50 protein-coding genes (2 of these 50 only partly in view) are annotated in these 57,179 nt (G+C 64.4%); 19 read left to right on the forward strand and 31 right to left on the reverse strand.

Annotation, left to right across the window (positions count from 1 at the left end; all coding sequences use genetic code 11):
- The 13 genes from ABDB81_RS02400 to bcsB all read right to left on the reverse strand — a co-directional run.
- A protein-coding gene (locus ABDB81_RS02400) for a GGDEF domain-containing protein (RefSeq protein ID WP_137927875.1) crosses the window boundary here: on the reverse strand, positions 1-273 show its 5' portion. 441 nt of this gene lie to the left of the window's left edge; 273 of the gene's 714 nt are visible here — the first part of the coding sequence; the start codon lies at positions 271-273; its stop codon lies beyond the left edge, outside the window.
- Positions 274-310: 37 nt separating this feature from the next.
- Positions 311-700 (reverse strand): DUF1987 domain-containing protein, encoded by a 390-nt coding sequence (locus ABDB81_RS02405; protein WP_346809594.1) that lies wholly within the window; start codon positions 698-700, stop codon positions 311-313.
- Between the two features lie 24 nt (positions 701-724).
- The gene (locus ABDB81_RS02410; RefSeq protein ID WP_137927864.1) at positions 725-1,297 is read right to left on the reverse strand and encodes a SiaB family protein kinase; all 573 of its coding nucleotides are present in this window, start codon (positions 1,295-1,297) and stop codon (positions 725-727) included.
- A 31-nt stretch (positions 1,298-1,328) separates the two neighbouring features.
- Positions 1,329-2,552, reverse strand: coding sequence for a SpoIIE family protein phosphatase (locus tag ABDB81_RS02415; RefSeq protein ID WP_346809596.1), 1,224 nt, complete (start codon positions 2,550-2,552; stop codon positions 1,329-1,331).
- A gap of 140 nt (positions 2,553-2,692) precedes the next feature.
- Positions 2,693-2,923: a YhjR family protein gene (locus tag ABDB81_RS02420; protein ID WP_237380137.1), complete on the reverse strand. Its 231-nt coding sequence runs from the start codon at positions 2,921-2,923 to the stop codon at positions 2,693-2,695.
- Positions 2,920-4,497 (reverse strand): cellulose biosynthesis protein BcsG, encoded by a 1,578-nt coding sequence (bcsG, locus tag ABDB81_RS02425; protein WP_346809598.1) that lies wholly within the window; start codon positions 4,495-4,497, stop codon positions 2,920-2,922. Before bcsG ends, ABDB81_RS02420 begins: the two co-directional genes overlap by 4 nt.
- Positions 4,498-4,527: 30 nt before the next feature.
- Positions 4,528-7,131, reverse strand: a complete 2,604-nt coding sequence (gene bcsA / locus ABDB81_RS02430) for a UDP-forming cellulose synthase catalytic subunit (protein WP_346809600.1) — start codon at positions 7,129-7,131, stop codon at positions 4,528-4,530.
- Positions 7,128-7,907, reverse strand: coding sequence for a cellulose biosynthesis protein BcsQ (gene bcsQ, locus ABDB81_RS02435; RefSeq protein WP_237380135.1), 780 nt, complete (start codon positions 7,905-7,907; stop codon positions 7,128-7,130). Before bcsQ ends, bcsA begins: the two co-directional genes overlap by 4 nt.
- Positions 7,904-8,104, reverse strand: coding sequence for a hypothetical protein (locus ABDB81_RS02440; RefSeq protein WP_137927860.1), 201 nt, complete (start codon positions 8,102-8,104; stop codon positions 7,904-7,906). The genes bcsQ and ABDB81_RS02440 overlap by 4 nt, the downstream gene beginning before the upstream one ends.
- Positions 8,105-8,107: 3 nt before the next feature.
- Positions 8,108-9,865, reverse strand: a complete 1,758-nt coding sequence (bcsE, locus tag ABDB81_RS02445; protein ID WP_346809602.1) for a cellulose biosynthesis protein BcsE — start codon at positions 9,863-9,865, stop codon at positions 8,108-8,110.
- Between the two features lie 15 nt (positions 9,866-9,880).
- The gene (locus tag ABDB81_RS02450; RefSeq protein WP_346809604.1) at positions 9,881-13,675 is read right to left on the reverse strand and encodes a cellulose synthase subunit BcsC-related outer membrane protein; all 3,795 of its coding nucleotides are present in this window, start codon (positions 13,673-13,675) and stop codon (positions 9,881-9,883) included.
- Positions 13,657-14,799, reverse strand: coding sequence for a cellulose synthase complex periplasmic endoglucanase BcsZ (bcsZ, locus tag ABDB81_RS02455; RefSeq protein ID WP_346809606.1), 1,143 nt, complete (start codon positions 14,797-14,799; stop codon positions 13,657-13,659). The genes ABDB81_RS02450 and bcsZ overlap by 19 nt, the downstream gene beginning before the upstream one ends.
- Before the next feature lie 31 nt (positions 14,800-14,830).
- On the reverse strand, positions 14,831-17,125 hold the full coding sequence (gene bcsB, locus ABDB81_RS02460) for a cellulose biosynthesis cyclic di-GMP-binding regulatory protein BcsB (protein ID WP_346809608.1): 2,295 nt from the start codon (positions 17,123-17,125) through the stop codon (positions 14,831-14,833).
- 349 nt (positions 17,126-17,474) lie between these two features.
- On the opposite strand from bcsB, the gene ABDB81_RS02465 reads away from it, so the two are divergent.
- Together ABDB81_RS02465 and ABDB81_RS02470 are read left to right on the forward strand one after the other, a co-directional pair.
- The gene (locus tag ABDB81_RS02465; protein ID WP_346809610.1) at positions 17,475-18,335 is read left to right on the forward strand and encodes a D-amino acid aminotransferase; all 861 of its coding nucleotides are present in this window, start codon (positions 17,475-17,477) and stop codon (positions 18,333-18,335) included.
- A gap of 70 nt (positions 18,336-18,405) precedes the next feature.
- Positions 18,406-18,681 (forward strand): hypothetical protein, encoded by a 276-nt coding sequence (locus ABDB81_RS02470; protein ID WP_137928587.1) that lies wholly within the window; start codon positions 18,406-18,408, stop codon positions 18,679-18,681.
- A 6-nt stretch (positions 18,682-18,687) separates the two neighbouring features.
- Here the strand turns inward: ABDB81_RS02470 and ABDB81_RS02475 are convergent, their stop codons facing one another.
- The 4 genes from ABDB81_RS02475 to ABDB81_RS02490 all read right to left on the reverse strand — a co-directional run bounded on the left by ABDB81_RS02475 (position 18,688) and on the right by ABDB81_RS02490 (position 23,250).
- Positions 18,688-20,607 (reverse strand): EAL domain-containing protein, encoded by a 1,920-nt coding sequence (locus tag ABDB81_RS02475; RefSeq protein WP_346809612.1) that lies wholly within the window; start codon positions 20,605-20,607, stop codon positions 18,688-18,690.
- A 278-nt stretch (positions 20,608-20,885) separates the two neighbouring features.
- Positions 20,886-21,395, reverse strand: a complete 510-nt coding sequence (locus tag ABDB81_RS02480) for an OmpA family protein (RefSeq protein WP_137928589.1) — start codon at positions 21,393-21,395, stop codon at positions 20,886-20,888.
- Between the two features lie 5 nt (positions 21,396-21,400).
- Positions 21,401-22,678: a diguanylate cyclase gene (locus tag ABDB81_RS02485; protein WP_346809614.1), complete on the reverse strand. Its 1,278-nt coding sequence runs from the start codon at positions 22,676-22,678 to the stop codon at positions 21,401-21,403.
- On the reverse strand, positions 22,675-23,250 hold the full coding sequence (locus ABDB81_RS02490; protein ID WP_346809688.1) for a YfiR family protein: 576 nt from the start codon (positions 23,248-23,250) through the stop codon (positions 22,675-22,677). The genes ABDB81_RS02485 and ABDB81_RS02490 overlap by 4 nt, the downstream gene beginning before the upstream one ends.
- A 319-nt stretch (positions 23,251-23,569) precedes the next feature.
- Between ABDB81_RS02490 and ABDB81_RS02495 the strand changes: the two genes are divergently transcribed.
- On the forward strand, positions 23,570-23,773 hold the full coding sequence (locus tag ABDB81_RS02495) for a hypothetical protein (RefSeq protein ID WP_137928563.1): 204 nt from the start codon (positions 23,570-23,572) through the stop codon (positions 23,771-23,773).
- A 128-nt stretch (positions 23,774-23,901) separates the two neighbouring features.
- Positions 23,902-24,123 carry a hypothetical protein gene (locus ABDB81_RS02500; RefSeq protein ID WP_137928562.1) on the forward strand — a complete coding sequence of 74 codons (222 nt, stop codon included), beginning with the start codon at positions 23,902-23,904 and terminating at the stop codon, positions 24,121-24,123.
- Positions 24,124-24,226: 103 nt separating this feature from the next.
- Here ABDB81_RS02500 and ABDB81_RS02505 read toward each other — a convergent pair whose 3' ends face one another.
- The 3 genes from ABDB81_RS02505 to glpK all read right to left on the reverse strand — a co-directional run bounded on the left by ABDB81_RS02505 (position 24,227) and on the right by glpK (position 27,856).
- Positions 24,227-24,610, reverse strand: a complete 384-nt coding sequence (locus ABDB81_RS02505; RefSeq protein ID WP_137928561.1) for a hypothetical protein — start codon at positions 24,608-24,610, stop codon at positions 24,227-24,229.
- Between the two features lie 85 nt (positions 24,611-24,695).
- Positions 24,696-26,300, reverse strand: coding sequence for a glycerol-3-phosphate dehydrogenase/oxidase (locus ABDB81_RS02510; protein WP_137928560.1), 1,605 nt, complete (start codon positions 26,298-26,300; stop codon positions 24,696-24,698).
- Between the two features lie 14 nt (positions 26,301-26,314).
- The gene (glpK, locus tag ABDB81_RS02515) at positions 26,315-27,856 is read right to left on the reverse strand and encodes a glycerol kinase GlpK (RefSeq protein WP_346809617.1); all 1,542 of its coding nucleotides are present in this window, start codon (positions 27,854-27,856) and stop codon (positions 26,315-26,317) included.
- Between the two features lie 24 nt (positions 27,857-27,880).
- Here glpK and ABDB81_RS02520 point away from each other — a divergent pair, with 24 nt between their 5' ends.
- Complete coding sequence (locus tag ABDB81_RS02520; RefSeq protein WP_137928558.1) at positions 27,881-28,723, forward strand: NUDIX hydrolase family protein; 843 nt, start codon at positions 27,881-27,883, stop codon at positions 28,721-28,723.
- 62 nt (positions 28,724-28,785) lie between these two features.
- Positions 28,786-29,652 (forward strand): formyltetrahydrofolate deformylase, encoded by an 867-nt coding sequence (gene purU / locus ABDB81_RS02525; protein ID WP_346809619.1) that lies wholly within the window; start codon positions 28,786-28,788, stop codon positions 29,650-29,652.
- Positions 29,653-29,821: 169 nt separating this feature from the next.
- On the opposite strand, the gene ABDB81_RS02530 is transcribed toward purU, so the two are convergent.
- Positions 29,822-30,589, reverse strand: coding sequence for a DeoR/GlpR family DNA-binding transcription regulator (locus ABDB81_RS02530; RefSeq protein WP_171020341.1), 768 nt, complete (start codon positions 30,587-30,589; stop codon positions 29,822-29,824).
- Between the two features lie 157 nt (positions 30,590-30,746).
- Here ABDB81_RS02530 and ABDB81_RS02535 point away from each other — a divergent pair, with 157 nt between their 5' ends.
- The 7 genes from ABDB81_RS02535 to ABDB81_RS02565 all read left to right on the forward strand — a co-directional run bounded on the left by ABDB81_RS02535 (position 30,747) and on the right by ABDB81_RS02565 (position 39,348).
- The gene (locus tag ABDB81_RS02535) at positions 30,747-31,865 is read left to right on the forward strand and encodes an ABC transporter ATP-binding protein (protein ID WP_346809621.1); all 1,119 of its coding nucleotides are present in this window, start codon (positions 30,747-30,749) and stop codon (positions 31,863-31,865) included.
- Between the two features lies 1 nt (position 31,866).
- A complete protein-coding gene (locus ABDB81_RS02540) occupies positions 31,867-32,976 on the forward strand; it encodes an ABC transporter ATP-binding protein (RefSeq protein ID WP_346809623.1) in 1,110 nt (369 codons plus the stop codon).
- On the forward strand, positions 32,973-33,866 hold the full coding sequence (locus ABDB81_RS02545) for a sugar ABC transporter permease (RefSeq protein ID WP_137924246.1): 894 nt from the start codon (positions 32,973-32,975) through the stop codon (positions 33,864-33,866). The genes ABDB81_RS02540 and ABDB81_RS02545 overlap by 4 nt, the downstream gene beginning before the upstream one ends.
- The gene (locus ABDB81_RS02550) at positions 33,859-34,689 is read left to right on the forward strand and encodes a carbohydrate ABC transporter permease (protein WP_160472690.1); all 831 of its coding nucleotides are present in this window, start codon (positions 33,859-33,861) and stop codon (positions 34,687-34,689) included. The genes ABDB81_RS02545 and ABDB81_RS02550 overlap by 8 nt, the downstream gene beginning before the upstream one ends.
- Positions 34,690-34,698: 9 nt before the next feature.
- Complete coding sequence (locus tag ABDB81_RS02555; protein WP_137924244.1) at positions 34,699-35,007, forward strand: DUF2160 domain-containing protein; 309 nt, start codon at positions 34,699-34,701, stop codon at positions 35,005-35,007.
- A 127-nt stretch (positions 35,008-35,134) separates the two neighbouring features.
- On the forward strand, positions 35,135-36,865 hold the full coding sequence (locus ABDB81_RS02560; RefSeq protein WP_160473273.1) for an ABC transporter substrate-binding protein: 1,731 nt from the start codon (positions 35,135-35,137) through the stop codon (positions 36,863-36,865).
- A gap of 332 nt (positions 36,866-37,197) precedes the next feature.
- On the forward strand, positions 37,198-39,348 hold the full coding sequence (locus ABDB81_RS02565; protein ID WP_346809625.1) for a TonB-dependent siderophore receptor: 2,151 nt from the start codon (positions 37,198-37,200) through the stop codon (positions 39,346-39,348).
- Between the two features lie 18 nt (positions 39,349-39,366).
- Here ABDB81_RS02565 and ABDB81_RS02570 read toward each other — a convergent pair whose 3' ends face one another.
- Both ABDB81_RS02570 and ABDB81_RS02575 read right to left on the reverse strand, forming a co-directional pair.
- A complete protein-coding gene (locus tag ABDB81_RS02570; protein ID WP_137924242.1) occupies positions 39,367-41,352 on the reverse strand; it encodes a diguanylate cyclase in 1,986 nt (661 codons plus the stop codon).
- Positions 41,353-41,602: 250 nt separating this feature from the next.
- Positions 41,603-42,463, reverse strand: a complete 861-nt coding sequence (locus tag ABDB81_RS02575; RefSeq protein WP_137924241.1) for a LysR family transcriptional regulator — start codon at positions 42,461-42,463, stop codon at positions 41,603-41,605.
- 90 nt (positions 42,464-42,553) lie between these two features.
- On the opposite strand from ABDB81_RS02575, the gene ABDB81_RS02580 reads away from it, so the two are divergent.
- Both ABDB81_RS02580 and waaC read left to right on the forward strand, forming a co-directional pair.
- Positions 42,554-43,162 (forward strand): cysteine hydrolase family protein, encoded by a 609-nt coding sequence (locus tag ABDB81_RS02580; protein WP_160472688.1) that lies wholly within the window; start codon positions 42,554-42,556, stop codon positions 43,160-43,162.
- 132 nt (positions 43,163-43,294) lie between these two features.
- Positions 43,295-44,326 carry a lipopolysaccharide heptosyltransferase I gene (waaC, locus tag ABDB81_RS02585; RefSeq protein ID WP_346809627.1) on the forward strand — a complete coding sequence of 344 codons (1,032 nt, stop codon included), beginning with the start codon at positions 43,295-43,297 and terminating at the stop codon, positions 44,324-44,326.
- Here waaC and ABDB81_RS02590 read toward each other — a convergent pair.
- The 5 genes from ABDB81_RS02590 to ABDB81_RS02610 form a co-directional block, all read right to left on the reverse strand.
- A complete protein-coding gene (locus tag ABDB81_RS02590) occupies positions 44,258-45,460 on the reverse strand; it encodes a cytochrome c (RefSeq protein WP_346809629.1) in 1,203 nt (400 codons plus the stop codon). The genes waaC and ABDB81_RS02590 overlap by 69 nt on opposite strands.
- Positions 45,461-45,619: 159 nt before the next feature.
- Positions 45,620-46,408, reverse strand: a complete 789-nt coding sequence (locus tag ABDB81_RS02595) for an ABC transporter ATP-binding protein (protein WP_137924237.1) — start codon at positions 46,406-46,408, stop codon at positions 45,620-45,622.
- Positions 46,402-47,439 (reverse strand): ABC transporter permease subunit, encoded by a 1,038-nt coding sequence (locus tag ABDB81_RS02600; protein WP_346809631.1) that lies wholly within the window; start codon positions 47,437-47,439, stop codon positions 46,402-46,404. Before ABDB81_RS02600 ends, ABDB81_RS02595 begins: the two co-directional genes overlap by 7 nt.
- 13 nt (positions 47,440-47,452) lie before the next feature.
- Positions 47,453-48,463 carry an ABC transporter substrate-binding protein gene (locus ABDB81_RS02605; RefSeq protein ID WP_137924235.1) on the reverse strand — a complete coding sequence of 337 codons (1,011 nt, stop codon included), beginning with the start codon at positions 48,461-48,463 and terminating at the stop codon, positions 47,453-47,455.
- 43 nt (positions 48,464-48,506) lie between these two features.
- The gene (locus tag ABDB81_RS02610; protein WP_137924234.1) at positions 48,507-49,598 is read right to left on the reverse strand and encodes an LLM class flavin-dependent oxidoreductase; all 1,092 of its coding nucleotides are present in this window, start codon (positions 49,596-49,598) and stop codon (positions 48,507-48,509) included.
- Positions 49,599-49,780: 182 nt separating this feature from the next.
- Between ABDB81_RS02610 and ABDB81_RS02615 the strand changes: the two genes are divergently transcribed.
- The 4 genes from ABDB81_RS02615 (at position 49,781) to ABDB81_RS02630 (ending at position 54,096) form a co-directional block, all read left to right on the forward strand.
- Entirely contained in the window at positions 49,781-50,989 is a 1,209-nt protein-coding gene (locus ABDB81_RS02615; RefSeq protein ID WP_346809633.1) for an acyl-CoA dehydrogenase family protein, read from the forward strand.
- Between the two features lie 90 nt (positions 50,990-51,079).
- The gene (locus tag ABDB81_RS02620; RefSeq protein ID WP_137924232.1) at positions 51,080-51,706 is read left to right on the forward strand and encodes a cysteine dioxygenase; all 627 of its coding nucleotides are present in this window, start codon (positions 51,080-51,082) and stop codon (positions 51,704-51,706) included.
- Positions 51,703-53,304 (forward strand): rhodanese-related sulfurtransferase, encoded by a 1,602-nt coding sequence (locus ABDB81_RS02625; RefSeq protein WP_137924231.1) that lies wholly within the window; start codon positions 51,703-51,705, stop codon positions 53,302-53,304. Before ABDB81_RS02620 ends, ABDB81_RS02625 begins: the two co-directional genes overlap by 4 nt.
- A 198-nt stretch (positions 53,305-53,502) precedes the next feature.
- Positions 53,503-54,096 (forward strand): hypothetical protein, encoded by a 594-nt coding sequence (locus ABDB81_RS02630; RefSeq protein WP_171020340.1) that lies wholly within the window; start codon positions 53,503-53,505, stop codon positions 54,094-54,096.
- A gap of 165 nt (positions 54,097-54,261) precedes the next feature.
- Here ABDB81_RS02630 and ABDB81_RS02635 read toward each other — a convergent pair whose 3' ends face one another.
- From ABDB81_RS02635 to ABDB81_RS02645, 3 genes are all read right to left on the reverse strand, one after another.
- On the reverse strand, positions 54,262-54,720 hold the full coding sequence (locus ABDB81_RS02635; protein ID WP_137924230.1) for an MEKHLA domain-containing protein: 459 nt from the start codon (positions 54,718-54,720) through the stop codon (positions 54,262-54,264).
- A 345-nt stretch (positions 54,721-55,065) separates the two neighbouring features.
- Complete coding sequence (locus tag ABDB81_RS02640) at positions 55,066-55,764, reverse strand: hypothetical protein (RefSeq protein WP_346809636.1); 699 nt, start codon at positions 55,762-55,764, stop codon at positions 55,066-55,068.
- Between the two features lie 48 nt (positions 55,765-55,812).
- Positions 55,813-57,179, reverse strand: partial view of a hypothetical protein gene (locus ABDB81_RS02645; protein WP_346809638.1) — the end only. The gene runs 2,752 nt beyond the window's last position; only the last 1,367 of its 4,119 coding nucleotides appear in the window; its start codon lies off the right edge, out of view; its stop codon occupies positions 55,813-55,815.

Genomic DNA, 57,179 nt, shown 5'->3' on the forward strand with positions numbered 1-57,179 from the left:
ATTCAGTGCACCGGTCAGTGTGTCGTGCGTGGCCCGATACTCCAGCTCCTGCGCCAGTTCCTGGAGCCGGTGGTTCAGCCGGTTCATCTCCAGTTCCTCGCGGTCGCTGCGACGGATCAGGCGACGGGTCTCGCGCATCAGCCGCTCGTAGTAGCTGATCAACTGACCCAGCGTATGGCGATAGGCGTCCTCGCCGGCGTCCACGTCGCAGAACACGGCCTTCGCGTGGGCGAGCACGCTGTTCTCGGAGTCGAACAGGTCCGGCTCGGTCACGGCGGACGGAAGGATGTCGCGGGGGGCGTTCAACGGTTCAACTGTTGGCGGTCACTTCGTCGATGAAGTCGATGGCCGGGAAGTCGGCATGCAGTTCTTGGCCGAACTCCAGGATCGTGTCGTCGTCCTCGTCGTGGAACCAGTGCAGGCGCACATGGTTGCCACGTTCGGCGGCTTCGTTGAGCGCATCGAACATGCTGAACAGCATCTTGGTGCTGGAGCTGTTGAAGTACGTCAGCGCCACGTTGACCGTGACCGACGCGTCCTCGTAGTCGGCCAGATAGCGGCGCAGGCGGGCGATGGCTTCGCCGTAGAAGACGGCCGCGTTCTCCGGATAGGATTCGCCCTTGAGCGATAGCGTGTGGCGCGCAAAGTCGAAGCTCACTTCTGGCGAGCTTGGCGTGGCGGCGATGAACAGGTTTTCCATGGCTGGCTCTGTGCGATCGGCGGATCAGATGGTGGCGACGAGCTGGAACATCGTCGAGACCGGGTCCGTGTCGATCGGCTGAAAGTTGTATTCGAGGGGGGCGCTGGCATCGCGTGCCATCGTCAGGAGTCCGAGTCCTGCCCCCTTGCTGCCTTCCGGTGCTTCGGCGCGCAGCGTCTGCTTGTAGGCGACCTTGATCTCGTCCAGCGTCATCGTGCGCACCTTTTCCAGCGCGCCGCGCAGTTGCTCCACGCGCATCGACGATACCGGGTTGGAGCACATCAGCCGGTAGTGCTCGTCCACCATGCTGATGCAGACCGATCCGTGGCGCAGTTGCCCGTCAGAATGGGATTCTTCCGTCAGCGAGTCGGACGAATAGTGCACGATATTCTGCGCCATCTCCACGAACGAGGAGAACAGCTTGCGTCGCGTAGGACCATCCACGCCGCTGACCGTGAGCTGCAGGCGCACGGCATCGGACATGGCGGCGATGATGTTCTGCGAGAAATAGCCGACGTAGTAGAAGATCACGTTGCGTTCCCGAGCCATCTGGAAGAACGGCTCATATTCCTTGTCAATCGAATGTGCGGCAGTCATGTGCGGGGGATGTGGCGCGCGGCCGGAATGGTCATCGCGCGCGGAAACAGAAGAAGGTCAGGTCGTCGCGACGACGCTGCTCGCCCTGCCAGGCCCGGTGCGCGTCGAGCACGGTCTCGCTGACGCTTACGGCCGAGGCGTCGGGTTGCGCGCAGATCGCCTCGCGCATGCGCCGCTTGCCGAACGCGATTTCGCGAGGGCCGCCGATCTGGTCGACCAGTCCATCCGTGGTCACGAATACCAGCGTGCCCGCTTGCGTGGGGACGGTGACGTTCTGCCAGGCAAAATCCATGGCGGTGTCCACGTAGCCCACGCCCATGCGCGCGCCGTTGACCATCTCGCCATCGGCGTCGCCTGGCTGGCGGACGAACACAAACGACTTGGCCCCGGCGAATGTCAGTGCACGCGTGGCATTGTCGAACCAGAAGAACGCGGCATCCATGCCATCGTCCGACGCCGACGCGTCTGGCACCAGGCGCGGCTCGCGATCGTTCTGTCCGAGCATCTGCTTGATGCCGCGATTCACCGCGGCCAGCAGTGCGCCGGGATCGCGCGGTCCGAGTTGATCCAGCGCCTGGCCGAGCAGCGACGATGCGATCAGCGTCATGAATGCGCCCGGCACGCCGTGGCCGGTGCAATCGGCCAGCGCGGCGAACCAGCCATCTTCGAACGCGGCAAAGTGATAGAAATCCCCGCCTACCACGTCACGCGGTTCCCAGACCAGCGCGGCGTCGGGCAACGTGGCCGCCAGGGATTCGCGCGAGGTCCGCAGCATCGCCCGCTGGATCGTGCTGGCGTAGTCGATGCTGTGCATGATCTGGCGGTTGCGCTCGGCCTGCATGTCCGCCACTACGCGCATGAGTTGCAGACCTTGCCCCAACCCGATGTACTGGCCGTCGCGCGCGATGATGAATCCATCGGCCAGCGCTTTCTCGCCGTACTCCACGGTACGGAAGGTGAGGGCGTCGATACTCATGGCCGCGTCCACCACCAGCGGTTCCTTGTCCATGAACGCGATGCAGCTCTTGCGGTTGTAGAGTTCGCGGTGATACGGCTTGCTCATCTGGGACAGGAAGATCGACCGGTTGATCAGGCCGATGGGCTTGCCTTGCTCGGTGACGGGCAGGCAGGCGAGGTCGCGGTGCAGCCCGAAGACATCGAGCACATCCTGGTTCGTATGGTCGGTGGTGACGGATGGCGTCGGCGCGGCCAGATCCTCCGCGCAGGGCTGCCGGAAGCGCGGTCGGGCAGCCATAGGATCCACCAGAAAGCCGGACATGACGAAAGGACCAGGGAATTGGAAGGTCCAGAGTCTAGGCAGCGTTTATGACGAATCCGTGACGCGCAGTGTCATGCGGGTGTGATTCTCGGCCCCTCTCGCGAGGGGTGGCGGCATTAGGATTCCGGGGTGGTATCGGGAAGATCCGATGCAGGCGCGATGCCTAGCGCTCGCGCCAGCATCGGCCACCGCTGCATGGCTGCATGGGTCTCCACCTCGCCCTGCTGGTCGAAGTAGTGCTGCGCGTCGAAGCCCTCGACATGACGGGCCAGCGCGTCGATATCGTTGTAGGCGATGCCGGCCTTGCGCGACGTGATGGACCGGCTCAGGCCGGTGACCTTGCTCATTTCTGTTCCACCCATACGCCGTCCGGGGTATGGATCACGTAGCCTTCGGTGCGTTTCATCGTGATCGTGCCCTCGTTCTCGCCCACCATCGCTGTTTGTGGCAGGTCTTCGGCGTAGTGCGTCAGCGCGGGAGCGCCCGCACGGAACGGGCTGTCGGCCACGAGATTGAATACCAGTTGCGACAGACCGAGAAAACTCATCGGTGCGTCGATCGTCACAGGTGCAGCGGGTTGTCCTTGCGACTGTGCCTGCGGTGCGGGCAGCCCCACGAGCTTGACGCCAACGGGAACGTGGATGATGTGCGGCGTGGGAATTTCCCGCAGGCCCGAGATCTGGTTCTTGTCGCCGCGCAGCGCTGCGCCGTGCTCGGGCACGAAGACCACCACAGCGCGGCGGCCCGACTTCTCGATCGAGTCGATGATGCGGTCCACGTCGTCGAGCAGAGCCTTCAGGCGCAGCGGGTACGACTCCAGGCTGGTCAGCCGCTTGCCGGGCAGCCGATTGCCATCGTGCAGCGTCACCGTGTTGTAGTACAGCGCCACGGGTTTGCGCGTCTTCGGCAGCCGGCTGTACCAGTGGTCGAAGGTGGCGAAGTCACCGAGGATCGGGGAATTGTCGAACGAGCGCATGGCCTCCGGTACGCCTTCGGTGGCCTCGGCCTGGATGCCCGGCACGCCAATCTCCTTTTCCACGATGGCGCGGAAATTGTCGAAGCGGCCATCGTGGTTCATCAGGATGTGCGGCGCAAATCCAGCCTGCGCCAGATCGGCAAACAGATGGCATTGCTCGGGATCGGGATCGTACAGGTCCTTGTGCGCCTCTTGCCCGCACGAGGCGCGCATCACGCGGATGGCCGCCGGGCCACTGTAGCTGGCCGCCGAGCTGAAGTTCTTGAACAGGTAGTCGAAGCGCGAGAGCAGCGGATGGTTGGTGCTTTTGGCCGCGTCGAGATCGTCCCAGGACAGCGAGCAGATATGCAGCAGGATGACGTCGAACTGCGCATCGGGGCTCGCCGTCAGCGGCGTCATGGTGGCGCTGCGCTGTGCTTCCTTCTCGCGGAACGCGGCCAGGATGGCGTCGTAATTATTGGTGGCGTCGATGTTCGCACGCGGGCTGTCGGCCGTGCGCGCGGCGGCCTGTCGTGCGCCGGCACCCGGCAGGTTGACGCCGAGCCCATACCAGAACGGCATCGCGAACAGTGCGATCAGTACGAACGTGGTGGTGCGCACCCAGCGGTTGACCAGCAGGAACAGTGCAAGCACCAGCAGGGCGGCTACCACGAGCTGGATCGAAACGATCCGCTGCAGCAGTTCCAGCAGGTAGGCCGGTGTGAACTCGCTGATGTTGGTGAACTGCGAAATCACGCGCTCGAACGGCGGCAGTGTGGATTCGTGCCACGCCAGCGCGGCGCCGAAGCCGATGGCCAGAAGCTGGCGGATGATGCGCAGCGGGCGCGACTCCATCGGCGCCACCAGCAGCAGCGCGAACACGATGTTGACGAGCCATATCGGATGCATCTGCCCGGTATGGAACAGGTAGAGCTTGACGAGGAAGTAGAGGTTCCAGAGTCCCATGAGGTCTCGCTTGCGTTGCCGTGCGAACGGTCAGGGCTGGCGCGATCGTCGTCGCGCGACGATGACGTCCACCGCATCCATGAAGGCATCGTAGAGCCGCAGCAGGCCCTGATAGCCCATCTCGATCACTTCCTTGAGGCTGCGAAGTGGCGCGTCCACGCGCTCGTCATCGAGCCAGTCTATCCATGCGTCGGCGCGGCCGAACGTGCACTGGATCAGTTGTGTTTCGCGCTGTACCGTCAGGTCTTCCATCCGTACGCCGAGATGGCGATTCACGTTGCGCGTGACCACGGCGGGGAAGTGATAGGTGCGCGGTCCGCGCGACAGGCAGACGCCCAGGCGTGCGCCTTCCTGCAGCGGCACGTCGATCGGCAGCACCACGCCGAGACCACCCATCGAATAGTTCTCGGTCTTGCACGCCAGCGTGCGTCCATCGGGCAGCAGCAGCGTGGCCGGCACGCGCATGGGAATGCGGTGCGACACGCGCACCTGCCGCGCCTCGCGTGCCACGCCGATGGCCGCGCCCAGCATCATCAGGTTGAACAGTGCCCACGCCATGTTCATCAGCACCGTGGCGGGTTCCTCGGTGCCCTGGAACAGCAGCCGTCCGATGCCCGCACCCAGGCCGATGATGTTCAGGGCCAGCAGGAACAGGTACGGCTTGGAGATAGTCCAGTCGAGGTAGTCATCGGCAATCTGCCCGCCCTTGGCCGTGACGTTGAACTTGCCGGCGCGCGGGTTGATGAAGGCCACCGTGGTGGGCAGCACGATGTACCACGCCAGCACGGATTCATAGACCTCGGCCCAGAATGAATGCCGGAAGCGGCCTTGCAGCCGGGAGTTGGTGATGTTGGCGATCATCAGGTACGGCAGCACATAGGCCGTGATCATCAGTGCCGAGGTATTGATCACGTGCAGCCCGAAATACAGGTATGCAATCGGCATCGTCAGGAAGATCAGCCGGGGGATGCCGTAGAAGAAGTGCAGCATCGCGTTGCTGTAGCAGAGGCGCTGAAAGAACTTCAGTCCCTTGCCGAGCATTGGATTGTCGAGCCGGAAGATCTGCGCCATGCCGCGTGCCCAACGGATGCGCTGCCCGATATGGCCTGACAGACTTTCCGTTGCGAGCCCTGCGGCCTGCACCGTGCGCAGATACGCGCTGTTGTAGCCACGGCGGTGCAGCTTCAGCGCCGTGTGTGCATCCTCGGTCACGGTCTCGACAGCGATACCGCCCACTTCGAGCAGCGGCCCGCGCTTGATCACCGCGCACGATCCGCAGAAGAACGTGGCATTCCAGAAATCGTTGCCGTCCTGGATCAGTCCGTAGAACAGGCTGCCCTCGTTTGGCACGCGACGGAAGGTGTCGAAGTTGCGCTCGAACGGATCGGGCGAGAAGAAGTGGTGCGGCGTCTGCACCAGCGCGCATTTCGGATCGGCGAGAAACTCGCCCATCGTCATCTGCAGGAAGGAACGCGTCGGGATGTGGTCGCAGTCGAAGATCGCCACGTAATCGCCATGGGTCTTTGGCAGCGCCGCGTTGATGTTGCCCGCCTTGGCGTGACGGTTGTCCGTACGTGTCAGATAGCCGACGCCTGCCTCCCTGGCGAACGCCTCGATATGGGGCCTGCGGCCATCGTCGAGGATGAACACGCGCAACTTGTGCGCGGGCCAGTCCATGCTGCGCGCGGCGAAGACAGTTGGCTGGATGACGTTCAGCGATTCGTTGTACGTGGGGATGAAGACATCGACCGTCGGCCACTGCGTGGCATCCACCGGCAGCGGCTTGGGTTTGCGGTGCAGCGGCCAGGCGGTCTGCAGATAGCCGAGTGCCAGCACGATCCACGTATAGATTTCCGCCGCGAAAAGGATATAGCCTATGGCGGCTTCGGTGGGCGTGGCGAACTGCAGCGTCTGCGTGGAACGCCACCACATGTAGCGGCCCGCCATCAGCGTTGACAGCGCGATCATCGTGATCGTGGCCAGCCGGCCGGGTACGCGTCGCACGATCGACAAGCCGATCCAGATCACGGCGAACATCAGGATCTGATCCGCCAGCGGCAACGGCGTTGTGCTGACCGCGAGCACGGCGATAGCGGCGAGCACCAGCGAGACAGGCAGTACGAACGGAATGCGGCCGATGCGCGCCGACATCGTTTCAGTGACGTACGCCACGCGATTCCAGTCGGGCCGCGGCAACCGTTTCGATAGCTTGTACCGCAAACGGCTCATGCCGTGCCATACAGGTTCGACGATACGGTCGAGCGCGCGCCGCAGCCAGCCGGTGCGCTCGGGGTCGACCGTACCGCTGCGCTGTTTGCGCGGATCGGCTGCCAGTCGCACGCGGGGTTTCGGCGGACGCACGAACAGTCGCCAGATCCACGTGCCGGCGTGGATGTGATTGCGGTTGCGCCCATTGGCGACACCTAGCCGGGCGAGTGCGCGCCGATAGAGCAAGGTGGCCCACTCGGCGGGGATGTCGGGCTTGCCGGGGCGGGGCGGTTGGAAGAACAACCGCAGCAACCAGTCGCCGATATGCGGCTGGGCACTGGTGCTGGTGCCAACGCCGAGCTGGCGCGACAGCCAGTCGCGTACCGACGCGAACCGCATCCGCATACCCGGCGAGCGCGCATTCATGCCGCACTCCCCTCTGCGATGGCGGACTCGGGGGTGTCGATCCACGCGGCCAGCCACGATGCGAGGCCATTCAGATCGTGCGCGGCCTGCGAGTGCGGCGTGCTGCGACTAAAGCTCTCGCTGCGCGCCAACGCATCGGGCACGCTGCTGTCCTCGTGCACGTGATAAGGCAACATCGCGGCGCCCAGCATCGCCTGCAGCATGGCGATGATGTCGACATGAAGCTGACGGGCAGGATTCAGCCGCGTGGCGAGATACCGCGCGGTCTTGCCGCGTGCAGCGAGGCTGTCGGCCAGGCGGCGCACCGTCAGGCAGGTCTCGGGCTGTGTCGGGAGCAGCACCAGCACAAGGTCAGCCGCGTCGATCGCCTGGTCCGCATGGGCGGAGGGCCACGGCGTGGTGTCGATCAGGATCGCGCCACCGTTGGGCAGATCCACGGCTTCCACCTGACGGGCGAGCCAGTTCGCGGGCAGGCGCTCCATCGCACCGGCTTCGACGCTGTCGCCCCAGGGGACGAACAGCACGCCATCGTCGCTGCGCTGGCCCGCTGCCGCCCATGACGCGGGCGCGGTAGCGTGCAGGCAGGCACCGAGTCCGTCGATGGCCGCCTCACGCAGGCCGAAGTGAAATCCCAGCACATTGCGCGGATCGCACTCCATGGCGAGCACCGCATGGTTGCGCCACGCCAGCAGCGAGGCCAACTCCGCCGTGAGCGTGCTGCGTCCGGCGCCGCCCGTGGTGGACACGATTGCGATGGTCCGGCTCATGTCGCTCATCGGCCGTCTCCGCTGCGCACCTGCCGCTTGCCGCGTATCACCATGGCCTGCAACTGCGGCGGCAGGCGCACGGCGCGGCGTGGTCGGGGTGCTGTCCAGCGCGGCAGCCAGCGCAGCAGGTCGAGGCGCCACGTCAGCCACGCCAGTGGCGCCGCCAGGATCAGTCCCCAGATGAAGTAGCCGAGAAAGATGGGCATGGGTCAGTCCTGAGGTTTGAGTGGCACCGGATAGTGCTCGGGCAGCGCGCGTGCGGCACCCTGCGTGGTGCGCCGGGGTGTCACCAGCGGCAGCGTGGCCGGTGCGGGTGCATCGACGATGACGGTACCCCTGGAGGTTTCCGGCTGCGCGGGCGGATGGCTGTCCCGCTGCGCAGGCAGCCACGTGCTGTAGTCGGGCGGCGGATACTCGGCCACTTCGGCATCGAAACGGGTCAGCACTGCCGTGATGGATTCGGCATCGCCGCTGCGCAGGTCGCCCTGGAACAGATCGGCCATGGGTTTGCGGAACACGCGCTGGCAGACCGCATCCACATCGTCCATGCGGCAGGCGAAGAAGAAAGCGTAGAGACTGTCGGCGCCAGCCGTGCACAGATCGCCCGCGCGGCTCATCTGGCAGGCGCGCAGGGCGTCGATGTGCGCCACCTCCGGCAGCAGCGGCAGTTGCAGCAGCACATGCGGCAGCTTGACCATGCGGCTGCGGTCCACCGCATCGCGCACCAGTGCGATGAAGGTCGAGGCGGTGACGTAGCCGCTGGCCGTGGTGGTCAGCACGGCCGACAGCGCTTCGTGATAGTCGGCAAGGATGGGCCGTGAGAACACCTGTCCTTGCAGGCCATCGATCATGGATTGCATACGCGCGAAAGGCGTGCGTTGCGCAACCACGGCATTGGCGCCGAGGTTCAGCATGAGCAGTTCGTAGTGCTGGCGCATGGCTTCGCGGTCCTCGCGGATTACGATTTTCAAGGCGCGGCCCCCACTGCGCCGCAACCGGTGGACCTGCCCCGCCAGCATCTCCAGGTCACGACTGCCGGCGTAGTGCAGGATCACAGTGGCTGCCACCGATTTGCTCGCGGTTGCCACTGCGGCTTCATTGCTATCCACCACGCGCCAGGATTCGGGGATAAAGCGCTCGCGCAGCACGGCGTCGCGACTGGCAATCACGCGATCCTCGTCCGGCGCCAGCATGCCCGCATCTTCCACGGCGCCCTGGTAGGTATCGGCGGCCACCATCAGCCGCTGCTCGTGCGGTGCAAAGCGCAGACGGATCACTTCACCGGCCACCACGGCCTGATCGTCGCGCCAGAAGGCCACTTCCCAGGTGTATTGCCCCTGCTGCTGAGATAACTGCACCGCTCCGGCAAAGCGCCCATGAAACCCTTGCAGGTCAGGCGGCGCGTGGCCCGCTTCGAGTTCGGGCGGTGCCATCACGAGCAGCAGCGCGCACCGCTCCTGCGCGCACCAATCGCCGAGACGTCCACCGGCCTGCGTCATCGCAGTGGCGTCCTGCCAGTCGATAAACGCTTCGGCACCTTCCACGAGGAACGGTGTGCCACGCGCGCCGCATTGATCCACCAGCGCGTCCAGGGCTTCCATCAATGCATCGATGCCGGCGCGGCCCGGTTGGGGTTGCAGGGCGCACAGGTTGGCACGCGCATGCATGGCGCGCGGCACGTCGATATCGAGGCCATGTTCGCGCAACGCGCCAGCAATGCCTGCCGCATCGCGGTTCGCCAGTACACAGGCGGGGCCGCGCAATGCAGATGCGGCGGTTTGCCAGAACAGCGCATCGCGCGCAGGCGAGGACCGCGCGTAGACCACGTGTGCCCGGCCCGGCGTCAGCGTGGCCAGTGCGGGCGCGAGTCCTTCGATGGCGAGCATGCTGCGCGCCTGCAGTCGCGCGAGCAGCGGGGCGCGCGAAGACGCAGGGGAAGAAGCGGGGCGGCTGGCGGCGTCGTTCATCGCTGGCTCGTTATCTCAATAGGCCGAGTAGGGGCGGACCGGCGTGGGCGGGAAGGGCACCGGCATCTGCCGCTTGTCGAACAGGTAGCGTAGCCACGCCATGGCGCGGTTCGGCGCGTAGTCGCGCGAGCGGTCGATCGAAAATCCCGCGCCCACCACCCAGTGCGGCGCGAACGTGTATTCCACCGTGGCGCCGAGCGTGTAGCTGAATCCACCGCCCGATCCGCCGCCATACTTTGCATCGCCGCTGAGTGCCTGCAGGTCCGGGCGCGTCGGGAAGAATGGCGCTTCGTCCTCGTACGTGAAGGACCACCCCGCCGAGCCGATGAAGCGCCACGACCACTTGGCGTAGCGGCCTGTCCAGTCCAGCGGAATGCCGAACGACACATAGCGCTGCGGGCTGTAGTAGCCGCCGTGGCCGAACGTGTAGAAGCGCTGGTTCTCCGAGTAGTGCCAGTAGTTGACCACCAGGCCGCTTGTCACGCGCTGGTCGCGCTGCGTGTAGACCGGCACATCGAAGCCCGTGCGCACTGTGACTTCGCGATTGGTTTTCACGTTGTCACCAGTGTAGAGGCCGTAACCGACGTCGGCAAACAGGCCGACGCGGCCCACGTCGCGCGCGTACCGCACGTGTACGCCATTGCGCACGATGCCGCCCCATGTCTCGCCCGTCACCGGGTCACGCGCGCCCGCGTACGAGATCAGGGAACTGGTCTGCGCGCGCCGCGAGATATCGACGGTCACGGCTTGCGCACCCAGGTCCGCGCGATAGCGGAAGCCACCTACCACGGTGGATTCGAGAAAGCCCAGCGGCGTGGTGCCGATATCGGCGCGCCAACTGTTGTAGGCACCGTCGTACTCGTAGCCAGCGGCCAGCGCCACACCTTTGTCGTTTTCGCCGATATTGCCGAGCCCAGCATTGCCCAGCGCGGGAATTTTGCCGAACTCGAGGTTGCGGATGCTGCTGGCGCCGCGCAGCGTGCCGGCATCGAGCAGCACGGTATCGGCATGAAAAAAGGCGTGGCCCGCGTAGCCGTTCGGAATCCGCACATAGAGCGGGATCTCGGTGGCATGAAGCTTGGAGATGCCATCGTCGCCGGACTTGTTCGACTGCATCACCGCCGTGGACACTTCGCCCTGACGACGTGCTTCCAGACCGGCAAGCGCGCGTTGTGCGGGCGTGCCATCGCGGCCGGGGGTGACGCTCTCGCGTTGCTCCAGGCCCAGCGCCGAGCGATAGATCTGCGCGGCGTCGTTGAAGTCGCCACGCGACTGGGCAATGCGTCCGCGCTGCACCGTGATATCGGCGCGATTCGGAAAACGTGCGTCGAGGGCATCCACGACTTCAGTGGCTTCGTCCTCGTGGCGCATCGCGGTGAAGCGGCGCGCTACCGACAGGCGTGTATCGATATCGTCCTCGGGTGTTTCGGCCAGCACGGTGCGCACGATGTCGAGCGCCTGCGTGGTGTCGCCGCGTCGCTCGTACTGACGTGCGAGCGTGAGTTGCGCGCCGGCGTCATGCGGCTGCGTGGCCAGCACCTGACGCGCGGCATCGGCGGCGCCCTTGTAGTCGCCATCGGCTTCGCGCAGATCGGCCAGTGTCAGCAGCCAGCGCCGGTCGGTCTGCTGCGCGGCGGGCACGGCGTCGAGCGTGCGCTGTGCCTGTTTCAAGTCACCAGCATCGATCTGCCGGTCTGTCTCGCGCAGCGCCAGGCGCAGGGACTGGTCGGCCACGTCGCGACGTTCTTCGGGCGTGATGCCGGGCAGGGCGTTGGTCTCCGCGATCCATTGGCGCAGGGCATCGTCGCGATCGGCTGCGGCAAGCAGTTCGCCATAGCGCAGGCGGATGTCGATGTGCGGATCGCCGGGATGTGCGGCAAGCCAGTCGCTGACCAGTGCGAGTCCCTTGTCGGCTTCGCCCAATGCAATCCATTCGCGGCCAATCGATGCCAGCATGTGGCCGTCATCCTTCGCTTCCACAGCAGCCTGTTCCAGCAATTGCCGCGCCTCCGCATCGCGGCCTTCGGCCACGCGCTGGCGCGCATCGCGCAGCATCTGCTGGGCCGCAAGGTTGTGGCCGAGATTGCGCATGCCTTCGGAGCGGTCGGCCTGCGGCACGGCAGCGAGGATGGTTGCAGCGGCGTCGATGTCATCGACGCTGTTCAGATACAGCGCGGTGGCATAGCGCATCTCGCTGTTCGGCGCGGTTCGCATGCCATCGTCCATTACGCTGCGGCCGAGTGCGGGCAGCCCAAGATCGCGATAGACACGTGCGAGCGTGAAGCGCGTCCACGGCGCATCGGGCTGCAGACGGATAGCGTCTTCGAGATTGTGGATGGCGGGGCTGCGCTTTTGTTGCGCGAGCAGGCGGTCCGCGCGGGTGGAGAGCAGGTCCGCACGCATCGCGCGCAGGTCGCTGGCCGAACCGCGCATGCGCGCTTCCTGGCTGGCGATCAGCGGGCCCACTTCATCGTCGCGGCCTTCCTTCTGCAGCAACTCGGCCAGCGTGCGCAGCGTGCCGACTTCCGGTTTGGGCCGCGCCAGCATCTTGCGCAACAGCGCCTCGGCTTCCGCGTCCTTGTTCTTCGCGACGAGCGCATCGGCCAGCACGGCCTCGGCGTTCTCGTTGTTGGGTTGCTGGGCGAGGGCCTGACGCGCCAGTGCTTCGGCTTCGGCGGGCTTACCTTGTTGGTTGGCCTCGCGCGCACGGGCGACCGTGCCCCAGAACGTGGCCGTGGCAATCAGACCGCGCCACTTGTTGCTGGGATCGAGCTGCTGCGCGCGCGTGAACAGTTCGCGTGCTTCGTCGTGACGACCTTCGCGCAACCGCACGAGTCCGAGACCGCCCACGACCTCGGCATCGTTACGGCGCTTCTGATACGCCTTTTGCAGCGCGATGTCGGCGTCACGCGTGTTGCCGCGTTCGAGCTGGTTCAGGCCGCGCTGCCGCGCCTGATAGGCCGGGTCTGCTTCCACCTTTTGCCGGGCGGTCGCGCGTTTGCCCAGCGCGGCCAGCGTTTCCTGCGCGGACTTGTCATCGGGCGCTTCTTTCACGTACCGCTCGAACCAGACGTAGTAGTTGGGGTCGTCGTTGACGCGATTGAGCGTACGGCGCCACAGGTCCAGTGCCGTGGTGCGGTCGCCGTCGGGCCGTTGCGTCATGCGATAGAGAATGCCGAGACCTTCCTGCCGCGTGGCTTCACGGTCGGTCAGCAGGTCTGCCAGCGCCAGTTGCAGGTAGTTGTCATCGGGATGCTCGCGGGTGCGGCGCCGCAGTTCCGAGATCGCCTCGTTGCGGCCTGCTGCAGTGCTCGACAGGATGCGGTAGTAGTCGCGCGCCAGATCGCCATCGGGCGCGCCGCGCGGAAACAGCTTGCGCAGGCGTGCCACGGCTTCGTCGTCCTTGCCGGTGCGCGCCGCGAGCCGTGTGGTGGCCATCTCGCGCTTGTCACGCGTGGCGATGCGGTAGGCGTCTTCCAGTTCGAGCGCGGCGGCGCTGCCCGGCGCGGCGGCCTGTAGTGCCTTGAGATACTTGTCCGCTTCGGCGGGGCGGTTCGAGCGGATCTCGATCAGCCCCATCAGTTTCAGGGCCTCGGGCTGCCTGGGATCGATGACGAGCGCTTTTTCCAGAATGCCGCGCGCCATGTCGGCGCGATTCTTGGCCTCCCACATCCGGGCGGCCGACAACAGTTGCACCATCTGCGCGGACGGTGCGGCTGCGGATGCTGGCGCTGCATTGGCAGCAAGGCCGGGAAGGGCGGGACTGGCCAGCAGCAGCGCCAGCGCAGGGGCTAACGCGTGGCGGGGCATGTGGCATCCCAGGCCGGCACCAGCGTGCCGTCCGCTTCGAAGCGGAAATGTTCTTCCAGATAGCCAAGCCCGAACAGCGCCAGCACCTGGCTGTAGTAACCGAATGGCTCCTGCGCGGCCAGCGTGCGGGCGCGGCTTACCTGCTTGGCAGCCACGCCGTCCTGCCCCAGCGCGGCGAGGTAGGGCGCCACGGCTGCGGAGAATCCGCCGTTGCCAGCGTTCGGGCCGAACGTGCCCGCTTGCGTATCGACGTGCTCGGGCGGGTGGCCATGCGTGGCCACGTAGTCGGCCATCGGACGGAATGCCTGCAGCGCCGTGGTGCGCAGCGGGTCGCGCGGGGCCATCATGCCGATCCAGAGATAGACGCGGATCGCGTTGTACGAGCCGTTGGCCAGCGTCTGCGTATCGGGCACGAAGCCGCGCCCCTTCTGATAACCGACCCAGTCCGGCGAGAAGCCCTTCGGCGCGGTATCGACGATGAGTTTGGCCGAGGTCTCCACCAGTGCCTGCCAGCCGCTTTCCTCGGGCAGTGCTGCGGCCAGGCGCCGCATGACGGGCATCGGCACATAGCTGGGATTGAGCCGCCAGAGATCGGGCGAGGGATGGAAACCCACGGGCCCCGGCAACAGCGTGCGGCCCAGGCCAGGCAGGACCGCCGTTTCCTCACGCATCACGCGACGCGCCATCAGCGTGCCCAGTGCCGTGTAGCGGCGCTCCTTCCAGAGCCGGCCCGCTTCCAGCAGCGTGTAGGCGATCCACAGGTCGGCATCGGAGGCGGGGTTGGCATCGAGCACGCCCCACTTGCCGATTTGATCGCCTTCGGTGTGCTTGCCCCAGATCCACGCGGGCAGATGCGCCACGAGATCGCCCTGGGCGAGGTTGTTCTCGGTCCAGGTCAGCAGCTTGTCGAAGGTGGCGCGGTCATTGGCGGCCAGCGCAAAGAACAGGCCGTAAGCCTGTCCTTCGGACACCGTGGCCTGCTGCGGCGTGCTGGCGTCGATCACGCGGCCATCCGGGCTGATCGTGGTGCGGCGGAAGGCTTCGTAGTCGGGCCAAGGGCAGGTGGCGGCGAAGCCGGGCGCGACGCCACCCAGCGCGCAGACCAGCAGGCAGCCCGCAGCCATTCGTCGCAGCCAGCCCTTCGCCCTTGGCACGTCAGCCACCATTGCGCCGCGCCGCGAGCCGGCCCAGCGCCCAGAACAGCGTCAGTGCCACGAGCAGCCCGGCCAGGATGCCGGCCACGGCCAGCAGCGCCGGATGCGCCGACATCTTCATCCAGAGCCGCGCATACCAGGGCAGGTTGCCGACGTAGTAGGTGTCGCCCAGCCGCAGCCCCTCCAGCTCGCGCTGCCGGATCACGGTCAGGTCGCCACGGATCTGCGACACCTTGCCGGGATCTTCCAGCACATCGAGCACGTCTCGCACGCGTTCGTCGCTCGATGCGGTGATCGCCACCACGCTGCGCTGTTCTGCAAATGGCGATTCAAAGCCGATCAGCGCCGCCATCGGGCCATCGGCGGTCAGGATCGCGCGGCCCGCCGGCGAGATGTTCTCTTCCTCGATCCCGCTGAGCCAGTTCGACCATGCATGGGTGCGCTGGTCGCGCAGCGTGATCTCGGTCTTGCCGCGTTCGATCAGCAACGGCAGGGACTTGCCCCAGCCCTGCAGCACCTGCGCGGCGCTGCCCGTGCCGATCACCACCAGATTGCGATCCTTGACCGATTCGATCGACTTGGCCGGCACCACGGTCACGCGCAGCGACGGCAGGCCGGTCCACTTGCCCATATGGCCGAGCACGGTCAGCAGCGCTTCCTGATCGGTGGCGGTGGGCGCATCGGGCATCACGATGGCGGTGTCCGAGAGGTCCGCCATGCGCGTGAACGGATAGCCGCTGTTGGCGAAGAAGGCGAGGTTCGGCATCGCCGCGTAGTGCAGGAAGCCGCTGAAATCGATCGACGAATCGGGGTCCACCGCCGCACGCGCCACGTTGGCGGCGGTGGACGAGCACAGCCCGGTCTTCTGCGAATCGATATGGAACCGGAACTGCATCTGGTTGTTGCTGCCCACACGGAACGCGGGGATCAGGATCGAGTTGCTGACCGTGGCGCTGCCGCCGGACAGCAGCGGCACGGCTACCACGTTCTCGTCGGTCTGCACCGTCAGCGGCTTGAGCCGGTACGAGCGCACGAGCTGGTCGTTGACGTCGATGCTGAGTACCGAGTCGTTGTACGTGGACGGCGCGGTGTAGCGATACTTCATGCTCAGCGGCACGGCACGGTCGTTCCAGCCGAACAGGTCGGCCGGCACGCGCAGGTTCACGCGGATGGCGTCGGGTGTGGCGCCCGATACCTGCAACTGCTGCGGATCGGTCACCAGTTCCTTGAACATGACCGGACGATCCACCGGTGCCCAGGCGGGCGCGTCATACGGGCGGCGTGGCTTGCCGAGGTCCACCGACTGCACGGCGGCGCGCGGGCCTGCCATGCCAGCCTTGCCAAGCACCACGGCGTTGGCGGCGATTTCAAGCTCCTGCGGCGTGCGGCCGGCCAGCACGAGCAGTTTGCGCGACGGATCGGCCGGATTCGGCATCACGCTGACCGACGGGCCTTCGATCTTCTCGATGCGGATGCCGTCGGGCTGGGCATTGGGCAGTACCAGCGCAATCGCGTTGGTATCGGCTGGCGCGGTGCGTGCCACGGGGAAGCGCAGTTCGCGATAGCTGGCCAACGCGCCCAGCCACGACGCCACCACGCCAGCGGCGCGCAGTGTTGCGGGATCGGCACCGGCGGGCAGCATGAACGGTACGGTCACGCGGCGATTGTCACGCCGGTCGAAAAACGGCGCGGGCAGCAGCGCCAGGCTGTCGGGCAGCGTGATGCCGGCCTTGGTCAGCGTCAGCGAACTGGTGGGGCTGATGTCGGTCCACAGGCTCGAATGGTACGGGTCCTCGCAATGATCGAGCGTGTAGTGCGCGATCATCTGCACGTTGATGCGATTGAAGTCCGTAAAGAAGCGGGGATCCAGATCGATCTCACGCGAAATCTGCTGGCCCGCGTGTTCCTTGTCTAGCGGAATCGTGGCCACGACTTCGTCGTTGAGCCGCACCTTCAGGTGTGAGAGCGGATAGATCAGCGAGGGCGAATACGTGAAGACGAGCTTCAGCTTGGCGGCGGTCACCACTTCGTCCAGACGTACGCCGACATTGACGGTGCGGTCCGGGTCCAGCCCGCGCAGCGGGATCGTGTAGTTCGCGCCCATCTGGGCGAAGGTCAGGGTCTGGCTGCGCCCCGGGGGCAGGGCAGTGGCATCGGAGGCGGGGGCGGATGCCGGGGTGGAAGGTGTGACTGCGGTCGGGGGCGGGGGCGTTCGGGTGGTCTGTGCCGCCGCATCGGGAATGCCTCCCGCTGGAAAGGTTGCAGGCAGCAGCGCCAACAGCAGGGCCGGTCGCAATCTGCGGAGTCGGACGTGTCGCAGGCCTGACAGGAGTTCCTTCATATGGGGCGCCCTGTGAAGATTGCGCAGCAGTTCACTGCGGAGAGAAGGTACTGCGTGGCGAATATAGCACGTGGAAAACGGCCAGCAGCAAGGCTTTCCGGGCGGCAGGCAGTGAATTAAGAAAGATTCAATTCAGACCCGCGTTGGTATTTAAATAATTAAATTCTGAAGCGCCGAAATTGCCGGAGTGCGGTAAGTTCGACAATTTCCTGAAGCGCGGCATGCAGATTTTGCATAAGGGCAGGAAGGGGCGTGTGGAAGAATGCCGGTACACCTTTCTCTTTCCGAGCCTTCGAAAATCGCCATGTCCCAAGCTGCCGCCGAATCCATCGTCTTCCTGAACGGGGACCTGCTTCCCGTTTCCGAAGCCCGCATTCCTGTCCTCGACCGGGGCTTCATCTTTGGCGACGGCATTTACGAGGTCATTCCCATCTACAACGGCAAGCCGTTTCGCGGGGCGCAACATCTGGCGCGCCTGGCGCGCAGCCTGGATGGCATCGGCATTCCCAATCCCTATACGGAATCGGAATGGCACGCACAAATCCAGAAGGTGATCGATGCCAACGGACTGGCCGACCAGATGATCTACATGCAGGTCACGCGTGGCGTGGCCAAGCGTGCGCATGCCTTCCCAAAGGAAGTCACGCCTACCGTGCTGATCATGACCAATCCGATGGTGCTGCCTCCGGCTGCCTCGGTGCAGCAGGGCGTGGCATGCGTGACGATGGAAGACCGCCGCTGGCTCAACTGCCAGATCAAGTCCACGTCGCTGCTGGGCAACGTCCTGGCGGCGCAGGTGGCGGCCGAGGCGGGTGTGACCGAGGCCATCCAGTTTCGCGACGGCTATCTGACCGAGGCATCGGCCTCCAACGTGTGGGTGGTCAGCCAGGGCCGCGTGGCCGCGCCGCCGAAGGACAACCTGATCCTGGAAGGCATCCGCTACGGCCTGATGGAAGAACTGTGCGCGGCGATGGATATCTCGTTCACGGCACGCCGCATTGCGCGCGACGAAGTGTTCGGCGCGGACGAGGTGATGATCTCGTCGGCCAGCAAGGAGCTGCTGCCGGTGGTGACCATCGACGGCAAGACCATTGGCAGTGGCAAACCGGGTCCGGTGTTCCAGCGCCTGTATGCGGCATATCAGGCGGCCAAGGCGGCGCTCTGATCGCCTGCTGCCCCGGGGGATGGCCGCGTGCTAGGATGGCCGCGGACCAACCACCGACAGGAGGCGGCTCATGGCCAAGCGCGAGCGCAGCCGGCGGGTCATCAAGGAAGAGGTGAGCCGACGCATTCAGCAGATCGACGAGATCGCGGACGAGGGCATGCGCGTGCGTGTGCCCGATCCGGTGCCGCACGCACGCGATGCGCGGGGCCGGAACTGGGACATGGGACGCTTCGGCAATGCACGCGGCTACGAGCAGGCGATTCGCGCCGTGGTCGACGATGTACGCGACGAGTTCGATCTCGGTGACGATCCCCCGAGCGCCGTGCCGAACCCGTTCGGCAACTAGGCGTTCTCAGCCAGGCAGTCCCGGCCAGGCCGTCTGTGGCTGCCAGCCTGCGATAGCCGCAGCGGGCAGGGGCTGCGCGAACAGGAAGCCCTGTCCCACGTGGCAGCCTTGTTCGAGCAGAAACTGGCGCTGGAAGGTGCTGGTCACGCCCTCTGCCACCACGTTGAGATTGCGGGCCCGGCCGATGCGGATCACCGCCTCCACCAGCGTCCGCGTGGCCTCGCTGGTTTCCAGGTCAAGCAGGAAACTGCGATCCAGCTTGATTTCTTCCACCGGCAGGCGCGTCAGCCGGCTCAGGCTGGAGAACCCCGTCCCGAAGTCATCGATCGACAGCCGCACACCAAGCCGCCGCAGCGTGGCGATGGTTGCGATGGCTGTCTCCGCCTCGGCGGCCTGTTCCAGGAAGACGCTTTCCGTAATCTCGATGGTCAGCTCGCCCGGCGACAGGCCGTTGGCCTGCAGCGCTTGCGCCACTACTTCGGAGAGACCGGGATCGCGGATCGACAGCGGCGACAGGTTGACCGACATTGCCGGCACGGCCGTGCCTGTCTGACGCCATTGGGCCTGCTGTGCGCAGGCCTCGCGGATGGCCCAGTAGCCCAGTTCCACGATCAGGCCCGACTCCTCGGCCAGCGGTACGAAGACCGCAGGCGGCACATCGCCCCGTCGCGGATGTGGCCAGCGCGCCAGGGCTTCCACCGCCCACAGGTTGCCGGAAGCCAGATGGATCTGCGGCTGGTAGTGCATGCGCAGCGCGCCATCGGCGATGGCATCGCGCAGTTCGAGTTCGAGCGCACGCCGGTCACCGAGCCGGCGCGCCAGCGACGCGTCATAGACGCACACGTGGTTGCCGCGCTCCCGTGGCCGGCGCCGCTTGGCCTGATAGACGGCCAGGTCCGCATGGTGCAGCAGCGTGGCGCGGTCCCGGCCGCCATCGCCACCCGGGCCGCCCAGCACGCTGATGCCGATGCTGGCCGACGGTATCAGGCGATGGCCGTGCGTCAGCACGACCGGTGCCGACAGCGCGTCGAGCAGCGCATGGGCGGCGGCAAGGGCGCGGTCCTGTGCGTGGTCGGGCAGCAGGATCGCGAACTCATCGCCCGAGAGCCGGCCTGCGACAGCGTCGGCATGGCAGTTCAGTGCCACGAGTTGGAGCCGCGCAGCCACTTCGGTCAGGAATCGGTCGCCCGCGCCGTGGCCCTGCACATCGTTGACATGCTTGAAATCGTTCAGGTCGATGAACAGCATCGACAGGGGCGTGCCGCCGGCATTGGCCTGGGCTACGGCATCGTCGGTGCGCGATAGCAGCAACTGGCGGTTGGGCAAGCCGGTCAACGCATCGTAGGAGACCAGGCGATGGATGCGGTCCTGCGCATGGTCGCGCGCCAGCGCCAGCGCGCAGAGATTGGTGGCCACGGCCACCAGGTTCTCGTGGAAGGCGTCGGGCAGGCGCGGCTCGGCAAAGCACAGTGCGAAAGTGCCGAGCACACTGCCATCGGCGGCGCGTACCGGAGTCGACCAGCTAGCGGCGAGTCCGGCGGCCAGCGCCGCTTCGCGCAGCGGTTCCCAGCGGGAATCCCCGGCAATGTCGTAGACGGCCACGGGTTGGCCCAGAAAGGCGGCGGCACCGCAGGACCCCGATTCCAGCCCGATGGGCAGGTCGCGGAATGGCGCCAGCGCGGCCGGATCGGCGGAAGGCATGGCCACGAGCTTGAGCCGGCCATGCTCCACGCGCATGACGGCCGCAATAGCGCCGGGAGACATGCGCTCCACGCTGCGACACAGGTCGGCCATGATTTGGTGCGAGGGGACGTCGCGTGCCAGGGCCGCCACCGCCTCTGCCGCGGCGGCCAACAGGGTGACCTGGTTGCGCGCGTTGACAGCGACCACGGCATTGATCGCCTGTTCCAGCGCCTGGGTACGCATGCTTTCTGACTTTCTCTTTTTATGGGAAATACGTGAGTACACGCGCCCGGCGATCTCCCTCAATCGTCGTACCTCTGCATGCACCCCGGGAGTGTAAGGCGGCTATCCAATGGCCAGAGGCAGGGTTTGCCCGCGCTTTTGTAGAAATGACAATGCGGTCAACCCCTCTTTCGGGGTCGTGCGGGCATACGGGCCTTGATGGAGGCGGATCGCGCCGTGAAATCGGCGGAATTAGAGGGTTTACTCAGGAGCGGACAATGAAGCGGCCGAGCCCAGCATCAATCCACGGTGACGATGATCGCCACGCGGCGGTTCTCTGCACGGCCAGCGCTGGTGTCGTTGTCGGCAATGGGCCGCGTCTTGCCCAGGCCGCGCACCACCAGGCGGTCGCGCGTGAAGCCGCACGCGCCCAGCACGCGGGCCACCGCTTCGGCGCGGCGCATGGAGAGCCGCAGGTTGTACGCGTCGGAGCCGGTGTTGTCGGTGTGGCCGTCTACGTGCAGCACGTCGATGCCGGCTTCGCTGAGCCGCCGGCCGATCCGGATAACCGTGGCCGTCTGGTCCAGCGAAATAGCGTCGTCGTCGAACTTGAACAGCACCTTGTTCGTACGCCCCAGTTCCCAGCCGTGGTCCGTCAACTGAAATCCCTGGTCTTTCAGGACGCTGACCTGGGCGGGTGTGAGTTTGCCAACCGGTTCGGGTTCGGGCGGGCTGGTCGCGCAACCGGCCAGCGCAAGCATGATGACCGTAGTCTGTATCAGCAGTGCGCGGCGGGTGAGCTCGGACATGGTCGTCAGGCCTGCCGTTGCGGCGGAGCGGTCTCGGCAGCGTGCCAGGTGGCCCCCGAATCCCGCTTGGCGCCGTACATGGCGGCGTCGGCGGCGTGGAGCAGGGCCGCGCCATTGCGGGCATGCACCGGGAAGACAGCCAGTCCGATACTGAGCGGCGCCATGACCGAGTTGCCGTCGGGCAGGTCGATGGGTACGTTCATCGCGTCGAGGATGCCCTCGGCGGCGCGGATTGCATCCTCGGGCTGGCGCAATGCCTCGATCAGGACGGCGAACTCGTCGCCGCCGAGCCGACCCACAGTGTCGGATTCGCGCAGGCAGCCCCGGATGCGCTCGGCAATGCCGACCAGCACGACATCGCCTGCCGCGTGGCCATGGCGATCGTTGATGCCTTTGAAATCGTCACTGTCTAGATAGAGCACGGCGGCGTACTGGTTGCGGGCGGCTGCGGTGCGCAGCGCCTGATCGAGCGCTTCGGCAAACGCGGCACGGTTGAGCAATCCTGTCAGCCCGTCGTGGGTGGCGCGGTGCGCCAGCGAACGGTTCTCCCGCTGCAACTGCTTTTGCCAGGCTTCCAGTTCGTCGAGCAGGACATTGAAGTCCTCGGACAACGCGTTCAGTTCCTCGATCCGCGCTGGCGGCATGCGCTGGCCGAAAGCCCGTTCGGACCGCACCGCGTGCGCCACCCGCATCAGGTTGCGCAACGGATCGATGATGTCGCCCAACATCCGGCTGGACATGTAGTGCGCGCCCACGGCGGTCACCAGCAGGCACGCAATCAGCCCCAGCGTGCCTTGCAGCAGGAAGTGGAGCAGGGCGATGGGGTCGCCCACCACACGCACGGTGCCTACCTGCTGGGACTCATGGATGATCGGTTGCTCGGCAGGGCCGGAGGTCAGCAGTTCCCCGGCAATCTGGCGCAACGCCGGAAAGCGGTCCTGGCCGGGCCGCCGCCATGTGGCCAGCAACTGGCGGTCGCCGTCGTAGACCGCCACGGTGGCCACGTCCTCGGTGGAGGCGATGACCGACAGCGCATCGGCGGCAGCGGCCTGGTCGCCGAACACGACCGGGGCTTCCACCGTATAGGCGATGGAACGCGCCACGAGCCGCAGGTTGTGATCGGCATAGGCGCGCAGCGCGGTCATGCCAAGCAGCGTCAGGGAGATGCCAGCCATGAGCACCGCGATCAGCGCCACGCTCAGGTGGATGCGCCGCAGCGCGCCGTACAGCGTGGGGCGGGGGGGCGGGGGCGCAGAGGAGGGGCGGCGGCCGGGCAGGTTCATGGCGCTGCCGCCTTGCGGCGTCCCAGTTGCAGCACCCCCGGATGAACGTGGATGCCGCTGCGCGCGATGGCGTCGAGATTGATCCGGAACGACACCTGGCTGTCCCGGATGCTCAGGCAGAACATGCTGCCGCCTTCACACTCGAAATCCTCTTCTGCGATCACCAGCACGGGTTTGCCTACGAATGCGGAGGTGAGCTTGCGGCGGCGGGCTTCGTCCATGACGCCGATGTAGAGGGCGTCGCACCCGGGAATGAGGGCATCCGCGAGCATGTCCACGCGCCGGGATTCCACGAGCCGGCCCGTCGATAGCGTGCCGCCTTCCATCAGCTTGGCGGCGTAGCGTGCGCCCGTATCCACGCACAATTTCACCGTTTCGCGCTCTTCCGGCCAGCGCGCATAACTGAGCAGACTCATCACCACGCGCGCCACGGCTTCGGGCCGCGAGGGGCCGGCAGGCAAGGCCGATCCGGAAGAGGTGGGAGCGGGCACAGCAAGCGATGGGGCGGGCGCCGAAGCTGCCGACGCAGGCGGCGATGACGCCACTGCCGATCTGGCGCAAGGCAATGCCATCACCACCGCCAGCAGCGCCGGCAGGGCCGGGCGGGCAAGGCGGTGCAGAAGATGACGCGCGGCGAGCAGGTGAAACGCAGGGCGCGGCAATGGAGCGGCTGGCGTGATGTCTGACAATCCGGGGAGTACGGGCAGTACTGGAAATCGGGCGTGTGGATAACTCCATGGAAGTGTCGGCTTGGTTTGCAAAAACTGTAGCCACAAAAACCTGCGCCCGCACCGGTCCAAATGCCCTAGTGCGAGCGGTGGACGCTGTGCTAGAGTTTTTGCCACTCCCGCTTGTCCTGAAGTCCTGAAGCAATCGAACCGGAGGCACGCCATGGCGACCGAATCCAGACCGCAACTCAAAGCTTTCGTGCAGACCGCGCCGCAGGCTGGGCGCTACGTATGGATCATCTCACTGGTGGATTTCAGTGCGCAGCAGATCCGGCGCAGCATTGTCTCGGACGAGACCTTCACGACGTCCGACGCCGCGCGCGTGGCCGGCGACGCGGAACTCAAGGCGATGGCCGAGGACCACTGAAGGCGGGCCCGCCCCTGTCCTTCATGCCTTTCCCATCCTTTGCTTCACATCGGGAATCCCACGATGCGGTGACAGCGGCGCATGCCGCCATGCTAGGATTTCCCGCCGATTCCTCCGGAGACACCTTCATGGCAAAGCAGGTCTTCTCGCGTACGCAGTATCTCGACATCCTTAACGACAGCCTGCGGCGCCATCCCGGTTTCCAGCCCGGCATGGCGTTCGTGTTCCTGCCACCGGGCGCCAGTGCCACCCAGGCAGCAGGCGTGGGTTGCACCGGGCCGATGGACGCCATGCCTGTCTATTGCGAGATCGAGCGCGTGGCGTCGGGGCTGATCGAGGTGAAGGGGTAGGTTGGGAAAGAAGTAGGACAACCCATGAAAAAACGCACTCCGAAGAGTGCGTTTTTCGTTTCTGGCGAACCCTCCGGCGAGGGTCTGCCCAGAGTCTGGCGATTCAGTCCTCGTCTTCCTCGTCGTCGAGGAATTCGCGGCGCAGCATCCAGTTGGCGATGGCTTCGTCGCAGATATTCTTGAGCTTGCCCTTTTCGGGCAGTTTGTCGAACAGCTGGAAGTTGACCAGTGCCATGCCTGCGTCGGTGATGTAGAACAGGCGTTCGGGCTCGTCGTAGTGCACGACGCGGCCGTCGATGGCAGTGTCGTCGCCTTCGGCAGGCATGTCCTCGAGTTCCACCACGCGGCACGTGAAGCGCGGGCTGCGGGTGTGGGTCAGGTACTCGAACTCGTCGTGCGACACATTCCCGGCCTTGTCGGCGATAACAGCGAAGCCCCAGATGAACCGGGGCATCGGCAGATCGGACAGATCGTCAATCTCGTCCATGGTGTTCTCCGTGATGCAATAGGCGGCATTATCGCCGAAGTCCTGCCGCGTGGGTCGATCGCCGCACCCGCCGCTTCGATTCCCGTCAATCCAGCATGTATCCCCGGGCCAGCGCCCCGAAATCCTCCAGCTCCTGCGTCTGCCAGGCGGCATCGTGCCCCAGTTCCTCGGCCAGGATCTCCGCCACGCGCGGCGCCCCGGCCAGGGCGGCCCGGGCGTCGAGGAACAGCGCGCGGTTGCGGCGGCCCAGCACATCTTCCACACGGCGCGCGAGTTCGTGCCGCGCGGCAAAGCGGACGTGCGCCTCGGTCAGGCCCGAGGCCGGCACGATGATGGTGTCCGCGCCGGGCAGCGCCTGCACCAGCGGCAGGTCGGCGCCGTAGTAGCGGTCGGGCGATCCGCTCTGCGCGGGCGGCAGGTTCTCCGGCACGCCTGCGGCGCCGTGCAGCGGCAGGTCGGCCGTCCGGCACGGTGCGGCGCGCACCAGCTGGCGTTGGATGGCCGTGTCCATCACGTCCTCGGCCATCTTGCGGTAGGTGGTCCATTTGCCGCCGGTCACGGTGATCAGGCCGGCTTTCGAGACCAGGATGGTGTGCTCGCGCGACAACGATGCCGTGGATGCTTCGCCGGTGGCTTTGACCAGAGGCCGCAAGCCGGCCCAGACACTGGTCACGTCGGCACGGCTCGGATCGCGGGCAAGATAGCGCGCCGCTGTCTCCAGGATGAAGTCGATATCGTCGCTGGCGGCACGGGGCTCCAGCGGCAGGTCCTTGCGCGGCGTATCGGTGGTGCCCACGATCACATGGCCGTTCCAGGGGACGAGGAACAGCACGCGGCCATCGTCGGTTTTCGGGATCAGGATGGCGCGGTCGCCGGGCAGGAAGCTGCGTGGAATGGTCAGGTGCACGCCCTGGCTGGGTGCCACCATCGTGCGTGCCTGGCTGTCTTCCATCTGCCGCACCGCGTCTACCCACACACCCGTGGCGTTGATCACGCAGTCGGCGCGCAGCGTGAACGTGGCATCGCCGAGCGCGTCCCGTGCCGTGACGCCCGTGACCACGCCGTTTGACTGGGTCAGGCCGGTCACGCGCATGTAGTTGACGGCCGTACCCCCTACGTCGAACAGCGTGCGCATCAGCGCCATGGCCAGCCGCGCATCGTCGAACTGGCCGTCGAAATAGAGATTGCCGCCGCGCAGCGGTCGTCCGCCCACGTGTTCGGCCAGGGTAGGGGCGGCTTCGAGCGTCTCGCGGTGGTTCAGCCAGCGGCTGCCCGAAAGGTTCAGCCCGCCGGCCAGCATGTCGTAGACCTTCAGGCCGATGCCGTAGAACGGCTGGTCGAACATCTGGTAGGCCGGCACCACGAAGCCGAGCGGCCAGACCACATGCGGCGCATTGCGCGCCAGCAGGCCGCGTTCGTGCAAGGCTTCGCGCACCAGCCCGATATTGCCCTGGGCGAGGTAGCGCACGCCGCCATGCACAAGCTTGGTGGCCTTGCTCGACGTGCCCTTGGCAAAGTCGGCCGCTTCGAGCAGCAGGGTGCGATAGCCGCGCGCCGCGGCGTCGACGGCGGTGCCCAGGCCCGTGGCGCCGCCGCCGATGACGATGACATCCCAGCGCGCCTCGCGCGACAGCGTGTTGAGCAGTTCGCCGCGAGAGGGCGGCTGGACCGGAGGTACGGTGATTGGCATGGGGGCTTGTCTGTTTAATGTGCGGTGGAATCGTCGTCGCGCGCCCAGTCACGGGCTCGGTCCACGGCGCGATGCCAGCGCGCGATGCGGTGGCCGCGTTCGTCTGCCGACAGCTTCGGCTCGAAACGCTGCTCCACCTGCCATTGATGTGTGATTTCCTCAGGGCTGGTCCAGTATCCGGTAGCGAGCCCGGCCAGATAGGCGGCGCCCAGCGCCGTGGTTTCCGTGACGCGCGGGCGCACCACGGCGGTACCGAGCAGATCGGCCTGCATCTGCATCAGCAGGTCACTGCGTGACGCGCCGCCATCCACGCGTAACTCCGCCAGCGAGATCCCGGCGTCCTTCTGCATGGCGTCGAGCACATCCACGCTTTGCAGCGCAATGGATTCGAGCGCGGCGCGGGCGATATGCGGGCCACCCGTGCCACGCGTGATGCCGACCAGCGTGCCGCGCGCGAACGGGTCCCAATGCGGCGCGCCGAGTCCGGCAAAGGCCGGCACCAGCACCACGCCGCCGGTGTCCGCGCACTGGCGCGCCAGCGGGTCGACCTCGGGTGCGCTGTGGATCAGCTTGAGTCCATCGCGCAGCCACTGGATCGTGGCGCCGCCCATGAACACGCCGCCTTCGAGGCAATACTGCGTGTCCTGTCCGATCTGCCAGCCGATGGTGGTGATCAGCCGGTTCTGCGACGTAACCGGGCTGTTGCCCGTATTCATCAGGATGAAGCAGCCCGTGCCATAGGTGTTCTTGGCCATGCCTGGGTAGAGGCAGGCTTGCCCGAACGTGGCGGCCTGCTGGTCGCCAGCGATGCCGGCGATCGGAACTTCCACGCCGAACAGTCGCGCCGACGTGCGCGCCACTTCGCCGCTGGAGGGCGCCACTTCGGGCAGGAGACTGCGGGGGATGTCGAGGATGCCGAGCAGTTCGTCGTCCCAGCGGAAATCGTGGATATTGAACAGCAGCGTGCGCGAGGCGTTGGACACATCGGTCACATGTCGTGCGCCATCGGTCAGTTGCCAGATCAGCCAGCTATCCACGGTGCCAAAAGCGAGTTCGCCACGCTCGGCACGGGCGCGGGCGCCGTCGTAGTGATCCAGCATCCAGCGCAGCTTGGTGCCCGAGAAATAGGCGTCGATGATCAGGCCGGTCTTCTGCTGGAAGGTGTCGCCATGGCCAGCGGCCTGCAGGTCCTCGCACATCGAGGCAGTGCGGCGGTCCTGCCAGACCAATGCGCGGCCCACGGGCTCGCCGGTCTTGCGGTCCCACAGCACGCTGGTCTCGCGCTGGTTAGTGATGCCGATGCCCACGAGCTGCGAGCCACTGACATTGGCATCGGCCAGAACCTCGTGCGCCACGGCCAGTTGCGATTGCCAGATTTCGTAGGGGTCGTGCTCGACGTGTCCGGGATGCGGATAATATTGCCGGAATTCGCGCTGGGCGATCCGCACCACATTGCCCGCGTGATCGAACAGGATGGCGCGCGAACTGCTGGTGCCCTGATCCAGAGCGAGTACATAGCGCGGCTGCGCAGCGTGTGTCGATGTCATGCGATCCATCCGCAATGGTTGAATTGAGTACCTATGTCCGAATCTGCTTTCCGCGATACCAATGTCGTCAGCCACATCCGCGCAGGCATTGCCGCGCGCAGCCCGTTCGATCCCGCCGCGCATCTGCGGCTGATGGTCGTTGATGCCCACGTGGGTTGGTTGCCGCGCCGCCATGCGGAGATACTCACGGGGATGGGCGATGTCATCGGGCCGGAAGAGCAGGGCGCCGTGGCGCTGCTGCCGGGCTGTATCGATGCCGCATCTCGCAACGCCGTGCTGGCCGCTCTCGCACGCAAGCTGGCCGATGCCGGCCACGTACGCGGCTGGCGCAATGAACTGTTTGCCGTGACCCCGGCGCTCGATGCGAAGCCGTTCGCGGTCATCGAACGTGCGGCGGCGCGGTTCCTGGGCCTGCTGACGTTTGCCTCGCACATGAACGGCATTGTCGAGGGGGCAACGCCCGCGCTGTGGATCTCGCGCCGCAGCCCGTCCAAGTCCGTGGACCCCGGCATGTGGGACAACCTTGTGGCCGGTGGCGTGCCGGCTGGCAGCGATCCGCTTGAAACGCTGGTTCGCGAATGCGACGAGGAATCGGGCATTCCGCCCGCGCTGGCCAGCCGGGCCGAGGCCCACGGCGTGATCGATGTCCTGCGTGAAATCCCCGAAGGCGTGCAGTGGGAGCGGGTGTACGCATACGACCTGCTGCTGCCGGCGGACTTCGTGCCGCACAACCGCGACGGCGAGGTAGCCGAGCACCGGCATATCGGTCCTGCGGCATTGCTTGATATCATGGCGGCCCGCGCCATGACCGTAGATGCCACGCTGGTGACGCTGGATGCCCTTTGCCGACGCGGCTGGGCGGCCATCCAGCCCTGATCTCCACGCCTTGCGGTCCCGGCCTGCATAACCTCGAATGTCTTCAGCCCGATTGTTCCAAGATGAGCGCCACTGGATTTATCCTCACCCTTTCCTGCCCTGACCAACCGGGCATCGTGCATGCCGTATCGGGCCTGCTGTTCCAGAATGGCTGCAACATCGTCGATTCCGACCAGTACGGCGACGCGTTCACGGGCCGCTTCTTCATGCGCGTGCATTTCAGCGCCGCGCCCGGTGGCCCTGGCCTGAACGAACTGCGCGCAGCTTTCGCGCCGGTGGGCGACCAGTTCGGCATGCAGTGGGATGTGTTCGACGCCACGGTCAAGCCGCGCGTCATGATCATGGTGTCGAAGATCGGCCATTGCCTGAACGACCTGCTGTTCCGCGCCAAAGTGGGCGGCCTGCCGGTGGAGATCGCGGCCATCGTGTCGAACCATCGCGACTTCTATCAGCTGGCTGCGTCGTACGATGTGCCGTTCTTCCACCTGCCGTTGATGAACGCCTCGGCCGAACAGAAGTCCGCGCAGGAAGCGCGCGTGTTCGACGTGGTGCGCGAGCAGAACATCGACCTTGTGGTGCTGGCCCGTTACATGCAGGTGCTGTCCGACGACCTGTGCCGCAAGCTCGAAGGCCGCGCGATCAATATCCACCACTCGTTCCTGCCGAGCTTCAAGGGCGCCAAGCCTTATTACCAGGCCCATGACCGCGGCGTGAAGCTGATCGGCGCCACGGCTCACTACGTGACCGCCGATCTGGACGAAGGCCCGATCATCGAGCAGGAAATCGAGCGCGTGGATCACAGCATGGACCCCGAGCAACTGACCGCCGTCGGCCGCGACGTGGAATGCGTGGCCCTGGCCCGCGCGGTGAAATGGCATGCGGAACACCGGATTTTGCTCAATGGGCATAAGACGGTGGTGTTCAAGTAAGACCTCACCTGTCCCTATGTTTTGCTCCCCTCTCCCGCAAGCGGGAGAGGGGTTGGGGGAGAGGGCAGGAGGCTCTGCTTGCCGATGCAACGCAATTTGCACCGCCGACCCTCTCCCCCACCCCTCTCCCGCCAACGGGAGAGGGGAGAAAGACCAGTGCGGGATAAATTCACTCCCCCGCCACCACACATCCCACTCCACTATCCGCCAGCATCGCGTCGAACGGCGCGCGTAGTGGCTCGTCCGTGAACAGCCGGTCGATTCTCGACACAGGCGCCAGTTCCACCATGGCCTGGCGGCCGAACTTGCTAGCATCCGCGGCCAGCCAGACTTCGCGCGAATGTTCCATGATGGCGCGCGCCACCTTGACCTCGCGGAAATCGTAATCGCGCAGCGTCCCGTCGGCCTCGATGCCCGAGATGCCGATCAGTCCGATATCCACCTTGAATTGCCGGATGAACTCCACCGTGGCCTCGCCGATGATGCCGCGGTCCCGCGAACGCAGCACGCCGCCGGCGACGATGACTTCGCAATCGGGGTTATCGGCCAGGATATTGGCCACATGCAGGTTATTGGTGATGACACGCAGCCCGCGATGGTGGATCAGCGCGCGTGCAACCTCTTCCACCGTGGTGCCGATGTTCAGGATCAGCGAGCAGCCTTCCGGCACTGCCGCCGCCACGGCGCGCGCGATGCGCACCTTGCCCTCGGCATTGAGCACCTGCCGCTGCGGATAGGCGATGTTCTCGGTGGTCGAACCGTCCATGCGCACGCCGCCATGAAAGCGGGCCAGCATGCCGTTCTCCGCCAGCAAATTGACATCGCGCCTCACGGTCTGCAATGTCACCCCGAACTTGCGGGCAAGCTCGTCGATCGAGGCAAAGCCCTGGCTGCGGACTTCCTCTAGAAGGGCGGTCTGGCGTGGATTCAGCGTCATGCCGGGCATTCTAGTTCAAACAGAAACGAAAACAAATGATGCGCTGCAGTATTGTTTTATGTTCGTTTATGCACTAAAACGAGCGGGGTAGATGAAAAAGTGCGCCTTGGCCGCCGTTTTCTAAGTGGCTTTGCAAGCACAAGAACATGGAGACCGGATGCAGCTCAGCCTGGACGGCATTGCGCAGCAAGTAGGGTCGCAAGCCTATCTTTATCCGATGTCGCTGGCCCCCGTGCCCGGCGCCGTCACCATCCTGCTGGGCACCACCCAGGCCGGCAAGACTTCGCTGATGCGGGTCATGGCGGGGCTGGATCGCCCCACGGCCGGCCGGGTACTCGTCGACGACGCTGATGTGACCGGCGTGCCGGTACGCGAGCGCAACGTGTCGATGGTGTACCAGCAGTTCATCAACTATCCCTCGCTCACCGTATTCGACAATATCGCGTCGCCGCTCCGGTTGCGGCGCGACAGCCGCGACGACACCGCGGCCCGCGTGCGTTCCCTGGCCGCGCGCCTGCATATCGAACACCTGCTCGACCGTTATCCGTCGGAACTCTCCGGCGGCCAGCAACAGCGTGTGGCACTGGCCCGTGCACTGGCCAAGAACGCGCCGCTGATGCTGCTGGACGAGCCACTGGTCAACCTCGACTACAAATTGCGCGAGGAATTGCGCGAGGAACTGACGCACCTGTTCGCGCAGGGCGATGCCACGGTGATCTACGCCACCACCGAACCCGCCGAAGCATTGCTGCTCGGTGGTCACACCGCAGTGCTCGATGCCGGTGAATTGCTCCAGTACGGGCCAACTCCCGAGGTCTTCCACTATCCCGCGTCGCTGCGCGTGGCCCGCGCGTTCAGCGATCCGCCGATGAACCTGATCGAAGGCGTGCTGGCCGCTGGCCGTGTGACGCTGCCCGGCAATATCGTGGTGCCATTGCCCGAGGTGCGCGCCCCGGATGGACCCGTGACGGTTGGCGTGCGCGCCGCCGCACTGCGCCTGCAGGCGGTGCCTGACAGCATCGCAGTGCCGGGCAAGGTGGCGCTGGCCGAGCTGTCCGGTTCCGATACCTTCGTTCACGCAGATACCCCCGCTGGTAACCTCGTGGCCCAGTTCGCAGGGGTGCAGGACCTGCGGCTCGGCGCGCCGCTCTCGCTCCATATCGAGCCGGGGCAGCTATATCTGTTCAACGCGGCGGGCGAGCGTATTCACGCGCCGCGTCGCCCCGGTGCGCTGGCCGATGTGGCGAGCCTGCCGCTGACCGGATCGGGGGCCTGACATGGCACGCATCGATCTCGATCTCGCGCATTCATACGTGGCCCATCCGCAGAAGGATGAGGATTACGCGCTGCTGCCGCTGAACTTTACGTTCGAGGATGGTGGTGCGTATGCGCTGCTCGGACCATCCGGCTGCGGCAAGACCACGCTGCTGAATTGCATCTCGGGGCTGCTACGTCCGTCGCAGGGCACCATCCGTTTCGACGGTGCCGATGTCACCGAAGCCTCGCCACAGGCGCGCAATATCGCGCAGGTGTTTCAGTTCCCGGTGATCTACGACACGATGACCGTTGGCGAAAACCTCGCATTCCCGCTGCGCAATCGCGGCGTGCCCGCTGACAAGGTGCGCGAGCGCGTGGGACGTGTGGCGGAAATGCTCGATCTCTCGTCATCGCTCGACCGTCGTGCCAGCGGACTGGCTGCCGATGCAAAGCAGAAGATTTCGCTGGGACGCGGGCTTGTGCGGCAGGACGTATCGGCCATCCTGTTCGATGAGCCGCTGACCGTGATCGATCCGCACTTGAAGTGGCAACTGCGGCGCAAGCTCAAGGAGATTCATCAGGAGTTCCGACTCACGCTGATCTACGTGACGCACGACCAGACCGAGGCACTGACCTTTGCCGAGCAAGTGGTCGTGATGTCGCGCGGCAAGGCCGTGCAAGTGGGTTCTGCCGATGCGTTGTTCGAGCGGCCCGCGCATACCTTCGTCGGTCACTTCATCGGATCGCCGGGCATGAACTTCCTGCCGGGCCAATGGCGCGACGGCGCCATCGAAGTGGCAGGGCGGCGCTATATGCCTGAACTCCCGCCGCAGACACTGGCCGCGCTGCAGGCGGCAGGCAGTTTCAAGATCGGCGTGCGGCCCGAATATCTGCACCTCGCACTGGCCGATCATCCGCAAGCGATGCCGGTGCGCGTGGAACGTGCGCAGGACATCGGCACGTACTGGCTGGTGACAGCCACCGTGGCGAATGGCCCCGACGGCGAACCCGCCACGATCCGCGCGCGGCTCGGCACGGAGGCCGCCGCGCTACGTCCCGGCGATACCGCTTGGCTTACGGCGTTCAACCGCCATACCTGCTTCTATATCAACGAGGAACTGCTGCCATGAAGCCCGTGAACCAGAAGGCCTGGCTGCTGGTGTTGCCCGTGGTGATCTGCGTGGCGTTCTCCGCCATCCTGCCGCTGATGACCATCGTCAACTACTCGGTGCAGGACATCATCTCGCCCGAGCGGCGCGTGTTCGTGGGCACAGAATGGTTTGCCACGGTGCTGCGCGATTCGGAACTGCATGACGCGTTGTTGCGACAGCTCGGCTTCTCGCTGGCGGTGCTGTGCGTGGAGATCCCGCTGGGCATCCTGCTGGCGTTGGCCATGCCCGCGCGTGGCTGGCAGGCATCGGCGGTGCTGGTTGTCATTGCGCTGTCGTTGCTGATTCCGTGGAATGTCGTGGGCACGATCTGGCAAATCTTCGGGCGCACCGACATCGGCCTGCTCGGCGCCGCGCTTGACGGCATGGGCTTCGACTACAACTACACGGGCAGTGCAGTGGATGCCTGGGTCACGGTGCTCGTCATGGATGTCTGGCACTGGACGCCGCTGGTGGCGTTGCTCTGCTATGCGGGTTTGCGTGCGATTCCGGATGCCTACTACCAGGCCGCGCAGATTGATGGTGCCTCCCGCTTCGCGGTGTTTCGCTTCATCCAGTTGCCCAAGTTGCGCGGCGTGCTGATGATTGCGGTGCTGCTGCGCTTCATGGACAGCTTCATGATCTATACCGAGCCCTTCGTGCTGACGGGCGGCGGTCCCGGCAATGCCACCACGTTCCTTTCGCAGTATCTGACGCAGAAGGCCGTGGGGCAATTCGACCTGGGGCCGGCTGCTGCGTTCTCGATCGTCTATTTCCTGATCATCCTGCTGACGTGCTTCGTGCTCTATAACTGGATGCAGCGCGCTGGCACTTCGGGTGCGGCGGGCGTGGAGGAGGTGCCTCATGGCTGACCAGAAACTGCCCGGCCAGCGTCCCGGCTGGTGGCGTCCCGTGTTCCTGACGATCTACCTGCTGTTCGCCATCGTCCCGATCTACTGGATGCTGAACATGTCGTTCAAGACGAACGAGGAAATCGTGTCCTCGCTATCGCTCTGGCCGGCCGCGTTCACGATCGAGCATTACCGCACCATCTTCACCGACGCCTCGTGGTACTCGGGCTATATCAACTCGCTGATCTACGTGGCGCTCAACACTGTGATCTCGATCAGCGTGGCGCTGCCCGCCGCCTATGCGTTCTCGCGCTATCGTTTCATTGGCGACAAGCACGTGTTCTTCTGGCTGCTGACCAACCGCATGACGCCGCCCGCTGTGTTCCTGCTGCCGTTCTTCCAGCTCTATACGACGCTGGGGCTGATGGACACGCACCTCGGCGTGGCGTTGGCGCACCTGGTCTTCAACGTGCCACTGGCGGTATGGATTCTGGAAGGCTTCATGTCGGGCGTGCCGCGCGAGATCGACGAGACCGCTTATGTCGATGGCTACTCGTTTCCGCGCTTCTTCCTGACCATCTTCCTGCCGCTGATCAAGGCTGGCGTGGGCGTGGCCGCGTTCTTCTGCTTCATGTTCAGTTGGGTCGAACTGTTGCTCGCGCGCACGCTGACATCGGTCAACGCCAAGCCTATCGTGGCGACGATGACGCGCACGGTCTCCGCCTCGGGCATGGACTGGGGTGTGCTGGCAGCGGCGGGCGTGCTGACCATCGTGCCGGGTGCCATCGTGATCTGGTTCGTGCGCCACTACATCGCGAAGGGCTTCGCGATGGGCCGCGTGTAAGGAGAGAGCATGCTGAACTGGATGGTATGGACCACGCCGGTGGCGGTGTTCTTCGCGCTGGTGGTGCTGATGCTGATCGGGATGACCGTCTGGGAAGTGCGCTCGCCCACGGTGGAGCGCAAGGGTTTCCTGCCGATTGCCACCACGCGCGGCGATCGACTGTTCATCGGCCTGATGATCGCCGCGTGGATCAACCTGGCATGGGTGGGTCTTGGCGAAAAGATGCAGGGATGGTTCGGGCTGGCAGAGGCACCGTCGGTCTGGATCAGCGCGGGCATCTCGGCCGTGGTGCTGTTGCTGGTGATGCGCAAGGGGTAACAGCACGTCACCACAAGAAAGGAATTCGCTGTCATGGGCTGCGAGATCTTTATCCCCTCCCCGGGGCCGCAACCCAGTTACAGATCCGGGGAGGGGTTGCTGAGGAGACACACTGATGAAGAAGCACGTGAAGTTGGGGATGTCGGCCCTGGCCTTTGCGGCAGCGCTGACATGCGGCCACGCTGCGTTTGCCGATGAGGCTGCGGCGAAGAAGTGGATCGACAACGAGTTCCAGCCTTCGTCACTCGCCAAGGACAAGCAGCAGGCGGAAATGAAGTGGTTCATCGACGCGGCGGCCAAGCTCAAGGCCAAGGGCGTCACGCAGATCAGCGTGGTCTCGGAGACGATCACGACGCACGAGTACGAATCGAAAACACTGGCCAAGGCGTTCGAGGAAATCACGGGCATCCAGGTCAAGCACGACCTGATCCAGGAAGGCGACGTGGTGGAGAAACTCCAGACGTCGATGCAGTCGGGCAAGTCCATCTACGACGGCTGGATCTCGGACTCCGACCTGATCGGCACGCACTATCGTTACGGCGCCATCCTGCCGCTGACCGACTACATGAACGGCGCTGGCAAGGAATTCACCAATCCGGGCATCGACGTCAAGGACTTCATCGGCACCAAGTTCACCACGGCGCCGGACGGCAAGCTGTACCAGTTGCCCGACCAGCAGTTCGCCAACCTGTACTGGTTCCGTGCGGACTGGTTCGCGCGCAAGGACCTGCAGGACAAGTTCAAGGCCAAGTACGGCTATGACCTGGGCGTGCCGACGAACTGGTCTGCGTACGAGGACATCGCCAACTTCTTCACGAACGACGTGAAGGAGCTGGATGGCAAGAAGGTCTTCGGCCATATGGACTATGGCAAGAAGGACCCCTCGCTGGGCTGGCGCTTTACCGATGCATGGCTGTCGATGGCGGGCGCCGCCGACAAAGGCCTGCCGAACGGCATGCCGGTGGACGAATGGGGCATCCGCGTGGCCGACGACAAGTGCACGCCCGTCGGTGCATCGGTCTCGCGTGGCGGTGCCACCAACAGTCCGGCAGCGGTCTATGCACTGACCAAGTACATCGACTGGATGAAGAAGTACGCCCCGCCGCAGGCCATGGGCATGACGTTCTCAGAAGCCGGTCCCGTCCCCGCGCAGGGTCAGGTCGCGCAGCAGATATTCTGGTACACGGCGTTCACGGCCGACATGACCAAGAAGGGCCTGCCGGTGGTCAATGCCGATGGCTCGCCGAAGTGGCGCATGGCGCCGTCGCCGTATGGCCCGTACTGGAAGCAGGGCATGCAGAACGGTTATCAGGACGTGGGCTCGTGGACGTTCTTCAAGAACACCGATCCGAATCGTCTGGCCGCAGCGTGGCTCTACGCGCAGTTCGTGACGTCGAAGACCGTGTCGCTGAAGAAGTCGCTGACCGGTCTGACCTTCATCCGCGACAGCGATATCAACCACGAGTACCTGACCAAGAACGCGGCCAAGTACGGCGGGCTGGTGGAGTTCTATCGCAGCCCGGCACGCGTGGCATGGACGCCTACCGGCAACAACGTGCCCGACTATCCGAAGCTCGCCCAGCTCTGGTGGAAGAACGTGGCCACGGCGGTCACGGGCGAAAAGACCCCGCAGGCGGCAATGGATAACCTTGCCGAGGAAATGGACCAGGTGATGGCCCGCCTGCAGCGCGCGGGCATGGCACAGTGCGCGCCGAAGCTCAACCCGAAGGGTGACCCGAACAAGTGGTTGTCATCGGAACACGCCCCGTGGAAGAAGCTCGACAACGAGAAGCCGAAGGGCGAGACCATCGCCTATGACAAGCTTCTGCAGGCCTGGAAGGAAGGGAAGGTGCGCTAGGAAGTTTCTGATTTTTCAGATAGGTAGTGCGGACGGCGGCGCCCATGGCGTCGCCGTTTTTTTTGCGCTGACAATTTTTGCGCGAATTACATCGCGACTTCGGTTTGATCAAGCGGCGGACGCAAAGGTGATCGACATCGACGCGGTGCACCCCAGCGTCGTTGGACACCGGCAACAAAGCGGCCTTTGTTGGCCTGACGTTGACCTGACGCAGCCTGGGGCTTCCCGACCCCGGGCTATAAACGCGAACTATTCGCATTGACCTGAAGGCGATGCACGCGCTGGTGCGTGCGTCGACCTCTGGGCGTCTTTCACAACTTTCGGGAGTTTCAATGTCTTCGCACCGTCCATCTCGCGGACGCGCCGTTCGCGCGTCCGGCCTGTCTGCCGTCCTGTCGCCCGTCGCTGCCGCCGTACTGGGGATGACGATTTCGCTTTCCGCCCATGCGCAGACCAACACCCACACGCTGCCGACGACAACCGTCGTCGGCGAGCGGACCGGCGAGGCGGAAAAAGTCGAGCAGGTCAGCAGCGGCGCGCTCGGCGAGCGCAAGGCCGTGGACACGCCATTCTCGGTCAATGCCGTGTCGAGCGACGAGATCCAGCAACGCATGGCGCAGACCGCCAACGACGTGTTCAAATTCGACCCCGCCGTGCAGGTTCTCAGCGACAACGCACGCAACGAGAACGCGTATTTCGCCGTGCGCGGCATGCGCGTGGACATGCTCGACGGCACCAAGGTCAACGGCCAGAACTTCATGAGCTGGGACTCGGATGTCCCGCTGGAGCCGTTCGAACGAGTGGAACTGCTCAAAGGGCTGACCGGCTTCATGTACGGCTTCGGCTCGCCGGGCGGCATCATCAACTACGTGACGAAGGCGCCCACCGACAAGCCGCTGCGCGAGGTAACACTGGGCTACCAGATCAACAGCGTCTGGAGCGAGAAGCTCGATGTCGGTGGCCGCTTCGGCAATGACGGCCGCTTTGGCTACCGCATCAACGCCGTGAACGAGGACGGCAACACCAACGAACCCAATGTCCACGTACGCCGCCAGACGTACTCGCTGGCCACCGATTTCCGCATCACGCCAGATCTGACATGGAACGCGGATGTCATGTACTGGAAGCGCAAGTCGCAAGGCACGCTGTTCGCCATGGCCTTCGGCCCGGACAAGATTCCCGCTGCGCGCAGTGTGGCGCGCAACCTGGCGCAGCCGTGGTCGTCGCACGAAACCGATACGTTGACCGTGGGCACCGGCCTGGACTACCGCATCAATAGCCACTGGAAAACGAGCTTCAACTATCGCTTCGCACGCCAGAACCGCCTGAACGCGGACAGTTTCCTGTGGGTGACGGACGACGCGGGCAATTTTGCAGACACCAACTACCGCTGGAAGACCGCGTACTACTATCAGGCGTACGACGCCATGGTGCAGGGCAAATTCCAGACGGGCCGGCTGACGCACGACATCGTGGCCGGCATGGGCTACCAGTCGCAGGTGCAGGAACTCGATAGCGGCCCCGGCAGCCGTGGCGTCTTCATCGGCATGAACAACCTGTTCAATCCGGTGCTACTGCCCGAGCAGCCCGGCGTCGGCAAGGACTACAGCCCGTACCGCGACTACAAGATCCAGCAGAAGTCCGTGTACCTGAGCGATACCATGCAGATCACGCCGCGCCTGTCGGTGCTGGCGGGCGTGCGCTACAACATGTTCTCGCAGGACAAGTACAACTCGCAGGCGATACAGACATCCCGCTACAGCGCGAATCCGTTCACGCCGACGGCGGCGGTGATGTTCAAGACCGACCACTTCTCGACGGCCTATGCCAGCTACGTGGAATCACTGGAGCCGGGCGGCTCGGCGGGCCAGACCACGCTGAACGCCGGCGAGACCTTCGGACCGCTCAAGAGCCGCCAGTACGAACTGGGCTTCAAGACCGAGCGCAACAAGTGGGGCGCCAATGTTGCACTGTTTCGCGTGGAAAAAGGCTATGCGTACACGAACCTCTCGAACTATTTCGTGCAGGACGGCAAGCAGCAATTCACCGGCCTGGATACCAGCGGCTTCTGGCGCGTGACCCGCGACCTGCGCCTGACAGGCGGCGTGCTGTGGCTTAACACCAAGACCAGGGACGTGGACGACCCGAAGGTCAACGGCAACCGCGTGTTCGCCACACCGAACTACATCGTCACGGGCCGTGTGGAGTACGACACCCCGGTCCTGCCGGGGCTGACGCTGTGGACCGGCGCCAAGGTGACCGGCGCAATGTTCGTGAACTCGGCCAACACCAAGCAGATCCCGTCGTACACCACGGCAGACCTGGGCGCGCGCTACACGACACGCGCGGCCGGCAAGGAACTAACCGTGCGCGCCACACTGAACAACGTGTTCAACCGCCGCTACTGGACCACCACCTACGACGGCTTTGTGCTGCCGGCATCGACGCGTACGTTCATGATGAATGCGTCGATGCGGTTCTGATTGGTATCGGATACCGGGTCAGTTCTGGACCTCGGCGGCGATCAGCGCCGAGGTCTCTACGGCGTGGATGCTCCCCGCATGACACGCCTTGCCATGCCGCTTGGCTTCGTAGAGCGCCATGTCCGCCCGCATGAACAGTTCGCTGACCGAGGTGCCTTGGTCGGGGCGGTGCATGGCGCTGCCGACGCTGGCCGTGGAGACCAGGCGGCGGCCGTCGATCTCGAACGGGCGCAGGGCCGCGTGCACCACCGTATGGGCGATGCGCTCCACGGTGTTCTGGCTGTGTACGTTATCGAGGATGATCGCGAACTCGTCGCCGCCGATGCGCGCCACGGCGTCGCCAGTGCGCACGCAAGCGCGAAGACGTTCGGCGAATGCAATCAGCAACTGGTCGCCGATGGGGTGACCATGGGTGTCGTTGACGGCCTTGAAGTCGTCGAGGTCCACCAGTAGCAGGGCGGCGCGGTGGCCATTGGCGTCGGCGCGCGCCATCATCTCCTGGAGGCGGCGGTCGAAGCCCTTGCGGTTCAGCAAGCCAGTCAGGTGATCGGACAAGGTCTGGGCTTCGAGCGAGCGCAGCTTCTGCCGTTCGCCCGTGACGTTGCGCGAGAACATGTGCAGGCCAGCGAGCGTCGCCGTTGCGTCCTGCGCATCGTTCCAGGCGGGCTGGAACGTGACTTCCCACGCCGTGCCATCGGTGGCTTCGCGCGTGAAGGTGACCGGGTCCCCGGCACGCGCCTGTTCGAGGAATGGCTGGTAGGCCACGTATTCGGCCGTGCCCCAGAGTTCGCGCAGCGACAGCCCCGCGATCTGCGCGGCGGGTAGCCCGAAGTGCAGCGCGAAAGCCTGATTCACGAAGACGAAGCGTTCGCTGGCGTCAATGAACGCGACAAAGTCCGGCACGTGGTTGGCGATCGCCTCCAGCCGTTTCTCGCTGGCAGCGGCGCTGTCCTTGGCGGCTTTCAGCGCGGCTTCGCGCTCCGACAGTTGCGACATGACCTCCGAGAATGCGCCGGCTAGTTCGCCGATCTCGTCATCGCGCTCCACTGGCAGATCGGCCACGGCCGCAGGCTGTTCGCACAGGCGGCGCACGGTGCGGTGCAGGTGTTCGAGCGGGGCCAGCAGCCGCCGGATCATCAGCCACATCAGCAGCGCCGCGATGCCGAGCGATGCCAGGGCAACAGCAATCGCGCGATGCCTGACTTCGAACAGCGGCGAGTAGGCTTCGGCGGCCGGAAGCACCGAGATGATTTCCCAGCCGTTCGATTCCAGCAGGCGGCGTGCCACGACGGGTTGGACCGGTGACAGGACTTCCCAGCGCGACTCGGGCTGCTCGGCGCCGCACGCTTCACCGATGGCCAGCGCAGGCTTCAGCACCCGGGAGGTATCCGGATGCATGGCATATCTTGGATTCGGGCCTGCCGAGACCAGACAGTAATAGCCGGTAACGCCCACGCGATGTTGGGCGAGTTCACGCAGGAAGTTGTCGGCGGACAGGTTCAGCACACCGCCGACCACGCCACGCAGTGCGCCTTTCGCATCGCGCAGCGGGACGGCCAGGATCACGCCCGGCGAACTGGTGTGCTTGCCTTGCAGCAGATCCGACACCGCGAAATCGGCGCCGCGCACAATGTTCTGGAAATAGTCGCGCTCCCAGACGGATACCTTCTTGTCCAGGGGGACGGCCGTGCTGAAGACCACATTCCCATCAGGCCGGACGAGGAAGACGGCGTTGAAATGCTCGGGCATGTCCACCGTATCGGTAGCCAGACGGAGCAACTGGGCGGGGGACTGGTCAAGCGAAGGCGATAGCGTCCGTGCGAGCCGGCGGAGCACCACGGCGCGCGATTCAAGCTTCTCGTCGAGTTGGTCGGCAATGAGCCTGACCAGTGTGTCCTGCTGCGCCTGAACCACCTCGTTCAGCCGCGTGTAAGCGTAGTACTGGGAAAACCCCGAGCGCGCCACGAATACGAGCGTGACGACCGCTGCGGCGGCGATTGCCATCCTGTACTTCAATGAGTGCCGCATGGAACGCATCTTGAATTTATGCGCACTGACCCGTTTCTCGGTTGCCTTTGGGCTTTGTGCAACGACCCTGCCCATCTGTTCGAACCTCTACGGCAGCCGGGTGGAAGCGTAGCAGAACTGCAACTTATTGAGCGGCGTCAACGAGTCATTCGCGTGCGGCTCACCACATGGGGTGACGCATGCGGCGCGTCGTTGCAGCAATGCGACACCCGTCTGAAACAGGTGTTCATGGGCAAGCAGTCAGGGTCTCTGCCAGCCAGTCGATCACGGGACGGAATCGTGACGCGCCCCGAAACTCGACGGGGTAGGCCAGCCAGATCTCGCGGATCACTTCCGGCACAGGGCGCACACACCAGAGCCCCGGTTCCTTGTCGCCCAGATAGTGAGGGAGCAGGGCGACGCCGAGGCCGGCGCGTACGCCCTCGCGCACGGCAAAGAAGCTGTTGGACTGGAAGGCGAGGCGCCGCGCCTGCGCCTGTGGCCATTCCACTTCGGGTAGCGCGAAACCTTCATCGAGCAGGCCGCAGATGGGTGTATCGCGCGACTCGGCCACGGCGGTGGACATGCCCGAGGGCGCGTAGAGCCCAAAATGCATCGTGCCGGCGCGCTGCGCGACGATGGTGTCTTCCTGCGGACGCGCAAGCCGCACGGCAATGTGCGCGCGGCGCTTGGCAAGACTGGTCACCCGGTTGTCCACTTCCAGCCGGACCTCCAGCTCGGGATTCGACGCATAGAGCGCCGGCAGCCGAGGCGTCAGGACCATGCTGCCCAGCGACGCAGTGGAGGCAATGCGCACCACGCCCGACACGCCGGTACCTACCCCTTCGATTTCGCGGATCAGCCGGTCGGCCGATTCTTCCATCTGTCGGGCGGCAATCAGTGCATTGCGGCCTGCGGCGGTGAGCACGAAGCTGCCGTCGGCGCGAGTCGCCACGGGTTTGCCAAGCGCGGTCTCCAGCCGCCGGATGCGCCGGATGGCCGTGGCATGGGTGATATCGAGTTCGCGGGCGCAGGCGGAATAGCTGCCGGCTCGCATCAGGGTGGACAGCGTTAGCAGGTCGTCCCAGGCAATTGTGCTTTTTTGCACGGCAAGTGTGAGTCTGTGGGGAATTGGCGCACAGGTTAGCGCGCTCTACGATGCCTGCATAGTCACCGCACACTACCTCGGAAACCCACCATGACCGCTGCCGCACCCTTCACGTTGCTCGACGCCGCTGGCGCCAGCCGCAAGCCATCCGCCTGGTCCGAGGCGGTGCTGGTCCTGGTAGACCATCAGCGCGAGTACGTGGATGGCAAGCTGCCGTTGACGGGCATGCCCGAGGCTGTGGCCGAATGTGGCGCGCTGCTTGCCCTGGCGCGGCAGCACGGCACCCCGGTCATCCATGTGGTGCATCACGGCAAGGCCGGCGGGGCGTTCGATCCGGATAGCATCCACGCGCAGATCATCGACGGTCTGGAACCTGCCGAGGGCGAGCAGACGCTGGTCAAGAGCCTGCCGAACAGCTTTGCCGGTACGGATCTCGCGGCGCGGCTGCAGGCGATTGGACGCCGGGAACTGATCGTGGCTGGCTTCCAGACGCATATGTGCATCAGCGCGACGGTGCGATCGGCGCTCGACCATGGCTATCGCGTGACGTTGGTCGCATCCGGCTGTGCCACGCGCGATCTGCCGGACCCGCTCGGCGGCGATCCGCTATCGGCTGCCGATCTGCATCGCTACACGCTCGCCGCGCTCAACGACCGCTTTGCGACGGTGGTGCAGGATGCGTCGGTGTGGTCGAAGTAGCACGGGTCAATCAGGGCGCCGATACATCTTCGCAGTTTCTTTGGATTCGCCGGGTCGGGCATACTAGCGCCTTCGAAAAACCCGGCCGCTGGATGGCCGGGTTTGCATACAACTAGAAACGCCGGCCCTTTCATGAAGCGCATTCTTCTCATCAAGATCACCTCGCTGGGCGACATGGTCCACACCCTGCCGCTGCTGCACGACCTGCGCCGTGCCTATCCCGAGGCAAAGATCGACTGGGCGGTTGACGCCTCATGTGCCGATATTCCGCGCTGGGCTATCGGTGTAGATCGCGTCATCGCGCCGCCGCTGCGGCAGTTCAACAAGAACGGCCGTAAATGGAAAGACCTGCGCGGTATCCTCTCCGCAGTGCGCGAACTTCGTCGCGAACGCTATGACGTAGCAATCGACGTCCACGGCGTGATGAAGAGTGCGATTGTTGCGCGCCTGGCCCGCACGCCGCGCCGCCTCGGTTATGCCGCGGAATACCTCGGCGAGTCGAAGGCCGTGTTTGCCTACACACAGATCTACGGGCCGCACGGCGACGCCAACTGCCGCCAGAAGATGCGGATGGTGGTGGCCAATGCGCTGGGATACGAGATCGAGCCGCACGAGACGCCCGAACTCAAGGTGCCCGCACCCGCCGCGCCGCTTCATACGGACGGTGTGCCGCGCGCCACGCTGTTCCATGCCACGTCGCTCGACATCAAGAAATGGCCGCAGGCCAACTGGGTAGAGATTGGCCACGTGCTGGCGCGGCGCGGCTATCGCGTGGAACTGCCGTGGGGTTCGCCCAAGGAGCAGGCCGAAGCGCAGGCGCTGGCCGCCGCGATTCCGAATGCGGAAGTGCTGCCGCGCATGTCGATCACCGAGTGCGCGCAGCGCGTGGATGCCTCGTCGCTCGTCGTCGGCATGGACACCGGCTTCGTGCATCTGGCCGATGCATTGGGCAAGCCTACCGTGATGCTGTTCACCGCGACATCGCGTCCGCACTTCGGCGTGGATCGCCCGGGCCATGCCGTGTCTGTGGGCGACAACGGCAAGCCGCCTTCGGTTGATGAAGTGCTGGCCGCGATCGACAGCGTGACGCTGGCATCAGTGAACAAAGCCGCCCTGCACGAAGCGAACGGGCTCGGCATCCATTCGCAGCAGCAGGGCGGTTAGTCCATCCGGTCGCGACGTCTTCCGCGCCATCTGCGTGATTTGCGCGACCTGTCCTGCGGTGCAGAGCAGGTCGTCCTCACCCCATTCGTTTTGCTTTCCTGATCCGCCTGAACTTCGCGCGCGCAACCAGCCGTTGCGATCCGCAAGAAAAGCCGTGCCCGCCAGTGTCGACGCATCGACACCCGCCAACTGGGCAAACACCTGCCAAGCATTGCGCGATGAAGCCACGCAGCCCGCACGGAATGCCGGCACATCGACCAGCGGCTGCCCATCACGCGTCACCAGCAGCGTGACAAAGCGCGGGTCTTCCAGCGGCAGCGTGGATGCCGCGCCATCGAATGCCACCACGCGCACGCGTTGCTGGCCGCGCCAGTCCGCAAGCGAGCGGGGCGGCGCTCCCGTGCATTGAATGGATACATCCGGGAGCTGCAGTGGAATCGGCCAGTTGCCTTGCATCGCTGCGCCAGTGCCGGCAGCCAATGTCTTCAGGTAGTCGATAACGGCCCAGGTCTGCGTGTCATCGATATCGTTGCCAAAGGCGGGCATGGTCATGCGGCCCCGTGCGTCGCGCATGCCAGCCACGATATGCCAGAACAGTTCTCCTTCGGCGCGACGACCCAACAGCGGACTCGCAAAGGTCGGTGGCCAGGTGGATAAGCGCGCCGACTGCGCCCCTTCGCCGCGACCATCGTCGCCATGACATGCCACGCAGTGCGTCGCGTAGATGCGCGCGCCCGTGGCAATTGCATCGACGGAGAACTGGGTCGGGCTGCGATGGAAGCTCGTCGGCGCAGCGGCTGTCAGCAGCAGCGCAGGCGAAGGCCACGGCGCGATCACCAATGCCAATGCACCTGCGCCGAGACAGGCCAGCCGACGACGACGCCATAGCAGCGCCAGCACCACGCAAAGCAGTGCGAAGGCCACGGCGAGCAGACTCCACGCCAGTTGCCGCGCAAGGCCGAGATCGATCAGCAGTGTTTCGCCAGCAATGCGTCGCACCCACGGCCATGCGGGCTGACCATGCACTTCATCGGTGAGTCCAAGCCCGTGCCACAGCTGCAACAGACCCGACTGGGCGTGCTGCAACAGCGTCAGTAGTGCGTTGAGCCACGCTTGCGGAGGTGGCGCGCTCATGGCTCACCCACTCGCGGGAGAGGGGAGTCGTCCAAAGGCGTTCCATTGACTCGTGGTTGTCTCCCCTCTCCCGCTGTGCGGGAGAGGGGCGGGGGAGAGGGCAGGAGGGTGTGCTTGCCGACCACATCGCAATGTTCAGTCACGCGCGGAACAACCGGCTTACCAGCTTGCATCGAGACCCAGATGGCGCAGCGCCTCGTGGCGTAGTTCGGTCAGGCGCGGATCGCCACGGTGGCGCGGGTAGGGTAGATCCACCTTGATCTCGGCGGTGATGCGCGCGGGGCGTTGGCTGAACACGATGACGCGCTGCGCCAAGAACAGCGCTTCTTCCACGTCGTGCGTGACGAGCAGCGCCGAGAAACCGGCGCGCTGCCAGAGATCCACAAGGTCACTCTGCATGGCGAGCCGCGTCAACGAATCGAGCTTGCCGAGCGGTTCGTCGAGCACCAGCAGGCGCGGATCATTGACGAGCGCACGCGCCAGCGCCACGCGCTGCGCCATGCCGCCCGAGAGCTGATGCGGAAACGCCTGCGCGAATCCTTCCAAGCCCACGCGTCGCAGTGCGGCATCCACACGATGGCCTTCGCGGCGCAACAGTCCGCGCGCTTGCAGACCCAGTGCGACGTTGTCGCGCACGCGTCGCCACGGGTAGAGCGTTGGGTCCTGGAACACGACGATGCGCGAGGGGTCGGGCCGATCGATCGGCACATCGTCCTGACGGATCTGCCCTGACAGTGGCGTCTCCAGCCCCGCCACGAGTCGCAGCAGCGTGGACTTGCCGCAGCCGCTGGGACCGAGCAATGCCACGAATTCACCGGGTGCCACTTGCAGATTCACACTATCGAGCACGGGCAGTTGCGCATCGCCATCGCCAAATGCATGACTCACTGACTGAATATCGATGCGCGCACCGGCCGAAGCGTGAGTGTCTTGAACAACCGCTACCATTTGACGGTTCCTTTCTGCCACGACAGCGCGCGGTCGCGCACCGTGAACAGCAATGTGATGACGCCCGAAAACAGCAGTGCCATGACGATCAGGGCGGCATACATGTTCACATACGAGGCCCAGCCCTGCGCCCAGGTCAGATACCAGCCAAGGCCGGACTTCACGCCCATCATCTCGGCGGTGACGAGCACGGAGAACGATGCGCCCAATCCCATGAACAGGCCGACGAATACCTGCGGCAACGCGGCCGGAATCGCCACGCGCAGCACGAGGAACCATTCCGATGCACCCATCGTGCGCGCCACGTCGTAGTAGCTCTTGTTCACACCCGCCACGCCGGACCACGTCAGCACCGCAACGGGAAACGCCGTGGCCAGTGCGATCAGGAACACGGCGGCCGAATAGCTCGACGGGAAGAAGTAGAACGTGAGCGGCAACAGTGCGGTGGATGGCAACGGCCCCAGCACGCGCAGTACCGGATGCACCCAGTAACCGATGCGGCGCGACCAGCCGATCGACACGCCGATCAGAAAGCCGACCACACCGCCATACGCCACACCGAGACCGAGCAGCTTGACCGTGTTGAGCACGCTGTCTCCCAGGCGTCGCCAGTCATCGACATAGACTTCGATCAATGCCTGCGGCGGCGCGAAGAACGGCGTGGGCAGCGACGCGGTCTTGGCCGTGAGGATTTCCCAAGCGGCCAGAATCACGGGGAGCGCAATCAGCCACGGACCGGCCTTGCGCAAACTTTCGCGAAAGCGTTGCAGCGCAGGCACAAAGCCGCCGAAGAGCGCCACAGCAAGCAGCGCGCCTGCGACGACGAGCACGGCAATGCCGAGTTCCTCGGTATAGGCCCAGTCCGTGAAGCCCGCCACCTTGTTGGGCCAGCGCCATGTGATGGCGCCGAACGCGGCCCATGCCATTGCAGCCACGATGCCGATGGGCCATGCACTGCCGGGTACGCGCCGCACCTCGGATGGCGCGTCCCGTAGCAAGGGCGTGTCGATGGTTTGCTGACTCGTCGTCATGAGCGTTACCTCGTCAGGCCAGTACGTTTGCATAGACATGTTGCGCCAGGCGCTTCACGTCCGTGGATTTCTTCAGCACGCCGATGCGCTGGAAATCGCCAGCGTAGAACGCGATTTCTTCCTGCAGGTCCACGCCGGTGGGATGGTGCGTATAGGTGAGCGTCGCATAGAGCTTGCGCAGATCCTCGACGCTGATCTTGGGCGAGTACTTGGCGAAGACCTTGGCAGCTTCGTTCGGATTCTCGTTGACGTAGTCCGTGGCCTGCACGATGGCGCGCGCCAGTGCGGCAGCAGTGGGGCGATCGTTGCGCACCAGTTCGCCGCGCGCACCCACCACGCAGCAGACCTTGCGCGCGTACTCGCCGGTGAGGTTCGTCGCGAGTTCGATATAGGCGCCGTTGGTGCGCTTCTCCAGCAGGTAGAGGTTTGGATCGCCATCGGCAATCGCCTGAATCTCGCCCTTGTCGACGGCCACGCCGAGCAGGTCGGCAGGGTACTGGCGCCATGTGATGTCCCGATCCGGATCGATACCATTTTTCGCGAGCAGGATCGTGAAGAAGTGCTTGCCCGGTGCGGCGAGATCGCTCACGCCAACGGTCTTGCCCTTGAGCGACTGCAGGTTGGTCACACCCGCCGCCTTTGCGCCAACAAGCCGCACGCAACCGCCATGCGAGCTGCCGATGATCTTCACGTCGAAGCCCGCTTCGAGCGGCTTCAGCCAGCGGTGGATCATGCCCACTGCCGCATCGGCCTTGCCTGTTGCAATCGATTCGAGTAACTGGTCCGTGGAGCCGCTGTAGTTGATCAGGTCTACCTGTAGCCCATTCTTCTCGAAGAAGCCCTTCTCCTGCGCCACGACGATGGGTGTCAGGCAAAAGGAATTTTGGTTCCACGCGAACGTGACCTTGCGCGGCGCCGACCATGCCTGGCGGCCGAGGATCAGCGCTGGTGCGGCGATGGCGGCGCCGCCGGCTGCGCGCAGCAGTTGCCGGCGCCGTGCGTCGGGTGATGTCGATTGGCTCATGATTTCCCGCTCCCCGTTTTGTTGTGGGTGATGTTGGATGTGATCAGGCGGCGCGCTTGTTCGATGCCGCATCGCGCTGGGCCACCAGTTCGCGCACACGCGGAATGAGTTCGCGGCCATAGTCGATGGCGTCTTCGAGCGGATCGAAACCGCGAATCAGGAATGTGGTGACGCCCAGGTCGTAGTAAGCCAGCAGCGCATCGGCTACCTGCTCGGGCGTGCCAACGAGACCCGTGGAATTCGAACGTCCGCCGGTCTCACGCGCGATGGCCGTCCACAAGCGTTGATCGACGCGATCGCCTTGCTCTGCTGCGGCAAGAAGTCGGCGTGCACCTTCGCTCTGTTGCGGGCCGCCTCGGCTGTACCCGGCCTGCACACGCAGCGCACGGGTACGTTCGAGGATGCTGTCGGCGCGCTGCCATGCCTTGTCCTCCGTTTCGGCGAGCACTGGACGGAACGACACCGAGAAGCGCACCTCGCGGCCATGCTTCGCGGCTTCCGCACGCACGCGTGTCGTGAGATCGCGCACCTGGTCGAGCGATTCGCCCCACAGCGCGTAGACATCGGCATGTTTGCCAGCCACCTGCAGTGCAGCTTCCGAGGCGCCACCAAAATAGATCGGCACATGCGGCCGCTGAGCGGGCTTCACTTCAGAGAAGCCTCGCTCGAATCGGTAGAACTCGCCCGCGTGATCGAACGGCTGCGGCTCGGTCCAGATGCGGCGCAGGATGCCGAGATACTCGTCGGTGCGCGCATACCGCTGGTCGTGATCGAGATAGTCACCGTCGCGCTTCTGCTCGTCGTCCGAACCACCCGAGATGAAGTGCACGCCGAGCCGGCCACCGCTGAACTGATCGAGCGTGGCGATCTGCCGCGCAGCCAGCGTGGGCGATGTGAAACCGGGTCGATGCGCAAGCATGAAGTGGATGCGCTCGGTGACAGCGGCGGCATACGCAATCGTCAACGTGGCCGACGGGCCAGTGGAGTGATGCGGCACCAGGACGCGATCGAAGCCAGCCTGCTCGTGGGCCTGCGCAAAGGCGCGCACGTAATCCCGATCGACCACGGGCCCGGTGGGCGAGTGGATCTCGGATTGCTTCTGGCTCTGGATCATCCCGATGAAGTCGACGCTCATGCCCTTTCTCCTGGTGCGTGAAATGGGAAGAACGTACGCCTGCGGACCGTGCGCCCGAACGAATAAAAACGCCGGTCCTTATTCGACAAAAACTGTTGCTCGATATGCGATATGCGTCGTTTTCCGGGGCGAGGGGCGGCGGTACGCTATGTGGCGATTGATCTGCTCCCCCAAGGAACTCCATGTCTGCGTCATCCCTGCACCGCCTGCCGACGCCCGCCGCGCGGCTGGACGATGTGCTGGCCGAACTGGCCGCCCGCTTTGCCTCCACTGCTTCGGCCCACGATGCCGATGGCAGCTTTCCGCACGACAACTTTGCGCTGCTGCACCAAAATGGCCTGATCGCCCATACCGTGCCCGTGGCGCACGGCGGCGCCGGCGCCGGACTCGCCGAAGCACGACGCATCATCGCGGCGGTGGCAGGCGGTGATCCGGCAACGGCGCTGGTGCTGACGATGACGTATCTGCAACATCGATCCATCAGCCGCGCCGATTCGCGCTGGCCGGAAGCCATGCGCCAGCAGGTGCTGCGCAGCGCGGTGGAAGAGGGCGCGCTGATCAACTCGCTGCGCGTGGAGCCCGAATTGGGATCGCCGTCGCGCGGTGGATTGCCGGGCACCGTTGCCACGCGCGTGGGCGACCGCTGGCGACTGAGCGGCCACAAGCTCTACACCACCGGCATTCCGGCGCTGCGCTGGCTGGCCGTATGGGCGCGTACGCACGAACCGGAGCCACGCATTGGCATGTTTCTTGTGCCGAAGCCCGACGCCGAGACGCCCGGTATTCGCGTGATCGAAAGCTGGAACCATCTTGGTTTGCGTGCCTCGGGCAGCCACGAGACGGTGCTCGAAGACGTATGGATTCCGTTTGAGAACGCCGTGGATATCCGCGCGCCGGAGGCGTGGGCACCAGCAGGGGCGAGCCAGGCCGATATCGACGCAAATACTGACCAGCAGGCATGGATGGTGACGTTGCTCGGCAGCCTCTACGACGCCGTGGCACGCGCAGGCTTCGACTGGATTCGCCAGTTCGTGCAGGAACGCGCACCGGGCAGCCTCGGCAAACCGCTGGCCACGCTGCCGCGCGTGCAGGAATCGATTGGCGAGATGGCCGCGCTGCTGCGCGCCAACGCGGTGTTGCTCGACGATGCTGCGACGCGTACCGATGACGGCACACCGCCCTCGGTCAGCGACGGTGGCCTGCTCAAGTTCACCGTGACATCAAATGCGATCCGGGTGCTGGAACTGGCGCTGCAACTCTCGGGCAATCATGGCCTGAGCCGCAACAATCCGCTGGAGCGGCACTATCGCGATGTGCTCTGCAGTCGCATCCATACCCCGCAGAACGACGCCATCCTGACCGCCGCCGGCCGCACGGCGCTGGGCTTGTGAGGACATCCGCAAGGCAACAACGGGCGCGCCTTCGTGCTAAGGTTGTGGGCGATTCGTCCACAGATGGCGAACGTGCTCCGGAGACAAGACATGGCTGAGACATTGCTCACTGCGCAGACATCGACACTGACGCCGCTGCGCGACTTCATTACCGGCTTGTCGGCGCTGCTCGACCAGCAGCCCGACGAGGCGCGCATCCTCGACGAAGGCGGCCAACTGCTCGCGCGCCTGGTGGCCCGCGACGACTGGCTGCCCGATGCCTACGCACAACCCCATCCCGAGTATTACCAGCAGGTGCTGCTGCACTGCGATTCGGCTGAGCGATTCTCGATTGTCAGCTTTGTCTGGGGACCGGGGCAGCGCACGCCAATCCACGATCACACGGTATGGGGCCTGATCGGCATGCTGCGCGGCGCCGAGTATTCGCAGCCGTACGCAATCGATGCCGAGGGCGTGCCACGTCCGCATGGCGACGCCGTTCGGCTGGAGCCCGGTCACGTGGAAGCGGTATCGCCAACCGTAGGTGACATCCATCGCGTCCACAACGCGTTCGACGACCGCGTATCGATCAGCATCCATGTGTACGGCGCCAACATCGGCGCGGTGCGCCGCCATGTCTATCCGGAATCGGGCGGCACCAAGCACTTCATCTCCGGTTATTCCAACTCCACCCTGCCCAATCCGTGGGACCGCTCCAAGGACCCCATCGCGTCATGACTGCCACTACCCAAACGTTTCCGACCACGACCAGCCTCGCGGTGCGTCAGGCATTGCTCGACCGCACCGAGATCGCGCTGATCGACGTGCGCGAGGAAGACCCGTTCGCCCAGGAGCATCCGCTCTGGGCTGCGAACTTCCCGCTGTCGAAGATTGAATTGGAAGCCTGGACACGTATTCCGCGCCGCGACACCCGCATCGTGATCTACGGCGAGCGTGATGGCGAGGATCTCGCACCGCATGCGGCGTTGAAGCTGCGCGAACTCGGCTACACGGATGTGTCCCTGCTCGATGGTGGGTTGGCTGCATGGATTGCCGCGGGCGGCGAAGTATTCCGTGACGTGAACGTGCCCAGCAAGTCGTTCGGGGAACTGGTGGAGGCCAGGCGCCATACGCCATCGCTGTCCGCGCAGGAAGTGCAGGCGCTGATCGACAGCAAGGCTGACGTGGTGATCGTCGATGCGCGACGCTTCGACGAGTACCAGACGATGAACATTCCCACATCCACAAGCGTGCCGGGCGCGGAACTGGTGCTGCGCATCCGCGAACTCGCACCGGACCCAAAGACCAAGGTGGTGGTGAACTGCGCAGGCCGCACGCGCAGCATCATCGGTACGCAATCGCTGGTCAACGCGGGCATTCCGAATCCGGTGGCTGCGCTGCGCAACGGCACTATCGGCTGGAAGCTGGCGGGACAGAAGCTCTCGCATGGCGCCAGCCGCCGCGCACCCGTGGAGATCGATCCCGCGAACCGCGCACAGGCACGTGAAGGTGCACGCGCGATTGCCAGCCGTGCTGGCGTGCGACGCATCGCATTCGATGCACTGTCATCGCTGGATTCACCGGAGCGCACCGTCTATCGCTTTGATGTGCGGACACCCGAGGAATATGCAGACGGCCACCTGCCAGGCTTCACCAGCGCACCGGGCGGCCAGCTCGTGCAGGAAACCGATCACCAGGCACCCGTGCGCGGCGCACGTATTGTGCTGGCCGATGATGATGGTGTGCGCGCAGACATGAGCGCATCGTGGCTCGCGCAGATGGGCTGGGAAGTCTATGTCGTGGAGCCGGTCGATGATGCGCGACGCAGCGAGCGCGGTGTACCTGCCGCCCAGCGTCCGGCTGCACCCGAGGTCGCAACCATCGCCCCCGCCACGCTGGCCGGCTGGCTCCGCGAAGGCGACGTGGCCGTGATCGATGTCACGGCTAGCGCCAATTACGTGAAGCGCCATATCCCCGGCGCATGGTTCGCCATCCGCGCCCAGCTGAAGCAGGCACTGCAGGCGATTCCGCCCGCACGATGCTATGTGCTGACATGCGGCTCCAGCCTGCTCGCGCGCTTCGCTGCCATCGACCTGCAACGACTCACATCGTCAGAAGTCTTCGTACTTGAAGGCGGCACCGCAGCGTGGGCCGACGCGGGCTATCCGGTGGAGCAGGGTGAAACCAACCTCTCCGTTCCCCGCACAGACCGCTACCGCCGTCCGTACGAAGGCACGGATAACGCAGCGGCCGCCATGCAGGCGTACCTCGACTGGGAATTCGGATTGATCGCCCAGCTTGATCGGGACAAGACGCACTTCTTCGAAGTGGTCTGACGCCGAACGTGATGCAATGAATGAAGGCGTCCCGTGCAATGCGGGACGCTTTGGCACAGCTGCCACAGAAATATGGCAGTTGGACACACAAGTTTACTTGGCCCCTGTGGTGTGTTCGATGCAGCATTGATGCATCGAAAAAAACACGGCGCCGCCGCCCGATATGGATGGCTAGCGCCGGTAACTCAGGGTCAATGAATGAACTTCGTCCAGATACCGGCATGGAATGACATGCTGGTGCTTCCGCCTGTGAATGATGGCAACGCTGCAAGTGCGGATCGGTCGCCGTACGAGGTGTCGCTTCTCTCGTTTGTACGCCGGTTCGCAACCACGCCAGCGCGTTGCACAATTCTGCGGGGGCTGCTTGAGTTCAGGCAGTCGATACACGAGGCCGGTATTACCGCGGGTTTTCAGTGGGTGGACGGAAGCTTTGTGGAAGACGTCGAGGCGCGCTATGGCCGAGGGCCAAGAGATCTCGATGTGGTGACGTTTGTTTTGAGCCACGAATCTGGCGACCCGCAACAGATACCTCCCAACTTGTTAGACCTTGAACGACTGAAGTCCAGTTTCGCCGTGGACAACTATTGGGTGCAATCCCGCAACGAACGCGCCTTGGTAAAGGCGACCACGTATTGGTACAGCATGTGGTCGCATCGCCGTGATCGGCAATGGAAGGGGTACGTGCAGTTGGACCTCGATGCGGAATTCGACCGCGCTTCATTGGCCGAATTGAGAGAGGTCGAGACACACCTGCACAAGTCAGCCCTTCAAGCCCGCTTCCCTGACCACTAAAGGATGACTGCAATGATCGACGAACGAATCTGGTGGCTCGCGGATGAGCGAGCCGTATTGAATCTGATCAACGACTGGCCCGAGGGGAGTGCCACGCGAATCAGCTTCGAGTACAGACTGCGCGTGATCCGCGGCAAGCTCGCTGAGATCGACGCTCGCAGTAACTCACAGATCCCGAGTCCGCGGAATGATCACGGCCTGCCCGTGTAGCACCCCATCGGTATCGATCATCTGCCACAGCGTTGCCTCCTCGATCATGAAGCGGCTGCCGTCCTTGGTGATCCGCACGCCTTGATAGCCTGCTTCATAACCAAGCCGTTGCACACGCTCAAGAAAGCGCTGCCGTTCCTCGCGATTGGGCGCCTCGGCGGATAGTCGCGAAGGCAGACGCGTGATCTCGTCCCAGTCGTAGCCAAAGCGACGCTGCGCCGCCTTGTTGCCATAGACAAAGACCGGGTCCGGCGCAGTGTTGTGAGCGAGGATCGCGAACGGTGCCTCTTCGTAAAGCCACGCCGCAGCTTCGTTGGTCGGAAGAGGGTGAGGCACTAGCCGTTTGCCAAGAAGGCGTTGATAGCTGCCGGCAAGCAGTTCGTAGAAAGCGGGGTCGTGGTGAAGCGGAAGCAAGGGAAAACCTCGGGTTGGAGAGCGCGTGGATTGAGATCGTAAATCGACGACGCGGTTCCTGGAGGTCAGGGAAAGGTATGAGGCGGATGTCTCATGCGATCCGCCCAAAAAACAAAAAACCCGGAGAGCTCGTCAGCTTCCGGGTTCTCGGCAACGTAAGGCGTTGCTCACCAGATATTCTGGTGGTGGTACAGGGTCAGAACTCAGCGGATTTCATCTTTAAAATCAGTGGCATAGTACCTCGCCGTGCTTTGGATACCCTATTGCATACCCCGAAAACTGGCGTTAGCGCAAAATGTTGTTTTTAAGGCGCTTTGACGGCGCTAGGCTAGCTGTTGTGCAGCGCTACCGCGCAAGGGCGCTAGTAACCACAACAAGCCATTGGATGGCGGCTACCGCGAAGTATGCGAGAGCTGCAATGCCAAAATAGAAAAAGAAGCCAAACACAACAATGAGCCAACGCGGAGGAAGGGGCGTTGGCAAGACATTCAAATACCGCGCGAAGCCTTCGTCCGACTTCGTGTAGCTATGGATCTGTGACCAGACAATAGGTGGAAAGTACAGGTACGAAATGAGTACTTGCTCATTAGGTACCAATGAGGGGATCAAGATCTCCCACCCTCCGTCAGGCCCTTCAAACGTATCGTGTTTGACTCGCGGTTCGATGGTGTAGTGATGGACTTTCAAGTTGTGGCCGATTCGGACATTGAAGGCTGTTTTCTTTCCGGCATTTCGCACCGCGATACCATGTACGTGAAGTTGAACGCCGGGAACCTGGGCCTGGCCTGAGCCTGACGTCGGGTTAGAAGCGCTGTCCTCTCGAGGTTCGAAATTTCCCTCCGCCTCATCGGCGGCTGCAAGCGGGGACGCGGTCGCCGGGGCGGGTAGCGAAGCCGGCTGAGGCGGCAAAGCGAAGCCGGCCGCATGTGCGACGTACATGATCAACTTGGGTCGATACTCTAAGCGTTTGTTGATCAGCGCTACCACTATTGCGACGAGAACCGGAAAAACGATCTTTCCCGCAATATCCCATTCCTGAATCATGGCATCTCCGTGCATGTAGCGTTGAAGCCCACAAGGCTTCCAGCAATTTTATTGACCGTCTCCGACAGCGCACGCCTTCTCGATTGACGCGGCGTCACCTAGTCCCTGTCTAAGTACTGCTGGCAATGCAATTCCAGAAGCTATTTCGACAGCTTCCATAATTTTCAATAGCCTCTGGGCTCCTCCTTCTGTTTCGATCTCAACGGCTCTACGAAGCAGTGGGACACTGATCCTCGGAACGTTGAATAAAGCCGGCGTATCCAAGTGAGGTCTGCATAGCTTGGCGGCGATGTCCGCAAGGGAGTTCAATGATCCTGACAAAATTAGTTGCGCGTCGGACTGCCAGAGCCAAGTCAAGAGAGCCGTAAGCCAGAGGGACGTTTGCGCAAAAGACCTGCGTTGTTCTAGCAGTAGGCGTGCTGCTGCACAAAGCTTGGCAATGGACGCAGTACCCTTGTCGCGAAAGGTCATGAGGGCTGTGTCGGCATCAACTAAAAAATACTCCGAAACCGAATCAAGCTCTTTTTTGAGAAGGTCTGCATCTTCGCTAGTGTCAAGCGTAGTTCGCCAGGCTGACATGACAGCCTGGCCGGTCTGGTCCGTGGACGCGAGTATAAAAAGCACTAGCAGGAATGCGGCGCCACCGCCAATGCGTGCTTCCCTGTCTGCCTCATTTGGTGTTTCCTCGCATCTGTAAAGGGCGTTTCCACCAACTCGTGCTTGGGCTGCCCCCAACCATCTAGAGCGTTGCAACCCTATAAGATTGACTGCGAGCTCACGTGGCTCGTTTTCAATAATGCATTCGTGGCACTTTAGGGACCAAAATTGAAACGCGACTGTTGGCGAGCGGCTAAGCGCGATCCTCTCCCTTTCCGCATCGAGATCGGGATTTGAAACGCGGATTCTCGATGCAATCTCCATCAACATGACGGCGCTGAGCTCATACGGGTTGGCAGGCAACTCGGCGATGCTTGCGTCTTTCCCGGGGTTGCTGCACTGACCTAAGACAGGTTCTGGGGTTGGTAACGATCGATAGTCGTCACGGACCTGTCCCATCATCCATAACAAAATTTGGCCACCAAGTTTCTTGGTCGCAAAGTGTGCGAACTGATCCGAAGGGTCATATTCGTTCTGTAGTGCTTCTAGGGCGGCCCACGCAAGCGCGATCGACTTGTGCCAACTGCGCGCCTTAAAGGCACAAAAGGAAGCATCAAAGAGGGCGCCTGCAGCCGTAGCTTCCATTTTCATCGTCGAGGCGGATGCCGCTGCTTCTGCAAACCACTCCGAAGCTTTCTCGTAGAGTCCGAGCGATCCAGCAGAAATCGCTGCCTTACGAAAAGCGAAAGGATCTCGGTAGTTAAGGTCGGCGAAGCGGCCATCTGGTCGTAAGCAGAGCTCCCACAACTTCAGAGCAT

The organism is Cupriavidus sp. DL-D2 (assembly GCF_039710735.1).
GTDB lineage: Bacteria > Pseudomonadota > Gammaproteobacteria > Burkholderiales > Burkholderiaceae > Cupriavidus.

Excerpts from the sequence above, each read along its gene's own strand:
- ABDB81_RS02510 (WP_137928560.1), bottom strand. The coding sequence starts at position 26,300 with ATGCCAATCACCGTACCTCCGGTCCAGCCGCCCTCTCGCGGCGAACTG.
- bcsA (WP_346809600.1), bottom strand. The coding sequence starts at position 7,131 with ATGAATGCGCGCTCGCCGGGTATGCGGATGCGGTTCGCGTCGGTACGC.
- ABDB81_RS02480 (WP_137928589.1), bottom strand. The coding sequence starts at position 21,395 with ATGTCCGAGCTCACCCGCCGCGCACTGCTGATACAGACTACGGTCATC.
- ABDB81_RS02640 (WP_346809636.1), bottom strand. The coding sequence starts at position 55,764 with ATGATTCAGGAATGGGATATTGCGGGAAAGATCGTTTTTCCGGTTCTC.
- ABDB81_RS02605 (WP_137924235.1), bottom strand. The coding sequence starts at position 48,463 with ATGAGCCAATCGACATCACCCGACGCACGGCGCCGGCAACTGCTGCGC.
- ABDB81_RS02570 (WP_137924242.1), bottom strand. The coding sequence starts at position 41,352 with ATGGCAATCGCCGCCGCAGCGGTCGTCACGCTCGTATTCGTGGCGCGC.
- ABDB81_RS02565 (WP_346809625.1), top strand. The coding sequence starts at position 37,198 with ATGTCTTCGCACCGTCCATCTCGCGGACGCGCCGTTCGCGCGTCCGGC.
- ABDB81_RS02535 (WP_346809621.1), top strand. The coding sequence starts at position 30,747 with ATGCAGCTCAGCCTGGACGGCATTGCGCAGCAAGTAGGGTCGCAAGCC.
- ABDB81_RS02545 (WP_137924246.1), top strand. The coding sequence starts at position 32,973 with ATGAAGCCCGTGAACCAGAAGGCCTGGCTGCTGGTGTTGCCCGTGGTG.
- ABDB81_RS02405 (WP_346809594.1), bottom strand. The coding sequence starts at position 700 with ATGGAAAACCTGTTCATCGCCGCCACGCCAAGCTCGCCAGAAGTGAGC.
- ABDB81_RS02630 (WP_171020340.1), top strand. The coding sequence starts at position 53,503 with ATGAACTTCGTCCAGATACCGGCATGGAATGACATGCTGGTGCTTCCG.
- ABDB81_RS02610 (WP_137924234.1), bottom strand. The coding sequence starts at position 49,598 with ATGAGCGTCGACTTCATCGGGATGATCCAGAGCCAGAAGCAATCCGAG.
- bcsZ (WP_346809606.1), bottom strand. The coding sequence starts at position 14,799 with ATGGCTGCGGGCTGCCTGCTGGTCTGCGCGCTGGGTGGCGTCGCGCCC.
- ABDB81_RS02465 (WP_346809610.1), top strand. The coding sequence starts at position 17,475 with ATGTCCCAAGCTGCCGCCGAATCCATCGTCTTCCTGAACGGGGACCTG.
- ABDB81_RS02600 (WP_346809631.1), bottom strand. The coding sequence starts at position 47,439 with ATGACGACGAGTCAGCAAACCATCGACACGCCCTTGCTACGGGACGCG.
- ABDB81_RS02490 (WP_346809688.1), bottom strand. The coding sequence starts at position 23,250 with ATGGCATTGCCTTGCGCCAGATCGGCAGTGGCGTCATCGCCGCCTGCG.
- ABDB81_RS02440 (WP_137927860.1), bottom strand. The coding sequence starts at position 8,104 with ATGCCCATCTTTCTCGGCTACTTCATCTGGGGACTGATCCTGGCGGCG.
- purU (WP_346809619.1), top strand. The coding sequence starts at position 28,786 with ATGAGCGCCACTGGATTTATCCTCACCCTTTCCTGCCCTGACCAACCG.
- ABDB81_RS02475 (WP_346809612.1), bottom strand. The coding sequence starts at position 20,607 with ATGCGTACCCAGGCGCTGGAACAGGCGATCAATGCCGTGGTCGCTGTC.
- ABDB81_RS02550 (WP_160472690.1), top strand. The coding sequence starts at position 33,859 with ATGGCTGACCAGAAACTGCCCGGCCAGCGTCCCGGCTGGTGGCGTCCC.
- waaC (WP_346809627.1), top strand. The coding sequence starts at position 43,295 with ATGAAGCGCATTCTTCTCATCAAGATCACCTCGCTGGGCGACATGGTC.
- ABDB81_RS02450 (WP_346809604.1), bottom strand. The coding sequence starts at position 13,675 with ATGCCCCGCCACGCGTTAGCCCCTGCGCTGGCGCTGCTGCTGGCCAGT.
- ABDB81_RS02500 (WP_137928562.1), top strand. The coding sequence starts at position 23,902 with ATGGCAAAGCAGGTCTTCTCGCGTACGCAGTATCTCGACATCCTTAAC.
- bcsG (WP_346809598.1), bottom strand. The coding sequence starts at position 4,497 with ATGGGACTCTGGAACCTCTACTTCCTCGTCAAGCTCTACCTGTTCCAT.
- glpK (WP_346809617.1), bottom strand. The coding sequence starts at position 27,856 with ATGGATCGCATGACATCGACACACGCTGCGCAGCCGCGCTATGTACTC.
- ABDB81_RS02420 (WP_237380137.1), bottom strand. The coding sequence starts at position 2,923 with ATGAGCAAGGTCACCGGCCTGAGCCGGTCCATCACGTCGCGCAAGGCC.
- ABDB81_RS02540 (WP_346809623.1), top strand. The coding sequence starts at position 31,867 with ATGGCACGCATCGATCTCGATCTCGCGCATTCATACGTGGCCCATCCG.
- ABDB81_RS02495 (WP_137928563.1), top strand. The coding sequence starts at position 23,570 with ATGGCGACCGAATCCAGACCGCAACTCAAAGCTTTCGTGCAGACCGCG.
- ABDB81_RS02410 (WP_137927864.1), bottom strand. The coding sequence starts at position 1,297 with ATGACTGCCGCACATTCGATTGACAAGGAATATGAGCCGTTCTTCCAG.
- ABDB81_RS02520 (WP_137928558.1), top strand. The coding sequence starts at position 27,881 with ATGTCCGAATCTGCTTTCCGCGATACCAATGTCGTCAGCCACATCCGC.
- bcsE (WP_346809602.1), bottom strand. The coding sequence starts at position 9,865 with ATGAACGACGCCGCCAGCCGCCCCGCTTCTTCCCCTGCGTCTTCGCGC.
- ABDB81_RS02505 (WP_137928561.1), bottom strand. The coding sequence starts at position 24,610 with ATGGACGAGATTGACGATCTGTCCGATCTGCCGATGCCCCGGTTCATC.
- ABDB81_RS02555 (WP_137924244.1), top strand. The coding sequence starts at position 34,699 with ATGCTGAACTGGATGGTATGGACCACGCCGGTGGCGGTGTTCTTCGCG.
- ABDB81_RS02615 (WP_346809633.1), top strand. The coding sequence starts at position 49,781 with ATGTCTGCGTCATCCCTGCACCGCCTGCCGACGCCCGCCGCGCGGCTG.
- ABDB81_RS02415 (WP_346809596.1), bottom strand. The coding sequence starts at position 2,552 with ATGGCTGCCCGACCGCGCTTCCGGCAGCCCTGCGCGGAGGATCTGGCC.
- ABDB81_RS02620 (WP_137924232.1), top strand. The coding sequence starts at position 51,080 with ATGGCTGAGACATTGCTCACTGCGCAGACATCGACACTGACGCCGCTG.
- ABDB81_RS02485 (WP_346809614.1), bottom strand. The coding sequence starts at position 22,678 with ATGAACCTGCCCGGCCGCCGCCCCTCCTCTGCGCCCCCGCCCCCCCGC.
- ABDB81_RS02580 (WP_160472688.1), top strand. The coding sequence starts at position 42,554 with ATGACCGCTGCCGCACCCTTCACGTTGCTCGACGCCGCTGGCGCCAGC.
- ABDB81_RS02470 (WP_137928587.1), top strand. The coding sequence starts at position 18,406 with ATGGCCAAGCGCGAGCGCAGCCGGCGGGTCATCAAGGAAGAGGTGAGC.
- bcsQ (WP_237380135.1), bottom strand. The coding sequence starts at position 7,907 with ATGAGCGACATGAGCCGGACCATCGCAATCGTGTCCACCACGGGCGGC.
- ABDB81_RS02530 (WP_171020341.1), bottom strand. The coding sequence starts at position 30,589 with ATGACGCTGAATCCACGCCAGACCGCCCTTCTAGAGGAAGTCCGCAGC.
- ABDB81_RS02595 (WP_137924237.1), bottom strand. The coding sequence starts at position 46,408 with ATGGTAGCGGTTGTTCAAGACACTCACGCTTCGGCCGGTGCGCGCATC.
- ABDB81_RS02625 (WP_137924231.1), top strand. The coding sequence starts at position 51,703 with ATGACTGCCACTACCCAAACGTTTCCGACCACGACCAGCCTCGCGGTG.
- ABDB81_RS02590 (WP_346809629.1), bottom strand. The coding sequence starts at position 45,460 with ATGAGCGCGCCACCTCCGCAAGCGTGGCTCAACGCACTACTGACGCTG.